Origin of the sequence: Hyphomicrobium sp. (genome assembly GCF_047600905.1) — a bacterium.
Taxonomy (GTDB): domain Bacteria; phylum Pseudomonadota; class Alphaproteobacteria; order Rhizobiales; family Hyphomicrobiaceae; genus Hyphomicrobium_B.
On sequence record NZ_JASGKD010000001.1, the window covers coordinates 3,023,355 to 3,079,360 of the forward strand.

Here is a 56,006-nt window from a genome sequence, read left to right on the forward strand (position 1 = left end):
GAAGGATATCTGTTCGATGAGCCGCAAGCGAAACAGGCTTTTCGCGCCGCTTTAACTGCAGCAAAAGAAGCAGGACGAAAAACAGCGCTTACGCTTTCAGACGGCTTTTGCGTCGATCGGCATCGCGATGAATTTTTAAAACTCATTCGCTCCGGCATCGATATTCTTTTCGCAAACGAGTCCGAAATCAAATCGCTCTACCAGACGGAATCATTCGAGTTTGCAGCGGAAAACGCGCGTGCCGATACGAAGCTTGCGGTGCTGACGCGAAGCGCCAAAGGTTCCGAAATTCTGTTTGAAGGCGAAACAATTCGAATTGGGACTTTCCCGGTCGAAGAAGTCGTCGATACGACGGGGGCGGGCGATTTATATGCGGCGGGATTCCTATTCGGATATGCCAAAGGCCTGCATCTGGAAACGGCCGGGCGCTTGGCGAGTTTGGCGGCATCTGAAATCATCAGCCATACGGGTGCGCGGCCTGCCGTTTCGCTTGCCGGATTCGCACGGCAACACGGCATTATTTCGTGAGCCAATCCGGATCTCGGAATTGGACTTTCGGACGACTTGAATATACCGACTGAGGTGAACGACGTTCAAATAGAGAATGTTTAGGGGGTATTTCGTGTCCAATTCGGACTCACAATTATTCTCCCTGGAATTACGAATTAACTTGCAGCAATCTCGAAAATATTGAATCGCTTCGTTTCGGGGTTCGCTCAAAATGCTTCATTCTCCCGTCCGACGTGGCCGCCCGAAAGGGACCGGCATCGATGACAGCGACCGTATTGCACGCCTCGATGAATTGCTCCGCGTCCACCCGGAAATGAAACCGACAACCGCCATTCGATTGATGGGATATTCGAACCCGTCGGCCATTCGGCGGCTGCGCGACAAATATAAGGTTTTTGCCTTGAAGACCCGGATCGAGCTTTCCAAGGATATTCGTGGCGCATCGCCGGTCGCGGCGGCGCTCGCTTCGGAGCCGGCCGCAGCCGTCATTCCTTCAGCCCGCTAGATCCATTTTGCCGACAACCCATTGATCCAACGCCTTCGACTGTAGAGCGATCTCCTGTGATCACTCGCCAGGGCCGCTATCCCCAAGCGGCCCATTTTTTTGCGTGTTATCACGCGATAATTCAGAGCTTACGAAGGGCGACGGATTCGACCCGGTGGGTTTCGCCCTTCTGCAGGATGAGCTGGGCGCGGCGGCGGGTCGGAAGAATGTTCTCTTCGAGATTTTTCAGGTTGATGTCGCGCCAGAGCTTCAAGGCGACCCGGCGCACCTCATCGGGTGCGAGCGTTGCATATTTGTGGAAGTAGGCGCCGGGATCGCGAAAGGCGGTCGAACGCAGACGCATGAACCGCGTCAAATACCATTTCTCGATAACGGAAGGAGCAGCGTCGATATAGATCGAGAAATCGATGAAATCGGAAACGAAGGGAATGCTCGTTCCGTCTTTCGGCATATCGGCCGGCTGCAGAATATTGAGGCCTTCGATAATCAGAATATCGGGCTGCTGGATCAGCACTTCCTGGCCCGGCAGAATGTCGTATTGAAAGTGCGAATAGACCGGCGCCGGGACGGTCGAAACGCCCGATTTGATATCGCCGAGAAAGCGCAGCAGACGCTCGGTGTCGAAGCTTTCCGGAAAGCCTTTCTTCTCCATCAGCCCGAGGCGTTCCAACTCGGCGTTGGGAAAGAGAAAGCCATCGGTCGTCAACAGATCGACGCGCGGATGATCGGGCCAGCGCGCAAGGAGGGCGCGGAGGACACGGGCGGTCGTGCTCTTGCCGACGGCGACGGAACCGGCGACGCCGATGATGAAGGGAACCTTGGTATCCTTGCGGCCGAGGAATTCGGAACTCACCGAATAAAGCTTCTGGGCGGCGGCGACGTAGAGATTGAGAAGACGCGACATCGGCAGATAGATCTGCTCGACCTCATCGACCGACAGTTCTTCGATGATGCCCGAGAGCTGCTCCAGCTCGTTAGGCTGCAGCGTCATCGGCGTATCGGCGCGCAACCGCGCCCAGTCCTCGCGCGTAAAGATGCGGTACGGCGAGTACGGGACGTTCTCCGAGCGCACGTCCTCGCGCGGTTTGGTTTTCTTTCGTGCCGGAGCCGCTCGCGATTTCACGACGCGTTCCCGCTGCGGGAGGCTTTTTCCTCGAGCCCGGAGGTGCCCATGCGTCCATCAAGGACCTTCAGAACATCGTCGAAGGCGATCTGGCGGGATTCGAGCAGCACCAGCAGATGATAGAGCACGTCGGCGGCCTCGGCTTTCACAGCCTTGTCGTCGCTTGCCATCGCAGCGATGACGAGCTCGACCGCTTCCTCGCCGAATTTCTTGGCGCAACGCTCGGTGCCAGCGGTCAGCAGTTGAGATGTATAGGACTTGCCCGATGTGTCGGAGCGGCGCGAGTGGATCAGCGCGGCAAGCCGGACCAGGGTATTTTCTTCAGCCATATCTTGTGACTCGCGCGGTTCCGTTCGACGTTTGAACCCGAACGAGCGCACACCATCAAGCCAGCGCCGGATAATCAAGCGGTACCGATCCGAAAAGGCGAGAAAGGCTTAATCGTCAGCCGCCGCCGAGCCGCTGACGGATATAATCGAGCTGGTCGAAATTGCCATAGCGGATCATCAGGGTGCCGCTTTCGCCTGAAGCCTTGCGGACCTCGACCTTGAGTCCGAGGAGATCCGTCAGCTCTTTTTCGAACGCTTTTGTATCGGCGTCCTTGTCGCGACTGCGACGGTTGCCGCCAGTGTTTCCGGGTTCGCCGAACGAGGTTTGAACCAGGGTTTCGACATCGCGGACGTTCAAGCCGTTGTCGATGATCTGCTTGGCGATGGTGCCAGCGTCGTCGCGGCCGATGAGGGCGCGGGCATGACCGGCGGTGATCTGTCCGTTCTGGACGAGCGATTGCACTTCGGTGGGCAGCTTCAACAGACGCAGCGTGTTGGCGACATGGCTACGGCTTTTGCCGATGATTTCGGAGACCTGCTCTTGGCTATAGTCGAAGCGCTCGACGAGTTCGCGATAGCCCGTCGCCTCTTCGATGGCGTTCAAGTCCTGGCGCTGGACGTTCTCGATGATGGCGAGTTCGAGGACTTCGCGATCGCTCAATTCGCGGATGATGACAGGAATCGTGTGAATTCCGGCCTTTTGCGCCGCGCGCCAGCGTCGTTCGCCGGCGACGATCTCGTAGCCGCCGGTCAAGCCGTCGGGACGGACAATAATCGGCTGGACGAAACCCTTGGTGCGCAGCGACTCCGCCAGCTCGGCCAATTCGTCGTCGCGGAAATCCTTACGCGGGTTGAGCGGGCTCGACTTCACTTCGGCGATCGAGACCATGCGCTGCTCGCCTTCCGGCGGCAGGCGATGACCAAGCGGTGCAGGTTCCCCGATCAGAGAGGCGAGGCCACGGCCCAGGCGGCTCTTCGGCACCAACGAGTTCATCTGCTTTTCTGTCCCCTGCTGTCGTTTCGTCTTTTAGATCCTGGTGTTTCCGCGCGCCGTCAGGCGGCCTTGAAGCGCCGTTCGCGCTCCATGATCTCGGTTGCGAGGCGCATGTAGGCCTGACTTCCGGCGCAGTCGTAATCGTAGAGAAGGATCGGCTTGCCGTGCGAGGGCGCCTCGGCGATGCGCGTGTTGCGCGGGATGACCGTGTCGTAGACCTTGGCGCCGAAGAAGGCGCGGACGTTGTCGGCGACCTCGCGCGAGAGGGACACGCGCTGATCGTGCATGGTCAGCACGACGCCCTGAATTTCCAAGCGCGGGTTGAGAGTTGCGCGGATTTGTTCGATCGAATCCTTAAGTTGCGAAATACCTTCGAGCGCGAAGAACTCACACTGCACCGGCACGATGACGGCGTGCGCCGCCGACATGGCGTTGAGCGTCAGCAGGTTCAGCGACGGCGGGCAATCGATCAGCACGTAGGTGAAATGCGTTTCGGGATCGCGTGTGCGCTGTTGCCCGATCATGGCGACGATGGCGTCGCGCAGCTTGAACGGCTTGTTCTGATCGTTGGACAGCATCGAATCGATGCCGACGAGGTCGTTGTTGGCAGGAACGACGAAAAGATTCGGAACGGCGGTTTTCAACACCGTTTCGAGGATCGTGGCGTTGCCGGTCAGAATGTCGAACGAGGTTTTGAAGCGTTGCTCGATATCGATGCCGAGGCCGGTCGAGGCGTTGCCTTGCGGATCGAGGTCGAGGACGAGCACGCGTTCGCCGACCGCCGCAAGCGCGGTGCCGAGGTTGATCGCCGTCGTGGTCTTGCCGACGCCGCCCTTCTGATTGGCGATGGCGACGACGCGTGGGCCCGCGTTCGCACTGCCCGCGCCTGAAACGTAGCCGGCCACGGGTTATACCTCCGTCTTGGGTTTCAGCACCCGGGGTTTCAACGCTTTAAGCAACACGACTCGGCCGTCCTCTTCCGTCAGGCTTGGAATCAGCTCATAGGCAAACTGCCAGTCTTGAGCTGCGTTCTCGATTTCGGCCGGAACCTCCCGGCCTTTCAAGAACATACCAAGTGTCGACGACGCAAAATACGGGGCCGCGACTTCGGCCAGCCGGGACAGCGGCGCGAGCGCACGCGCAGTGACGCAGTCGGCCACGCTTACCTTAGCGTGAGTCTCGGGATTTTCGATCCTCGTGCACAGAATGTCCACAGCAACGCGGGTTTGGCGGGCGACCTCGCGCAGGAATGCGGCTTTGCGGCTGTCGCTTTCGACCAGGATGTGGCGGGTTGCCGGGCCGGTTTTGGCGGTCTCTGAGGCCAGAATCGCCAGGACGAGGCCGGGAAAGCCGGCGCCGGAGCCCAAATCGAGCCAGGTCTTGGCGGCGGGGGGCCGGAGCGGCCAGAGCTGGGCGCTATCGGCGAAATGGCGGTGCCAGATGTCGTCGAGGGTGCTGGGGGCGACGAGATTGATGGTCTTCTGCCAGCGCTTCAGCAGGGCTTCGTAGGTTTCGAGCTTTTCGCGGGTTTCGCTGGAGACGCCGAACCGGGTTTGGAACTTCGCGGGTGTATCGATGCGGGAGTCGGCCATCAGGCGGATTTGCGGTCGTTCTTGGCCGCCTTGAGCCGGGCGAGCAGGGTCAGCAGCGCAGCTGGCGTCATGCCCTCGATGCGGCCTGCCTGGGCGATGGTTGCGGGGCGATGGCGGGCGAGCTTCTGGCGGATTTCGGCCGACAGGCTGGGCAGAGACGCGAAATCGAAGTCGTCCGGGATGCGGACGGCCTCGTCGCGCTTCAACTGGGCGACGTCTTCGTCCTGACGCCGAAGATAAGCGGCGTAGCGGGCATCGACTTCGAGTTGAGCGGCGATTTTAGGTTCGATGCGGCCGATCTCGGGCCAGACCGCCTTGAGCTGGTCGAGCGAGATTTCCGGAAAGGCGAGCAGGTCGAAGGCCGAACGGCGGCGGCCATCGCGGTTGACGGAAAGCCCGTGCTTGGCGGCTTCGGTCGGCGTGATGGAGAGTTGGTTCAACAAGTCGAGGCCGTCGCTGAGCGCTTTGGCTTTGGCTTCGAAATGGCGTGCCCGTTCGGGACCGACGACGCCGAGGCGGATGCCTTCGGGCGTCAGGCGCTGATCGGCGTTGTCGGCGCGCAGCTTCAGGCGGAATTCAGCCCGGGACGTGAACATGCGATAGGGCTCGGAGACGCCGCGGGTGACGAGGTCATCGACCATGACACCGAGGTAGCCGGAGGTGCGCGAAACGCCAAACGTTTCACGTGAATCCATTTCTTGACGAATCGTTTCACGTGAATCCGTTGTATATGAATCTCTTGGTAAATTTCCGGATTTGAGCGCTGCGTTGATGCCCGCCAGAAGGCCCTGGGCGCCGGCTTCCTCATAACCTGTCGTGCCGTTGATCTGGCCGGCGAGAAACAGTCCGGGCAGGCGCTTCACTTCGAGGCCGAGGGTCAGTTCGCGGGGATCGACGTAATCATATTCGATGGCGTAGCCCGGCCGCTTGATGACGACATTTTCGAGGCCCGGCATTGTTTTCAGGAACGTGTCCTGGATTTCTGCGGGCAGGGAGGTGGAGACGCCGTTCGGGTAGATCGTGTCGTCGTCGAGGCCTTCGGGCTCGAGGAAGATCTGGTGAGACGTGCGGTCGGCGAAGCGGACGACCTTGTCTTCGATCGACGGGCAATAGCGCGGGCCGACGCTCTCGATTTGGCCGGAATACATCGGCGATTTCGCGAGATTGGCACGGATGATGTCGTGGGTTTTCGCGGTCGTATAGGTGATGCCGCAGGCAATCTGGGGCGTTTCGATTGTCTCGGTCAGGAATGAGAAGGGCACGGGATCGTCGTCGGCCTTCTGCATTTCGAGGCCGGACCAATCGATCGATTTGCCGTCGAGGCGGGCGGGTGTGCCGGTTTTGAGGCGGCCGAGCTGCAGGCCAAGCGCATAGAGCCGATCCGACAGCTTCAGAGCCGGGGCTTCGCCCGCACGGCCTGCCGGGATTTTCTGCTCGCCCATATGGATGAGGCCGTTGAGAAACGTGCCGGTCGTCAGCACGACGGCGCCTGATCGGAGTGGGCGGCCATCAGCGGTGATGACGCCTTCGACCCGGCCGTTTTCGACGATCAGGTCTTCGACGCCGCCTTCGATGACGTCGAGGTTTGGAATCGCGGCGATTTCGGCCTGCATGGCCTGGCGATAGAGCTTGCGGTCGGCCTGGGTGCGGGGGCCGTGGACGGCGGGGCCCTTCGAGCGGTTCAAAAGCCGGAACTGGATGCCGGCGCGGTCGGCGACGCGGCCCATCAGGCCGTCGAGGGCGTCGATTTCGCGGACCAGATGACCTTTGCCGAGCCCACCGATGGCCGGATTGCAGGACATTTCGCCGATGGTCGCGAACTTATGGGTGACGAGCGCCGTTCGCGCGCCCATGCGCGCCGCAGCCGCTGCGGCCTCGGTTCCGGCGTGTCCGCCGCCCACGACGATGACGTCATATCGGTTCATTGGCGGGAAATAGCGCATCCTGGGGGTGTGCAAAAGGCGGTTTCTCGCCCCGAATCCCTCCTTTGAAGGGGAGGGAGAAAAATCCAGGCTTGCGAATCCGAAGAATCATTTCACGTGAAACTTTTGGGACTCACTTGCCAATGCAGAAACGGCTGAAGATCTGGTCAAGGACGTCCTCGACATCGACACGGCCGGTGATACGGCCCAGCGTTTGGGCGGCGCGGCGGACATCTTCGGCCCGGAGCTCGATGGCGGCGGGGCTTCCCGTCAAAAACGCCTGAACGTCGGCAAGAGCCGTTTCGAGTGCCTGGCGGTGGCGCGCCCGGGTAATGGCTGGGTCGGCCGGGCTGCCTATGGCCTGCCCGGCACGTTCGGCGATGGCCTCGATCAGGCGGTCGAGGCCCGCACCGGTTTTGGCGGAAACGGCGAGATCGCCGAACTCTGGATCGTTCCTCGACTCACGGGGAAGATCGGCCTTCGAACGAATTACAAGGCTTGTTTCACGTGAAAGGCCAAGGGGCGGAATCGACTCGGGCTTTTCCGCGAGCCACAGGACCAGATCGGCGTCGCGGGCGACGGCGAGGCTGCGGCGGATGCCTTCCTGCTCGACCTCGCTCGAGGCTTCGCGGATGCCGGCCGTATCGGAGACGATGACCGGCAATCCGGCGAGATCCAAGCGCACCTCGATGACGTCGCGGGTGGTTCCGGCTTCGGCGGAGACAATCGCGGCGTCACGGCGAGCGAGCGCATTCAGAAGCGATGACTTTCCCGCGTTCGGCGCGCCCAAAAGCGCGACGCGGAATCCCTCCCGCAGGATCTCGCCGCGATGGCCGTCATCCAAATGCGCGACGATCTCTTTGGCCAGTGTTTCCGCACGTTTTCGCGCTTCTGCAAACGAAGATGCCGAGACGTCGCCTTCGTCGGAGAAGTCTATTGCGGCTTCGATGAGGGCGGCGATTTCGATGAGGCGCGCGCGCCAGCCATCATAGAGCTTCGAAAGCGCGCCGCTCGCTTGAGAAAGAGCCTGACGGCGCTGGGCATCGGTTTCTGCTTCGATCAGATCGGCGAGGCCTTCGACTTCAGCGAGATCAAGTTTGCCGTTCTCGAAGGCGCGACGCGCGAATTCGCCTGGCTCGGCCAAGCGGCAGCCGGGGATGGCGGATAGTGCCGCAAGAATGGCGGAGACGACGGCGCGGCTGCCGTGGACTTGGAACTCGACGACGTCTTCGCCGGTTTCCGTCTTTGGTGCCGCGAACCAGAGCACAACGGCACGATCCAGCGCCTCCCCTGTCTGAGGATGCTGGATCGTGCGGTACACCGCCGAGCGGGGCTTTGGACGCGGCGCCACCATTTTTTCCAGGACGTCTTGCGCCGCCGGTCCCGAAATACGAATGACCGCGACGCCCGCGCGACCGGGCGCGCTCGAGAGCGCGAAAATCGTTGAAGCATCCGACATACGGTTCGCGTACTCGTAGACGCCGCCCGCCGCAACCCGATCGCGGCATTCCTGCTAACGCCAGCTGAAATCCCAATGAGCGAAAATCGCCTGAAGTACGAGACCAGCCCGTATCTGCTGCAGCATCAGGACAATCCGGTGCACTGGTGGGCGTGGGGGCCGGAGGCGCTCAGCGAGGCGAAGCGGACGGGAAAGCCGATCCTGCTGTCGGTCGGCTATGCGGCCTGCCACTGGTGCCATGTGATGGCGCACGAGAGCTTCGAAGATCCCGGCACAGCGCAAGTGATGAATGATCTTTTCATCAACATCAAAGTCGATCGCGAGGAGCGTCCGGATATCGATGCGATCTACATGGGCGCGCTGCATCGATTGGGCGAACAAGGCGGCTGGCCGCTGACGATGTTCCTCGACAGCGATGCCAAGCCGTTTTGGGGCGGCACGTATTTTCCACGTGAATCACGCTACGGCCGCCCGTCGTTCGTAACGGTGCTGCTGCGGCTGGCGGAGGCTTATCAGAACCAGCCGGAGAACGTCGCCAAGAACACCGCAGCGTTGATCGCATCGCTGAAAGACGAAGCGTCGGCCAACGAGCGCGCAGTGCCGGGTCCGGACGTGCGCGATCTTGTTCAGCGCATCACGCGGGCGGTCGATCGTGAGCATGGCGGTCTCAACGGCGCACCGAAGTTTCCGCAATGGAACATCTTCTGGCTGTTGTGGCGGGGCGCAAACCGGTTCAGCGATGAGGATGCGAAGCAGGCGGTCGTCACGACGCTGCGCAATATCTGCCAAGGCGGCATCTACGATCATCTCGGCGGCGGGTTCGCGCGCTATTCGGTCGACGAATACTGGCTCGTGCCGCACTTCGAGAAGATGCTCTACGACAATGCGCTGCTGATCGATTTGATGACGGAGGTCTGGCGCGAGACGCAGGAGCCATTGTTCAAAATCCGCATCGCCGAAACGGTTTCGTGGCTGCAGCGTGAAATGATCGGAGAAGCAGGAGGTTTTGCAGCGTCTCTCGATGCCGACAGCGAAGGCGAGGAAGGCAAGTTCTACGTCTGGAGTGCGGAAGAGATCGCAGACGTTTTAGACGCGGAAGACGCGGCTTTCTTTGCACGCATCTACGGTGTGACGCCGCAAGGAAACTTCGAAGGACACACCATTCTCAATCGTCTCGATTCACAAGTGCTGCTGTCGGAGGAGGAAGAATCGCGGCTCGCGGGGATGCGCGCGAAGCTTCTCGAACGGCGTGCGTCGCGCGTTCGTCCGGGATGGGATGACAAGATCCTGGCGGACTGGAATGGGCTGATGATCGCGGCGCTGTCGCGTGCCGCGATGGTGTTCGATCAGCCGGATTGGCTAGGGCTCGCCGAGCGTGCTTTCACGTGTGTCGCGACGAAGCTTTCAGCCGGCGGCGATCGTCTCTTTCATTCGTTCCGCGACGGCCGCGCGAAGGCACCGGCGACGGCATCCGACTACGCCAACATGGTCTGGGCCGCGCTCCGTTTGTATCAGGCGACGCAGTCGGAGACCTATCTGGTGCAGGCTCAGTGCTGGACACGGGTTCTCGATACGCATTACTGGGATAGCGACAGCGGCGGATACTTCACCGCAGCCGACGACACCAGCGATGTCGTCGTGCGATTGAAGTCGGCACATGACGATGCGGTCCCAAGCGCCAACACGATCCAACTTTCCAATCTCATTGCGCTCGCCGCGCTGACAGGAGAGACGCGCTACGATGAACGGGCGACGGACTTGGCGGATGTGTTCTCCGGCGCGGTGGCGCGGATGCCGACGGGGCATTGCGGTCTGATCGCCGCGGAACTCGATCTCGGCCGGCTGGTTCAAGTCGCCGTGATCGGGGCCGAGCCTTCGGAGCTTCAGCGTGTGCTCAGGTCCGTTTCCCTGCCGGGTGCGATCGAATTCGTTTCGGAAGCGACCACTTTCCCGGCGGCGTCGCCGCTGGCCGGAAAGGCTGGCATCGACGGCAAATCAACCGCTTATGTCTGTGTCGGCCCGGTGTGCGGGGCACCCATCCAAGACGGCGCAACAATGCGAAAAGAAGTTCTGATCGCACGCAGCTAAACTATTGATCGCTGTCAATCTTTACCGCGTTGAAACGTCTCAAGACCGATATCCTTGGCGCATGTATCTTCCGAGCGATATAGAGGGTGCATAGAAAGGCAGCCCGAATGACTTTTTTGCGTGCGGTCGTCCGCTACGGCTACATCCCGTTCATGATGCTCGGCCTGACGAGCGTGGCCTATTGGATCGTGAGCCAGCTTGTCGTCGCCGAGGGTAAGACCTGGGCGTACGCGCTGATCTTCCCGCTGCTGATTGCTGCTTATGCAACTTCGCTCCTTGCCGAGCGGATCCTGCCGTACTTCCCGGAGTGGAACGACCACGACTCCCACGGCGACATGCTGACGAATACCGGCCATATCGCGCTTTACGAATTGGGCGCGATCAATGGCGTGCTGCTGATCCCGGTGATCTGCTGGCTGTTCCCGTTCCAGGGCCTGTGGCCGACGCACTGGCCGATGTGGGGCCAGGTGCTGATCGCGTTCCTGGTCGCCGATTTCGCGTTCATGTTCATGCACTACCTCAGCCATCGCCTGCCGTCGCTGTGGCGGCTGCATGCGGTGCATCACGGTGTCGGGCGGCTCTATGGCTATAACGGCGTCATCCGCCATCCGCTGCACCAGGCGATCGACATGATCGTCGGCAACATGCCGCTGGTGATCATCGGCATGCCGCCTTCGGTCGCCGTGGTGCTGGGCTTCGTCATCTCGGTGACGCTGATCGTGCAGCATTCGAACGTCGATGCGCGCGTCGGACCGCTGGAAAAGATCTTCGCGATTGGCCGCGTGCATCACCTGCATCACGTCAACTGGGGCACGGAAGGCGATTGCAACTTCGGGCTACTGTTGAATGTGTGGGACCGTCTGTTCGGGACCTATACCGAGAAGCTGTCGCGCGAAGTGACGTCGAAGGACATGGGTGTCGACGAGCTGCCGAACTTCCCGAAGAGCCTTTGGGAGCAGCTGATCCTGCCGTGGGTTTATGTGCCCGGCAAAGGCGAGCCGGAGCGCTACAAGAAGATGGCGGCAGCGGCCAAGGCCAAGACGCCGGCGCAGGAAGCCCGCGAGCAGGTTCTGCACGCGGCGGAGTAAGCTCTTTGAGTGCAGGCGCCCCCGCACCCAGACAACGATCTACAAAATCGCAGCCGATGCCTGCATGGATCCCGGCCTCCGCCGGGATGACGGTGAGAATAGATCGCGGCTAAGGACGGTCGTTTTCACGTGAATCAGTTGTAGACGCGACAGCTTTGCTGTCATCCTCGGGTTCGTCCCGAGGATCCGTTCTTCATCCGGAAAGCAGGCCGATCAGTCCTCGGCATAAAGCCGAGGATGACATTCGGTCGGACGAGCCTCAGGTGTTCATCGACTGGAAGAACTCGCCGTTGGTCTTGGTCGAGCGCAGCTTGTCGATGAGGAACTCGATGCCATCCATCGTCCCCATCGGGTTCAAGATGCGGCGAAGCACGTAGACCTTCTTGAGCTGGTCCTTCGGAATGAGCAGGTCTTCCTTGCGGGTGCCCGAGCGGGCGACGTCGATCGCCGGGAAGACGCGCTTGTCGGAGACCTTGCGGTCGAGGATGATTTCCGAGTTACCGGTGCCCTTGAACTCTTCGAAGATGACTTCATCCATGCGCGACCCGGTATCGACCAGCGCCGTCGCGATGATGGTCAGCGAGCCGCCTTCCTCGATGTTGCGGGCCGCACCGAAGAAACGTTTCGGGCGCTGCAGGGCGTTGGAATCGACGCCGCCGGTCAGAACCTTGCCGGATGACGGCACAACCGTGTTGTAGGCGCGGCCCAGACGCGTGATCGAATCCAGAAGAATGATGACGTCCCTCTTATGCTCAACGAGACGCTTAGCCTTCTCGATGACCATTTCCGAGACTTGGACGTGGCGCGAGGGCGGCTCGTCGAACGTCGAAGAGATGACCTCGCCTTTCACCGAGCGCTGCATGTCGGTGACTTCTTCCGGGCGTTCGTCGATCAGGAGAACGATCAGGTAGCATTCGGGATGATTGACGGAGATCGAATGGGCGATGTTCTGCAAGAGAACCGTCTTACCGGTTCTGGGCGGCGCCACGATCAATCCGCGCTGGCCTTTGCCGATGGGCGAGACGATGTCGATGACGCGGGGCGACAGGTCCTTGATGGTCGGGTCTTCGATTTCGAGCTTCAGCCACTTGGTCGGATAGAGCGGCGTCAGGTTGTCGAAGTGGCTCTTGTGCTTCGTCTTCTCGGGGTCTTCGAAATTGATGTTCGAGACTTTGAGCAGGGCGAAGTAGCGTTCGCCGTCTTTCGGCGAGCGGATCTGACCTTCGACGGTGTCGCCGGTGCGAAGCGCAAAACGGCGGATCTGCGATGGTGAAACGTAGATGTCGTCGGGACCGGGAAGGTAGTTGGCTTCCGGCGATCTCAGGAAGCCGAAGCCGTCCTGCAGAACTTCGACGACACCCGTCGCGGTGATTTCGGTCTCTTGGGTCGCGAGCTGTTTCAGCGTCGCGAACATCAGTTCCTGCTTGCGCAAGGTCGAGGCATTCTCGACACCGGCCTCTTCGGCGAAGGTGACGAGCTCGGCGGGAGACTTCCGCTTCAAGTCCTCGAGCTTCATTTGTTTCATTGAAAAAGAACTCCACGGAGCGCCGCATATCAGCGGCATCGGGTGGTGAGGTGGGGTGAATTAGCCTGGCATAACGGCGACGAGGCGGGCGCCCCGTCATAGACCCAGCGAGCGTTGACGTATCGAAACGTCGAAACGTGCCGTCTGCCAAAATCCTTATGAGGACTTCATTCCTATAGCAGATCGGCGGCGGCGTGAAAAGGCGTCAAAAAGGCTTTACAATCACAAGGATGACAATGCCGATCATCAGCACGGTCGGGATCTCGTTGACGATTCGCCAATGTCGGGCAGGCTTCGTGTTCCGGTCGTCGTGGAAGGCTCGGGTCGCTGCGGACAGATAGCCATGCAACCCGGACATCGCAAGGACGAGCGCCAACTTTAAATGAAACCAGGGGGCTGCCCAGAAGCCGCCCTGCCAAGCGAGCCAAAGGCCCAGTACCCACGTCACGTTCATCGCAGGAGTGGTGATGATGTTGAGAAGGCGCGCCTCCATCACCTTGAAAGTCTCAGACTGAGGAGAACCTATTGGAACGTCGGCGTGATAGACGAAAAGGCGCGGCAGATAGAGCATGCCGGCCATCCACGAGATGACGGCGATGATGTGAAAGGCCTTGATCCAGGGATAAGCGCCGTCGCCGAGCATCAGCGTCAAGATTGCAACGGCAATGGCCGCGATTGCCGGGGCGCCAACGATCCGCACGATGGCCGGCGTGGTCTCGAACTGATCCGACATGCATTCAGCTCCGCGGCGCGCGCACGCGCGTAACAAGGCGCGCGACATTTTCAGGCGGCGTTTCCGGCACGATGCCGTGGCCGAGGTTGAACACGAACGGCAGGCCCGTCATCGCGGCGCAGATGGCGTCGGTGCGTTTATCCAACGCTTCGCCGCCGGCGACGAGCAGAAGCGGATCGAGATTGCCCTGAACGGCTTTGCCCGTTCTTGCGATCGCCTGCATCACCTGCAGCGGACAGGAGGTGTCGCAGCTGACGCCATCGACGTCGGTTCCGTCGATGTAGGTTTTGAGAAGTGCGGAGGCGCCGCGCGGAAATCCGATCACTGGAATATCGGCATGGCGCTTGCGGATTTCTTTGACGATGCGCGCCGTCGGCGCAATGACCCAGCGCGCGAATTGATCGTCTGCGAGACTGCCGGCCCAGCTGTCGAAAATCTGGATGGCTTCGGCGCCAGCTTCAATCTGGGCTGAGAGATAGGCGACAGAGGCTTCGGTCAGAATGTCGATGAGGGCGGAAAAACCGGCAGGATCGCGATAAGCCCAACTGCGCGCCGCCGCCTGATCGGACGAGCCTTTGCCCTCGGCCATGTATGTCGCGACGGTCCATGGTGCTCCACAAAATCCGATCAAAGCCGTTTCACGCGGCAACGATTTGCTCAGCCGATCGACGGTTTCGCAAACGCGCGCAAATTTGTCGTGTGTGTTCGATAGGGCGAGTCGGGAGAGGTCGGCAACGGATTTCAACGGATCAAGACGCGGGCCTTCGCCTTCGGCGAAGCGAACCGATTGGCCCAACGCATCCGGCACGACGAGAATATCGGAAAACAGGATCGCGGCATCGAAGCCGTAACGGCGGATCGGCTGCAGCGTTACTTCGGCGGCGAGCTTGGGCGAATAGCACAGATCGAGGAAGCTGCCGGCCTCGGCTCGGACTTTGCGATATTCCGGCAGGTAGCGGCCGGCCTGGCGCATTAGCCAGATGGGAGGGGGTGAGACGGCCTTGCGTGCAAACGGTTGCAGAAAGCGCTTTGTGAGCTGATCGGTTTTCAGGTCCTGCACCGTCGAACTTCCCTTCACTTCAAATCAGATAAGTTTTCTTGAAGGTTATTTTTTTGACTCTTAGGCCAGGGGGCATCGGGGATCATGCAAAAGTCCACAGACGCTCCACAGGCTATGCAGTCGCCGGATCGTGTAGCACGAGCCGTAGCGTTTGTAGCGCGGGGCACGCAATAGGGTCGCAAGTGCACCGTTAATCAAGGGCTTGCGGCCGATATGCGCCGTCAACTCGAGAGCACGTCCTGTTAAGAACGGTGAGACAAGTCGCGGAGAAGAAGGTTGTTCCTTTGGACGGCCATGTGCTGAACAACATCTTTCCCTTTTGCCAGGATGTGGGTATCGCCGTGGGCTGGGGGATGGTTGTTCTCTCAACCTTGGGCCGATCCACCGGCCCTGGGGGTAACTTCGAAGTTTTGAACATGCCGCCGCGCGTCCCGCGCAAGAGATATTCGCCATGACGCTGCCTTCGCTCTTTCACATGCACCTCGTCTCGGATTCGACGGGCGAAACGTTGGCGGCGATCGCGAAAGCGGCAACCGTGCAGTATCAGAACATTCGCGCCATCGAGCATGTTCACCCGCTCGTCAGAACGCAGCGGCAACTGAAGCGCGTGCTGGTCGATATCGAGCATGAACCGGGAATCGTTCTTTATACGATCGTCAACACCGCTCTTGCCGTCGAACTTGAAGAGCATTGCCAGCGGCTGAAAATTCCCTGCCTTGCGGTGCTGCAGCCGATCATGAAGATCTTCGAGAGCTATCTGGGCGCGCCGTCGACGCCGACGGTCGCTGGTCAGCATGTGCTCGACGCCGATTATTTTCGCCGCATCGATGCGATGAATTTCACGATGGCGCACGACGACGGCCGCCTGCCCGACAACCTCAGCGACGCCGACATCGTGCTGCTCGGAATTTCGCGCACGTCGAAGACTCCAACGTCGCTCTATCTGGCGCAGCGCGGATACAAGACGACGAACCTGCCGCTGGTGCCGCAAGTGCCGCTGCCGGAGCAGCTTCTGCACCCGCATACGGCGTTCGTCGTTTGCCTGATTGCCAATGTCGATCGCATCGCCGACGTCCGGCGCAATCGCGCGATCCTGATGGCCGATCGCGATCTCGAAACCTACGTCGATCGCGATACGATTTCGGCCGAGATCGCCTACACGCGCAAGCTCGCGGCACAGCACGGCTGGCCGATCATCGACGTGACGCGGCGCTCGATCGAGGAATCGGCGACGATGATCCTGAAGCTGTTGCAGGACAGGAAGTCCGGAACGGGCGCGGAGGCGGAGCCGAGCAATGCCTGAGACGACGCGGCTTGTGCTCGCATCGGGAAGCGCGGCACGCAAGGCACTGCTGGAAGCGGCCGGATTGGCCTTCGACGTGATCCCGGCCAACATCGACGAAGAAGCCATCCGCAACGACATCCTTGAAAAGACATCGGGTGCGGAAGCCGGCGACATCGCGAGCGTGCTGGCGGCGGAAAAAGCCCGCGTCGTGTCGGTGCTCCATCCCTCAGCGCTGGTGATCGGCGCCGACCAGGTGCTCGTTCTCGGCGGCAAGATCTTTTCGAAAGCGCAGACGCTCAAGGAAGCGCGCGAGCATCTCACCATGCTGAGGGGCCGCACGCATGATCTCGTTTCTGCCGTGGCGCTGGCGCGGAATGGAAACGTGCATTGGCAGAGGGCCGCGATGGCCGGAATGTCGGTGCGCGATTTTTCCGATGAGTTCCTCGGCACCTATCTCGAACGCATGGGCGCGAGGGCGCTCGCGAGCGTCGGGTGCTACGAACTCGAAGGGGAGGGTGTGCAACTGTTCGAACGGATCGAGGGCGATTATTTCACCATCCTCGGCATTCCGCTGCTGCCTTTGCTTCAGCGGCTGCGCGACGAAGAGATGATCACGGCATGAAGCGGGCGTGTGTCATCGGCTGGCCGATCGCGCATTCGCGCTCGCCCCTGATCCATGGCTATTGGCTGCGCAAATACGGGATCGACGGCAGCTATACGAAAGAGCCGGTGCGGCCGGAGGATCTGTCGGAATTTCTGTCGACGCTGCAGAAGCGCGGCTTTTCCGGGTGCAACGTCACGGTTCCGCATAAAGAAGCGGCATTTGCCGCGGCCAAAGCTCGTGCGCCTTCGGCAATCGCGGTGGGCGCCGCCAATACGCTTTGGTTCGAGGACGGCCAACTCGCGTGCGCCAACACCGACACCTACGGCTTTATCGCGAACCTCGATCAGAAGGCGCCTGAATGGCGAAGCATCTCCGGTCCGGCGTTGGTGCTTGGATCGGGCGGCTCGGCGCGTGCTGTCGTTCACGGGTTGCTGGACAGTGGACGGACGGACGTTCGCGTTTTCAATCGCACGCTCGAGCGGGCGGAGGATATCGCGCGGCACTTCGGCGCACACGTATCGGCTTGGGCCTGGAGCGACCGCAACGCGCATGTCGCCGGCGCGGCACTTATCGTTAATACAACGACGCTCGGAATGAACGGTGTCGGCGATCCGGGTATCGACTTTAACCACGCGAGCAAGAAAACGATCGTTACGGATCTCGTTTACGTCCCGTTGGAAACTGCGCTCCTAAGGTCGGTCCGCACGCATGGATTGGTGGGGGTCGATGGTCTCGGCATGCTGCTGCATCAGGCTGTTCCCGGATTCGAAAAGTGGTTCGGAATTCGGCCTGAGGTTTGTTCCGAGCTTTATGACCTCGTTGCTGAGAACATTCGCGGATCATGATGCTAATCGTTGGATTGACCGGGTCGATCGGTATGGGCAAATCGACCGCGGCGGCACGTTTTCGCGCGCGGGGCATCGGCGTTTTCGACGCTGACGCCGAAGTGCACCGACTTTATGCCGGTCCGTTGGCCGAGGAGATCGAGCGGGCCTTTCCCGGATCGCTGACAGAAGGCGCGGTCGATCGCGGCAAGCTCGCCGAGCATGTCATTCGATCGCCGCACCGGTTCAAGGAACTCGAAGCGATCGTGCATCCGCGCGTTCACGCTGCAGAGCGGGCGTTCCTGCAAGCCGAGCAGGCGAACGGCGCGTCGCTGGCGGTGCTTGAAATTCCGCTCTTCCTTGAAGGCGGACGCGACGAGCATGTCGATGCGATCGTGGTGGTGACGGCATCGCCGGAGATTCAAAGAGAGCGCGTTCTCAGCCGCGCCGGCATGACGGAAGAAAAGTTCAAGGCAATCGTTGCCCGCCAAATTACGGAAGCGGAAAAGAAAGTGCGCGCCGATTTCGTTGTGGACACGAGCGGATCGATTGAAAGCTGCAACAGCCAAATCGACGTCATCATCGCTAAACTTCCGGCCTTGAGCGCCACGGCTTACGAGGAATTCTGGCGCGACTAACGAGGGCGCGGGGAACAGCGATGCGCGAGATCGTATTCGACACCGAAACGACGGGGCTTGATCCGAAAACCGGGCACCGTCTGATCGAATTCGGCGGCGTCGAGATGATCAACCGGATTCCGACGGGACGGGAATTCCATCGTTTCATCAATCCGCAGCGCGACGTGCCGCGAGAGGCGCAGGAAATCCACGGCATCACGACCGAATCCCTGATCGGCAAGCCGCTTTTCAAGGACGTCGTGCAAGAGCTGCTCGAATTTCTGGGCGACGATGTTCTCGTCGCGCACAACGCCCAGTTCGATATCACGTTCATCAACTATGAGCTGCAGCTCGTCGGGCAAAAGCCGATCAGCTTCGATCGCGTCGTCGATACGCTCGCGATCGCGCGGCGGAAGCATCCGGCCGGGCCGAACACGCTCGATGCGCTGTGCAAACGTTATTTCATCGATAATTCCCAGCGCACCAAGCACGGCGCGTTGGTCGACAGCTGGCTGCTGGCGGAAGTCTATGTCGAACTGCTGGGTGAGCGGCAGGCGACATTCGGGCTGCAAACGAACGGTGCGAAGTCAGCGACCGAGCGGAGGGCTGGCGCCGGCCGCACGATCGGATTGCAGCGACCGGAGCCGCTGCCGTCGCGCATTGCCGACGCTGATGTCGAAGCGCACAAGGCATTCGTCGAGTTCGATGAAGACACCGGCGCTGTGGATCAGCTTCTGGGATAAATCGACGGCCTGATAATTCCGGGCTCGCGACTTAAGCGACGGATTTTCCGGCTTGTTGCGCCTGCTGGCGCTGACGCTGCATGTAAAGTCCGCCGAAATCGATCGGATCGAGAAGCAGCGGTGGGAAGCCGCCTTCGCGCGTGATGTCGGCAACGAGGCGGCGCAGGAACGGGAAAATCATCGCCGGTCCGGAGATCAAGAGGAACGGCTCGAGTGCGCCTTCCGGAATGCTTTCGATTTTCAACAGCCCGGCATAGATCGTCTCGAGGACGTAAATCGTGCCGAGGTTGTTCGTGGCGGTGGCTTTGAAGGCGATCGAGGTTTCGTAGAGATCGCTCTCGATGTGCTGGGCGCCGACGTTGACCTCGACCTGAATGCTCGGCTGAGTGCCGGCGCCGGAGATGAGCTTATGGACGTTCGGATTTTCGAACGAAAGATCCTTGATGTACTGATTGACGATCTTGGCCTGGATCGGGACCTGGGCGCCTGCTGCGGCACCGTTTCCGTTGCTGTCCTTGTCGGCCATGACCGTCCCTTCAAAGTCTCATGTTGTGCGAAGCTTTTTGTGGCGGGTCGCTAGCACGTCAATCCGGCAGGCGCAATGGAGCGGGTTCCCGCCCGACCGGTGATAATGTGCTTACGAACGGGAGCGGCGCGGCTGTACGGCGCGGCCGGCCCGCAGCGGCCGCTCGCTGACGCGTTCGTATTCGCCTTCGATGATGACGCCTTCGGCTTCCGCGGGCGGAACGTCAGGCGCGGCGCGAAAGGTCTCGCGGCTGACCTCAGCCTGATAATGAAACAGCGAGACGAGTTTCAGAAGGCCGGTGCGGATAACAAGGAGCCGCACCTGAGGCACCAAAAGAATGAGCCCGAAGATATCGGAAATGACGCCGGGAAAGATCAGAAGCAGGCCGGCCAGAACCTGCAGGAATCCATCGAACAGGGGAGAGAATCCCTCGCGATCCGATCCGAGCCGCGAAAGCGCCCTTTCGAAGACCGACATTCCGACGCGACGGATGACGAAGGTGCCGAGAATGACCGTGCCGATGATGATGGCGGCGAGCCACCAGATGCCGATGAGCTGCCCAAGCCGGATCAACAGCCCGATTTCCAGCAATGGAAGGGCTGCGAACGCAAGGATCAGGGCAATTTTCAAAGGTTGAGACATTTACTCTTGCCAAACTGTCGCGGCACCTTAGCGTGGTTGCATGTCGCCAGCCACTCACCTTGCAGATGTTGGATCGGGCGTTTCAACACTTTTCACATGTCCTGGTCGGATAAGCTCGCAGGCTAGTTTCGGGCGCAATCGGCCGGAAGATGGGCGGAAGACGCGGAAATCTTAAGGTGCTATAGCACTGTCTTCAAATCGTCCGTCCGCGGGACTAGATACACTGGCAGGATAACGGGTGGTCCTCTGCCATTTTCACCCAGGCTTCACCGGAGGCGCCGACCTTTAGAATGTACGGTCAATTCGATCTTATCACACTGATTGCTCTCATCGTTGCCGTTGCGGCGATCATCAAGCTCAGGAGCGTGCTTGGCCAGCGCACCGACGAAGACGAGCAGCGCGTCGAGCGGCTGAAAACGCGCGAGCGCGAAGCGGCGCAGCGGCCGGCGACCGAAACCGCGTCGGCGGATGTCATCTCGATGCCGCGTCGCGATCGCGAGCCGGTGCCGGCTGCTCCGGCGGCGGAAGTGGCGGGGCCGAGCGTCGAAGCGAAGATTCGCGCCTATCCGGTGCAGGACCCGGCGGTTACCGCCGGGCTGCTCGATATTGCCAAGTTTGATCCGGCGCTCGATCCCGACACATTCATCGCGGGCGCTGGGCGCGCCTACGAGATGATCGTTTCGGCTTTCGCCGAGGGCAATCGCCGGGCGTTGAAAGATCTTTTGAGCAAAGAGGTCTACGACGGCTTCACGTCCGCCATCGCTGATCGCGAGGCGCGGGGCGAGACGATCGAGCAGCAGTTCGTCGGCATCAAGAAGGCCGATATCATCGAAGCCGAGGTGAAGAACGGCACGGCATTCGTGACCGTCCGCTTCGTGAGCGAACTCATCTCGGCGACGCACGACAAGTCTGGCCAGGTTATCTCGGGTGACGCCCAAAGGATCAAAGACGTCACCGATATCTGGACCTTCAGCCGCGATATCTCGACGGCCAAGGCGCGCAGCAATCCGAACTGGCGGCTGGTTGCAACACAGGCGCCGAATTAAGCTGCGGTTAATCAGGAAATGTTTTCCTGGCGGCTTCGACGCCCGCTATAAATTGCTGATGTAAAGCGTAGGTCGGGCACCGGGGGGCGCCTTTTGACCAGGTGTGCGTATCACCCGAGATCCTGGCGGGCCGGCCATTGCGTGGCGCTGGCCCTCGCGTCGTTTCTGTTGCAAATTTCGATCATATGCGGGCCGGCTCCGGCCGCCGCCGACTCCAGCGCTTCTCAGGGAAAAGCTCCGCCTGTCATGGCGCCCAGTGCCGTCACGTTCGAGCCAGTGGCTTTCAGCGATCTCCCGGGCTGGAACGAGGATGATCATCTGGCGGCGTGGAAGGCTTTTCTGGCATCGTGCAAGCCGATCTTGAGAGCTGCGGCGGCCAAGCCGGACAACGCAGGCTCGCCTCAAGCGCTCGTCGATATCTGCGGGCGCGCCGTTACGATGGCGAAATCAAAATCGATCCGGACGCGCAACGAGGCGCGGCAGTTCTTCGAAGCGAATTTCCGACCGCATCACATTTCCGGCGGCGATCCGCAAGGGCTCCTGACCGGCTACTACGAGCCGCTGGTCAAAGGTTCGCGCACGCCGACTAAAACCTTCAAGGTGCCGATCTATCGCCGGCCGCCGGATCTCGTGAACGTGGTGGCGGAGAGCGAGCGCGGGGCGAAATCGGGTTCGTTCACGCATCAGCGCAAGACCGAACGGGGCCTTGAGCCCTATCTGACGCGCGAAGAGATCGAGCAGGGCGGGCTCGCGGGGCATGGGCTCGAGCTTCTCTATCTCAAGGATCCGGTCGACGTCTTTTTCATGCAGGTCCAGGGCTCGGGCCGCATTCAACTGCCGGACGGAGAAAAGATCCGTGTCACCTACGATGGTAAGAACGGTTACCCCTATACCTCGGTCGGAAAAGTGCTGATCGCGGACGGGCACCTCACTGCCGAAGAGATGTCGCTCAAGTCGCTGAAAGGCTGGCTCAAGGCCGACAAGGAGCGCGCGAAACCGGTGCTGTGGAAGAACAAGTCCTACGTGTTCTTTCGCGAGCTTTCGGGCGAGGAAGCGAATGGCCCGATGGGCGTCATGGGTATTCCGCTGCAGACGGGGCGGAGCTTGGCGGTCGATACGAGTTACTATTCGATCGGTACGCCGATCTATGTCGACGCTCCGGAAATCAAACACGCAACGAAATCGGGTGCCTTCCGCCGGTTGATGGTGGCGCAGGATGTCGGCTCGGCCATCAAGGGCACGGAGCGCGGCGACATCTATTTTGGTTCCGGCGATGAAGCAGGCCGCATTGCCGGGTGCACCAAGCATCCAGGCCATCTCTATGCGTTGTTGCCAGTCGAAGACGAAAGTGGCGGCATCGCCGTTGTTCCGGACCCGAAGACGGCGAGCATGAATCCGTGAAGAAGCCGCACGGGCAGGGCAGCGCCAAAAAAGGCGGATCGGGCCGGGACGATGATCACGAGGTCTGGGAATATGCGGCGGCGACGGTCGAGCCGCTGAAGCGCGCCAAGGGCCGCTTTCATCCGGCGAGCGATGCGGTGAAGTCCGCGCCTTCAAAGCCGAAGGTTGCAGGCGGCGCCGAGCCTCCGACGGTCAAGCATCGGGCCGCTGCGGCAGCGCCGCCGATTTCGGCCGCAAAACCGGCGCGCGCGACGGCACCGGACCTTGCCGGGTTCGATCGCAACAGCGCGCGAAAAATTCGTGGTGGGCGGCTCGAAATCGAAGCCCGCGTCGATCTTCACGGCATGCGCCAGCACGAAGCGCATGCGGCACTCAAACGTTTTCTTCTGAGCTGCCAGAGCCGCGGCCTGCGCTACGTTCTGATCATCACCGGCAAAGGCAAGGCCATCGGCTTGCAGGCGTCTCATATCGGGGAAGCGGATCGCGAGCGCGGGATTTTGAAGCGAAACGTTCCGCGCTGGCTCGAAGAGCCGGATCTGAGGGCGGTTGTCGTCAGCTTCACGACGGCGGCGATCCAGCATGGCGGCGAAGGCGCGATCTACGTGCATCTTCGTTCGAAAAATCGCAGCTAGAAGCAGGTGTCCTGCAACTTCTGAAGCGCCTGGCCGATGCCGTTCAGGGAATAGGTGTCGGTGATTGGCGGGCCGCTGTCGGGGGAAGCGGCGATCGACATCGATGCGCCCTTGCGCATGGCCTCGACGAGTTTCAGCTCGCGCGTCGAATCGGAGACGTAGACGCGATCGCCGGAACCAAAAAGCCGGAAGTTCGAAGGGCTGACGATCGCGGTGCCCGGCGTGCCCTTCTTGATGCGAAAGCCCATGCGGAAGGAAACTTCGGCGCGGATGCCGTCCTTGGGCCACGCGGAGATATAGGCGCGGGGCGATTGGCGCTGGGCGTCGTTCGGCTGGCTCGATTTCGGTTCGCTGGTGACGAAGCAGAAAAGGTGCGGCGTGTTCGCGTCGGTCATCAGCGACCAGTCGCCATAGGTGCCGGCGAGCGTGACCTGCTCGGCTGCGCGGGCCGTGCAGGGTGCTGCGAGGGCGCAGATCAGGACCGCCAAGATGTTCGACGCACTGCGCATTCAGGGCCCCCCTTCGCCGATCGGACGATCGGCGAACCGCGCCAGCGATTTGATACGGTCATACATCACGATTGCACCTGCCATCGCGACATTGACGCAAAAGGCTGTCGGGATCTTGACGACGTAGTCGCAGCGTTCAAGGAGGGGCTCTGACAATGAGCCTAGCTCCGGGCCGAGCACATAGGCCGCCCGCAGCGGATGGCGAAAGCTCGGCAAGTCGACCGCGTCGTCGAGAAGCTCGATGCCGACGAGCTTGCAGCCTCCGGGCAACGCCATGTCGTCAAGGCTCGCCCAGTTGTAATGGGGCAGATGAAGCTGGCTTTTCGACGTATCGGCATGGGCTTCGACGGCCTTGTAGGTGGCGCCGACGGTGAAGGTGAATGCCGCGCCGAATGCGTGCGCCGACCGCATCAGGTTGCCGAGGTTCAGCGACTTCGACATGCGCTCGGCGCCGATGGCGAAATAACCCTTCGGATGCGGCGGCCATGTGGTCGCTTTTCTTGACATTCGGTTCCGCTCGTGTGTGTCAGAGGTCATACAGCGAGTGGGACGTCACATATGAAGGCAGCTCTTTGCAAGCGTCTTGACGGGCCGGCGGGTCTGGTCGTCGAAACGCGGCCGGAACCCGTCGCGCGCGAGGGCGAGGCCATCATCCGGGTGGCGGCGGCCGGGCTCAATTTCGCCGATACGCTGATTACGCGCGGAAAATATCAATTCAAGCCGGAATTGCCATTTTCGCCGGGCGCGGAAATCGCGGGCGTGGTCGACGCGGTGGAACCGAACGAGTTCGGGATTCACGTGGAACAGCCGGTCATGGCCTATGTCAACTGGGGTGGGGCGGCGGAAAAGATCGCGGTCGATGTCAGCAAACTCGTGCCCATTCCTGCGGGCGTGCCGTTGACGGTGGCGGCCGGTCTTTCGGTGACCTATGGCACCGCGATTCACGGACTTGCAGATCGCGGCAAACTCAAAGCCGGCGAAACGGTCGTCGTCACCGGTGCGGCAGGCGGCGCGGGGCAGGCGGCGGTCGAGATCGCCAAGCTGATCGGCGCGCGCGTGATCGCGGTGGTGTCGTCGAACGACAAGGCGGCCGTGGCGCGAGCGGCGGGCGCGGACGAGATCATCCTGTTTCCCGGGTCGGACCTCAAAACCGAAGTGCGCAACCTGACGGGCGGCAACGGTGCCGACGTCGTCTATGATTGCGTCGGCGGGGAAGCCTCCGAGCCGCTTATCCGGGCGCTGGCGTGGCAAGGGCGGTTTCTGGTCGTCGGTTTTGCGGCGGGCGACATTCCGAAAATTCCGCTCAATCTGCTGCTGCTTCGGGGCGCGGAGATTGCGGGCGTTTTCTGGGGCGAAGCGGTGATGCGCGATCCTGCCGGGCATCGCGCCAACATGACGAAAGTCTTGGAGTGGGTGCGCGAGGGGCGGCTTCGCCCGCGCATCCATGGGACTTATCCACTCGACAAAATCGCCGAGGCCTTGAGCGTGCTCGATCGCCGCGAAGCGACAGGCAAGATCGTGATCACGATGGGCTGAGGCCGTCTGCTACCAGCTTGCTTCGCCTTCGTCGGCGAGAAATTCCATGCCGCGCATCGGGAAGCTGTCCTCGATGCCGTACGGGCCCCCGCCGACGCCAGGGCGGGACGACAGCAGCAACGTGCGCGTGACAAAGAACGGCTCCGAGCGATAGCCGCTGTAACGCGACAGATAGCGGGCAACTGCCTCGACGTTCGAATGCTTCAGCCGGGCAAGCGTGACATGCGGTTTGAACGCACGGGTATCAGGCGGCAGGCCAGCATTGCGCGCTGCTTTCTCATGGGCGCGCGCCAGCTCTTCGAGCGCGGGGGTCGATTCAACGGCGGCGAAGATCGAATGCGGATCGTCGCCGCCGAAAGTGCCGAGACTCGACAGTCGCAATTCGAAGCCGTCGGGTTCGATGCGCGCCAGATTGGCGATGAATTCGCGGGCCTCGACGTTGCCGATGTCGCCCGCAAAGCGCAGCGTGATGTGATAGTTTTCAGGCGCAATCCAACGCGCGCCGGGCAATGGCATGCGCAGGCGATGGAGCTCGTCGCGAATATCGTCGGGAAGCTCGATGGCGGTGAACAAGCGGGGCATATTTTATGTCCTTGCTCGCAGGTAGACTTACGGCGTGGCGCTTTTTTCGCTCGCCTGAGATTTTTCAACGCCGGAGATCAGCGCTTCGACGTCGGGCAGAATGCGTTTCACGATCTCGGCGACGCCCTTGCCGGTCGGGTGCAGTCCGTCAGGCTGCGTGAAGGATGGATCGAGCGCGACGCCTTCGAGAAAAAACGGATAAAGCGGAACATCGTATTTCTTGGCGAGGTCGGGGAAGATCGCGTCGAAATTTTTAGTGTAATCGGCGCCCCAGTTGTTCGGGGCTTTCATGCCTGTCAAAAGAACCGGAATGCCCTTGGCTTTGAGGTCGTCGAGCATTTTTTCAAGGTTGGTGCGCGGGATTTTCGGATCGAGGCCGCGAAGCGCGTCGTTGGCGCCGAGTTCGAGAATAACGGCGTCGGGTTTGGGATCGAGCGCCCAGTCGAGACGCTCCAAGCCGCCCGAAGTGGTATCGCCAGAAACGCCGGCGTTGGTGATGGTGACCTTGTGTCCTTTGGCCTCAAGCGCCATCTGAAGCTGGGCCGGGAAGGATTCGCTCGTTTTGACGCCGTAGCCGGCGGTGAGACTGTCGCCGAAGGCGACGATCGAAATCGGGCGCGACGAAGCGGCGGTTGCGGTGTTCACCAGAGGGGCCATGATCGCGAACGAGAGCAAAAGGCAAAACGCGCGTTTCGCGAGCCAATCGGGGACAAGAGGAGATTTCATGGTCATGTCTCGGCCCCATCAATCACACAATTCTTGAGCTGACGTAGAGGCTCAATGTGAACGGCACAAGTCCGATACGACAACCGCGGGGCATTCTAGCTTGAGCGATCCGATCATTAAACTCGACAATGTGCATTTAACGCTGACGAGCCGGGCCGGTCCCGTGCATATTTTGCGCGGCATTTCGCTCAGCATTCCGCGCGGGCAGACGGCGGCGATCGTCGGCCCTTCCGGGTCAGGCAAGACGTCGCTGTTGATGCTGATGGCCGGTCTTGAACGGGTGACGGGTGGACGGATTGCCGTTTCGGGCCGGGATCTCGGGCCGCTCAGCGAGGACGAACTCTCGGTTTTGCGAGGGGCGGAGATGGGCATCGTGTTCCAGTCTTTCCATCTGGTGCCGACGATGACGGCGCTCGAAAACGTGGCGCTGCCGATGGAATTGGCGGGCGAAGACAAGGCGTTCGAGACAGCGCGAGAGCTGCTGACGGAAGTCGGACTTGCGGCCCGTGTCGATCATTTTCCAGCCGAGCTTTCAGGCGGAGAGCAGCAGCGCGTCGCGATCGCGCGGGCCTTGTCACGCTCGCCGAACATTCTTTTCGCCGATGAGCCGACCGGCAATCTCGACGGCCGGACCGGAAAGCAGATCGTCGATCTGTTGTTCGGCCTGCGAGAGCGGCGTGGCACCACGCTCGTTATCGTTACGCATGACAATAAGCTTGCGGCGATGACGGACCGGGTGATCCGCATGGCGGACGGCAATATCGTCGCGGACGAGAGTGCGGCATCGGTCAAGCAAGCGGTGTCATCGTGACGGCGCTGATGGGTATCGAAGGGTCTTTGCGACCGCGGCGCGCGAGCGTTTCGACGATCGTTCGGCTCGGCCTGCGCGAATTGCGCAACGGCTTCGACGGTTTTCGCATTTTCATCGCCTGCCTGGCGCTCGGCGTGATGGTCATCGCGGCGGTCGGAGCGCTGGCGGATGCGTTGCGTGCCGGGCTTGTGACGCAAGGAGAGACGCTGCTCGGCGGAGACGTGACGTTCGCGCGCATGCACATCCGCGCGACGCCGGAGGATATCGATGTCTTTCGCGGGCTCGGTCGCGTGAGCGAAACGGCAACAATGCGGACGATGGCGCGGCGCGCCGATGGCGCCGATCAGGCGCTTGCCGAGCTAAAGGGCGTTGACGGCTCGTATCCGCTCGCGGGCGCCGCGACGGTAAAGGGCGGGGCTTCGTTTGCCGACGCTCTTTCAGGAAACGGCGCCATCGTCGATGCGATGCTGCTCGACCGGCTCGGCCTCAAGGTCGGCGATCCGTTGCGGATCGGCGAAACGGATCTCGTCGTCAAGGGTATTCTTGATTCCGAGCCCGATGCGATCGTCGATCGCCTGACGTATGGGCCACGCGTGTTCGTATCGCTGGCGACGCTTGAGAAGACGGCGCTCGTCAAGCCGGGGACACTCATCCGCTGGCGGTATGCAATCAAGCTTCCAAGCGGCGTTCCGGCCGACAGGACAGCGCTGGCGGATTTGCGCAGGACCGTCGGCGAAAAGCTGCCTGCTGGGGGTTACACGAGCGCCGACCGCTACGATCCGTCACCGCAGATCAGCCGCGCGCTCGAGCGGCTGCGGCAATTTCTGATTTTGATCGGGCTGGCGTCGCTGCTCGTCGGTGGCGTCGGCATCGCGAACGCGGTTTCGACGTTCATCGACCGGCGCATGAAGGTGATCGCGACGCTGAGAAGCGTAGGCGCGTCGGCGGCGCAGATCATGCAGATTTTTCTCGTGCAGCTCGTGGTGATGAGCGCGATCGGAATTGCGATCGGGCTGGCGCTGGGCGTCGTCGTGCCGTCGGTCATCGACGCGCTTTACGGCGACCTGCTGCCGGTGCGGATCAACGTCGAAGTTTCGGCGCAGAGCCTTTTGCTGGCGGCGCTTTATGGCCTGATCGTCGCGCTGCTGTTTGCGCTGTGGCCGTTAGGGCGAGCGGAAAACGTGCCTGCCACCGTGCTATTTCGCGATAGCGTCAGCACTGCTGCGGGCCGCCCGCGCAAGAGCCTGATGGCGCTGATGGGTGTTCTCGCCGCAGCGCTGGTCGCGATTGCAATATCGACGTCGGAGCCGCGCTCGATCGCGCTTTATATTCTTGGCGGGCTCGTCGTGATGCTGGCGGTGTTCGGCTGGCTCGGTGGGGCCATCGGCAAGCTTGCGCGGCGGCTGCCACGGACGTCGCGTCCGGAGCTTGGACTGGCGCTGCGCAATATTGCGTCGCCCGATGGCCTGACGCGATCCGTCGTGCTGTCGCTCGGCACCGGTTTGACGCTGCTGGTCGTGGTGGCGCTTGCCAACGCGGCGTTGGTTGCGGATTTGCAAGACCGTCTGCCGGCGGAAGCGCCCGATTATTTTCTGCTCGACATTCCGCCGGGGGATTTTCAAGGCCTCAACGCGCGGATCGTGAAGGATGCGCCGGGCGCCAGCGTGGTGGAAGCGCCGATGTTGCGCGGCCGGATCGTTGCGGTGAAAGGAACGCCGGTCGAAGAGCTGAAATTTCCGTCCGATGCTCAGTGGGTGCTCAACGGCGATCGGGGCCTGACGTACGCCGATGCTATTCCGGAAGGGTCGACGATCACGGCGGGGTCATGGTGGGGCAAGGATTACGACGGGCCGCCGCTCGTCTCGTTCGAGGGGGAGATTGCGAAGAAGCTCGGGCTTGGGCTCGGCGACGAGGTGACGATCAACGTGCTCGGTCGCAACATCACGGCCAAGGTCGCGAGCCTGCGCGACGTGAAGTGGGAAAGCATCGCGCTCAACTTCATCATGGTGTTTTCGCCGAACGCATTGCGGGCGGCGCCGCATAATCTGGTCGCGACCGTGCGGTTGCCGAAGGGCACGGCGGCGGGCGTCGAGACTGAAATGGTTCGCGATATCGGGCGGTCTTATCCGTCGGTCAGTGCCATTCGCGTGCGCGATGCGATCGATCAGTTCAGCCGGATCTTCGAGAAGGTGATGGTGGCGGTGCGTGTGGCGGGCAGTGTGACGTTGACGGCGGGTGCGCTGGTGCTTGCCGGCGCGATGGTGACGGCGCAGCGACGACGAATTCAGGAGGCGGTCATCCTGAAGACGATCGGCGCCCGGCGGCGGCAAATTCTCGGCGCGCACGCCTGGGAGTATGCGCTGCTGGCGGCGATTGCCGCGGTGGTGGCGATCCTGCTCGGGGCGGCGATCGCCTGGGTTGCCGTTACGCGTGTCATGGAACTGGACTATGTTTTTGATTTAAATGCAGTTTTTGTTACACTGGGTGTCGCGGCCGCGATGATCGCGGTGTTCGGCGGTTTCGGGACGTGGCGGATTCTGAGGGCGCCCGCGGTAACTTATCTGCGTTCAGAATAAAAGCATTCTGCTTTTGGTTTCCGGATCTTGAAAGGTTTTGGAACCGGGATCATATGCTACGCAGGACCGGCGGATTGCCGGACAACACGAGGATTCGAGGACCATGGCTGAAGTTTTTTCGCGACCGAATAGCCCGTACGGTGGCGCGCGGACATCTGGCGCGATCGACCAGGGGCTGCGCTCGTTCATGCTCGGCACCTACAACTACATGGCACTCGGTGTTGCCGGTACGGCCGCCGTCGTCATGCTTCTCATGGCCTATCCGCAGGTGATGCAGACCATTGCCGTCGGACCCATGAAGTGGGTCCTGTTTGCCGTTGTCATGGGATTGGGCTGGTTCGCGCCGCGCCTGTTCTTCGGCGGCAGCACAGTGATGGCGCATGGTGCTTATTGGCTCTACTGCGCGGCGTGGGGCGCGTTGATTGCGCCGATGATCCATTTTTACGTCGCGTCGGGCCTGGAGGGTCTGATTGGTCAGGCGTTTTTCATCGCCGCTGCGATGTTCGGCGTCACAAGTCTTATTGGTTACACGACCAAGAAGGATATGACCGGCTGGAGCGGCTTCCTGTCGATGGCGTCGATCGGCCTCATCGTCGTGATGCTCGGCAGCTACTTCTTCATCACCGATCCCGGCACCAGCAAGACGGTAAGCATGGGCATCTCGGCGGTGGTCGTGCTGCTGTTCTCGGTCGTCACGGCTTTCGAGACGCAGGCGATCAAGTCGATGTACATCGAGAACGCTCAGTATGGCGGTGAAGAGCAGCTGAAGCGCTCGTCGATCTTTGGCGCCTTCATGCTCTACGGCTCGTTCATCACGCTTTTCATCCACATCCTGAACCTTCTGGGATTGGCGAACAGGAACTAAAGTTCGAAGACTGAAATTGCGAAAGGCCCCGGTTTTCGGGGCCTTTTTTATTTGCCGGCTTTTTTGTTGGCGCCTGCGGCCGGCTCCCCGGAGGGGAGTCGCAGGCGCGAGTTTGTGTCGGCGTTCGAGACTTTTTTCGAGAGGTCCCAATCGCAGGAGAGGCCAGAGCGGCGCGGCGCTCTTAGAAACTGACAACGTCGGGGCGGTCTTCCAGCACGCTCAGAACGCGCTTCAAGTCATGGCCGCGCTTCATGATCAGGCCGCCGGCGGCTATCACGCTGTAGGCGCCCTGCTTGCGTGCCAGGCGCAAATCTTTCTCGATGCGATAGAGCGGGTATTCGCTGGCCTTGCGATAGACGGAGAAAACAGCCTTGTCGCGCAAAAGATCGATGGCGTAATCGCGCCAAGCGCCGGTCGCGACCTTGCGGCCGTAGAGATTGAGAATGGCCGTCAATTCGTGGCGATCGAAAGTGGTTTGGTGCCTTGGTTCCGAACCGAGGTCGGAAGCTCCAAGTGTGCCCGCAGTGCGCGGGCGGAAAACTATCGGTTCGGTTGTCTCGCTCAAACGGCGCCGTCCCATCGTTGATGATTAAAGATCGCGCCAACGCGCGAGGAAAGCAAGAGAGGTGGCGAAAATCTTGTGGCCGAAGCCAGATGAACGAGAATGGCCGCAAAGCACGGAAATACCCTGACCCTGACAAATTCAGGACTCCGCTCAGGCCCCAATCCGCCGCATTAAAACGCGATAGAGATAACCGTTGCCTTTGGGTCCGACTTCAAAGGACCGGCTCTGGATAAATAGCCCCCCAGCCCCCCGGGGCCATAGTTTCGAGGCCGAACTCTCAGGCAACGCTCCTGGTCGCGTATTGGCTCATCGCTAAGACGCCCCTACTCCCCCGGACATCATGTCCCCAAAGGGCCGGCTCCGCAAAGCCGGTCCTTTTGGCGTTGCCGCATTGCAAGGGTTTCATTTGAGCCGAATGCGCATTTCGTGCGTATATGGCTTTCGACGTGGGGGAATTTGGATATTGACGTCAAAATGATAGCAAAACGCAAGGCGGCGTCGAAGCCGCGCCCGAAGGCAAGTGTCAATCCACTGATGACGAAACGGAACGGCGAATTCGCAATGCCGCCGTTCGACAAAATCGAGGCGAGGCATTTCAAGCCCGCGCTCGAAGCCGCATTTCGCGAGCACAAAGCCGAGATCGAAAAAATCGCGGGCAATCCGGCAAAAGCGACGTTCGCCAATACCATCGTCGCGCTTGAGAAGAGCGGCTGGCAATTGTCGCGCGTTGCGTCGATCTTCTGGAATCTCGAAGGTTCGGACTCGACGGCGGAATTGCAGGAAATCGCCCGGGATATGGCGCCTCGCTTTGCGGCGCACGAAACACAAATTCTGCTCGACAAGCGTTTGTTCAAGCGCGTTGACGATCTCTACAAGCGGCGTGAGGCGTTGAAGCTCAACGACGAAGAGCTGCGCGTCCTGGAGCGGCATCATCTGGAGTTCGTTCGCGCGGGCGCGCGACTGTCGCCGGCGGAAAAATCCCGCGTCAAGGAAATCAATGCGCGGCTGGCGACGCTCGTCACGCAATTCATGCAGAACGTCCTGAAGGACGAGCAGTCCTGGCAGCTTGTGCTCGACGGCAAGAACGATCTGGCGGGACTGCCTGATACGCTCAAGGAAAGCGCCGAGCGCGCTGCGGCCGATGCCGGCCTCAAGGGCAAAGGGCTGGTGACGCTGGCTAGATCGAGCGTTGAAGGGTTTCTCACCTATTCGAGTTGCCGCGATCTTCGCGAGCAGGCGTTCAACGCGTGGATCAGCCGTGGGGCACGCGCGGGCGATACCGACAACCGGCAGATCGTGACCGAAGCCGTGGCTCTGCGCGGTGAATATGCGCGTCTGATGGGTTTCAAATCATTCGCGGAATTCAGCCTGCAGGACACGATGGCGAAGACGCCGGGTGCTGTCGATGAGCTTCTGCGCGCGGTGTGGGAAAGAGCCGTCGACCGGGCGCGAGATGAACGCGATCTGCTTACAGCAGAAGCGCAGAATGCCGGCGACAACTCCGAGATCATGCCGTGGGACTGGCGCTATTATTCGGAGAAAGTCCGCAAGGCCAAATACGATTTCGACGAGTTCGAAGCTGCAGCCCTATCTCGAACTCGATCACATGATCCGCGCCGCCTTCGACACGGCGACGAAGCTTTTCGGGCTGAAGTTCAAGGAGCGCAAGGATCTGCCGCGCTATCATCCGGATGTGCGCATCTGGGAAGTGCTGAACAAGAAAGGCCAGCACGTCGGGATCTTCATGGGCGATTATTTCGCGCGGCCGACGAAGCGGTCGGGGGCGTGGATGTCGTCGTTCCGGTCGCAGCACAAACTGGGAAAAGGCCAGACGCCGATCATCGTCAACGTCTTAAACTTCACCAAGGGCGGCGATGGTGCGCCGGCGCTCTTGTCTTTCGATGATGCGCGGACGCTATTCCATGAATTCGGCCATGGCCTGCATGGCTTGCTATCGGACGTGACGTATCCGTCGATTTCGGGAACGTCGGTGTCGCGCGATTTCGTCGAGCTGCCATCGCAGCTCTACGAGCATTGGCTGTCGACGGCGGACGTGCTCGAAAAGCACGCGCTGCACTACAAGACCGGCAAGCCGATGCCGAAGGCCTTGCGCCAGCAGCTGAAGGCGGCGCGCAATTTCAATCAGGGCTTCGCGACGGTGGAATATACGTCGTCGGCGCTGGTCGACATGGCGCTTTATTCGGCCGATGTTACCGAGATCGGTGATGTCGAAGGGTTCGAGCGCGCGACGCTCAACGGCATCAACATGCCGAAAGAGATCGTGATGCGTCACCGGTTGCCGCACTTCATGCACATCATGTCGGGCTATGCGGCAGGATATTACAGCTATCTGTGGTCGGAAGTGATGGACGCCGATGCGTTCGCCGCCTTCGAAGAGACCGGCAACGTGTTTCATCCGGCGACGGCGCGGAAGCTGCACGAGTTCATTTATTCCGCCGGCAACCGGCGTGATCCGCATGCGGCTTACGTGGCGTTCCGCGGCCGGCCGCCGAAGATCGACGGTTTGCTGAAAAAGCGCGGGCTGGCTGCTTAATCTATTTCCTTCTCCCCAACGGGAGAAGGAAACGCTACCACAGCCCAGCCAGGGTGGCGCCGATGATCGGGCCGCTACGGCCTTCCTGAAGAAGGACGACGACTTTCTGCACGTCGGCCTGCATCATGGCGGCGCGAGGCAGTTGAACCTGCATCGGACTGCCCTTCCACAGCCCGACCGGCGTCAGCTCGCGCACGATGTTGGTGTAGGTCAGCGTTTTACCGGCGTTCTCGCCGTCCTTGATCGGCACAGATCCGGACATTTGAACGACGCCGAGCCAGACGGTGGCTTCGCGCGGCGGGTGGCCTGGCGCGTCGCCGCCCAATGCGAAGTTCAGGGTATTGCGCTCCTGCCAGAAGCGGACCGGGATTTGCGCCGGGCCTGCCGTCTTGGAGGTTTCGGTGATGGCGTTCTCGATCGCGTCTTTCGATGCACCGTTGACGGGGGTCAGACCATTGACCACGGCCTGGGGCGTGTAGATGGCGCCGTCGCCCCGGGCTCGCGCGTAGTTTCTCTGCCGTTCGGAATTGCGCGGGGAAGCAAAGGTGTCCTTCCAGCCGAGATAGTTCCAATAGTCAACCGGCATTGAGAGGGCGATGATCGAGGGATCATCAGCGAGCGTTTTCAAAAGCGCGTCAGCGGGCGGGCAAGATGAGCAGCCTTGGCTGGTGAACAGTTCCACGACAGCCTTAACGGGTGCGCTGGGTTGCTCGACGGGCATTTCTTGCGCCGGAGCAGGAAGGGCGCCGCTGAACAGGACGACGGCCGCCAGCAAGATTTGGTGAAAACGCATTGGTATTCCTGAAGCTGTCCAACCAGCCATTCGACCTATTAGACCTATCGACCGACTTTCCACAAAGTGAAACGCGGGTAAGTAATCTCACAAACCAGTGACCCAGCAGACGAATTTCGGCCAGCGCCGGCGTCACAATGGGATGGTGCGCATATCCCTGACGTCTACGCGAAATCTTGCCGCGATGTTACCTTTTCCGGGCGGTAAAAAGCTCTGAGAATTACTGCTGCGGCGCGAGAGATGCCTACTGTTCGGCGGATGACCAAAATGAACATAAGACGCCTTGTTCTTTTGCCATTGGCCGTCTTCGCCGTGATGGCGACCGTCTATGCCGCGATCGAAATCGACCGAGGCAACTTTCATGAGGTTGTGGCGGGAGAACTCTATCGCTCGGCTCAGCCGCGCGGTGACGACATCGATAGGTACGTTCGAGCCTACGGCATCAAGTCGGTTCTCAATCTGCGCGGCGCCAATCCCGGCAAGTCATGGTATCGCGACGAGATTGCTGCTGCTTCGCGTAACAGGCTCGCTCATGCCGATCTGGCCTTGAAGGCCGACAGGGCGCTCGACGATGCATCCGTCGCGGCGCTGATGACGCTGTTCGCATCATTGCCGAAGCCGCTGCTTATTCATTGTGAAGGGGGCGCGGATCGAACAGGGCTTGCGGCGGCCCTTTATTTGGCTTCGGTCAAGCATGCGTCCGAATGGGCGGCGGAGCTACAGCTTTCGATCCTTTATGGGCATATCGGGCTGCCGCTGACGCACGGCTGGGCGATGTCGACGACGTTCGAGCGGCTCGAACCGCGGCTCGGATATCCCAACTCCTGATCGTGTGGTGTTCCTGCAGTCCCACGTGGCGCGGGACCGCAGGAGGATGGTGGCGTCAGGCCGCCAGGTTGCGCAGCACGTAATGCAGGATGCCGCCGTTCTTGAAGTATTCGATCTCGTCCAAGGTATCGATCCGGCAAAGGACCGGGACGTCGATCTTGGAGCCGTCGGCGCGGGTGATCGAGATGGTGACGATCTCGCGCGGCTTCACCGTCGCAAGGCCGGGGATCGTCACGCGCTCGTCGCCCTTCAATCCGAGTGACGCCCAGGACGCGCCTTCGGTGAAGACGAACGGCGCGACGCCCATGCCGACCAGGTTCGAGCGATGGATGCGCTCGAACGACTGGGCGATGACGGCGCGGACGCCGAGCAGGTTCGTGCCTTTGGCCGCCCAGTCGCGCGATGAGCCGTTGCCGTACTCGATGCCGGCGAAGACAACGAGCGGAACGCCTTCGGCTTCGTACTGCATGGCGGCGTCGTAGATCGGCATTTCCTTGCCTGACGGATAGTGGATCGTCAGACCGCCTTCCTTCACGTTGCCGCTGGCGTCTTTCACCATGTGGTTCTTGATGCGGATGTTGGCGAAGGTGCCGCGCATCATCACTTCATGGTTGCCGCGGCGCGTGCCGTACTGGTTGAAATCGACCGGCTGCACGCCGTGGTCGAGCAGATACTTGCCGGCCGGGCTCGCGGTCTTGATCGAACCGGCGGGCGAGATGTGATCGGTCGTGATCTTGTCGCCGAACAGGCCCAGGATTCGTGCGTTGACGATATCGCCGATGGGTTTGGCCTCACGCGCGATGGTCTGGAAGTAGGGCGGGTTCTGGACGTAGGTGGACGCGCCGTTCCAGCCGTAGGTCAGGCCGCCGCTGGTGGCGATACCCTGCCAGTTGGTATCGCCCTTGAAGACATCGGCGTAGCGCGACATGAACATGCTGCGGGTGATGTTGTCGGCGATGAACTTCTGGATTTCCTGCGTCGTCGGCCAGATGTCCTTCAGGAAGACGGGCTTGCCGTCCTTGCCCTCTCCCAGCGGTTCCTTGGTCAGATCCTTCTGCACCGAACCCGCGAGCGCGTAAGCGACGACGAGCGGGGGCGACGCCAGATAGTTCGCCTGGACGTCGGGGCTGACGCGACCTTCGAAGTTGCGATTGCCGGACAGCACCGCGGCGGCGACGATGCCGTTGCCATTGATCGCCTTCGAAATCTCAGGCGCCAGCGGGCCGGAGTTTCCGATGCAGGTGGTGCAACCGAAGCCGACAAGGTTGAAGCCGATCTGGTCGAGGAAGGGCTGCAGGCCAGCGTCAGCGAGATAGGCGGCGACGACCTGCGATCCCGGCGCGAGCGAGGTTTTCACCCACGGCTTGCTCGTCAATCCGGCTTTCACCGCATTGCGTGCAAGAAGGCCGGCGGCAATCAAGACGCTCGGGTTCGACGTGTTCGTGCAGCTCGTGATCGCGGCGATGACGACGTCGCCGTGGCCGATATCAAAAGACGTACCTTCGACCGGCACGCGCTTGTCGAGTTCGCCCGGTTTTTTGTACTCGCCGGCAAGCGCGGTTTCGAATCCGCTCTTGATGTCGGGGAGTGCGATGCGGCCCTCGGGACGCTTTGGACCGGCCATCGAGGGGACGACGTCGCCAAGATCGAGTTCGAGCGTATCGGTGAAGACCGGATCGGCAGAGCCTGTTTCGCGATAGAGGCCCTGGGCTTTGGCGTAGGCCTCGACCAGCGCGATGCGATGGGCGTCGCGGCCCGACATGGTCAGATAGTTGATCGTTTCCTTATCGACCGGGAAGAAGCCGCAGGTGGCGCCGTATTCGGGTGCCATGTTGGCAATCGTCGCGCGATCGGCGAGCGTCATACTATCGAGGCCGGGGCCGAAGAATTCGACGAACTTGCCGACGACGCCCTTCTTGCGCAGCATCTGCGTGACGGTGAGCACAAGGTCGGTGGCGGTGACGCCTTCCTTCAGCTTGCCGGTCAGGCGGAAGCCGATGACTTCCGGGATCAGCATCGACTGCGGCTGGCCGAGCATGGCGGCCTCGGCTTCAATGCCGCCGACGCCCCAGCCCAAGACGGCGAGGCCGTTGACCATCGTCGTGTGGCTGTCGGTGCCGACGAGCGTATCGGGGTAGGCGACGGTTGCGCCGTCGGCCATCTCGTTGGTCCAGACGGTCTGGGCGAGATATTCGAGATTGACCTGATGGCAGATGCCGGTGCCGGGCGGCACGACGCGGAAGTTCTGGAACGCGCCCTGGCCCCACTTCAGGAAGTTATAGCGCTCGCCGTTGCGCGAATATTCAAGCGCGACGTTGTCGGCCAAGGCTTTCGGGCTGCCAAATTCGTCGACGATGACCGAGTGGTCGATGACAAGATCGACGGGCACGAGCGGATTGATCTTGGTCGGGTCGCCGCCGAGCTTCGTCATTCCGTCACGCATGGCGGCGAGATCGACGACGGCCGGGACGCCGGTGAAATCCTGCATCAGCACGCGGGCCGGGCGGAAACCGATTTCCTTTTCGGTCTTGCCCTTGTTATCGAGCCATTCGGCCATGGCGACGATGTCGGTCTTGGTGACCGAGCGGTTGTCTTCATGGCGGAGAAGGTTTTCGAGCAGCACCTTCATCGAATAAGGAAGGCGCGAGATGCCTTTCAGGCCGTTCTTCTCGGCATCGGGCAGCGAATAGTAAACGTAGGTTTTTCCCTCGACAGTGAGGGTTTTCTTGCATTTGAAGCTGTCGTCGGAAATGGGTGTTACGGCGCTCAAGGTCAGGCCTCCGAAAGATTAAGACGAAGGGCTGCGCCGCCGGAGTGCCGACGGATCGAGGACGCCCCGTGGCACATCAGACTGGTAACAGACTGGGCCGCGCGACCCCCTCGCTTTTGCGCTAGCGAAGGATACAACGTGCCTTTTATATAAGCATCTCGAAAAGAAAAGACCAATCATTGCCGCGGTAAGATTCCGCGCGATTGGGCCGCGTTTGCTCATTCAGAAGTCACGGAATCCGATCCCTGTGCAGCTCATTGCCGAAGACTTGGTCATAGATCGCGGGTCGCGCCGGGTCATCGATGGGTTGTCGTTCTCCGTAAAGCGCGGCGAGGTGCTGGTTCTGACCGGAGCCAACGGCATCGGCAAGACGACGTTGCTCAGAACGCTCGCCGGATTCATTCGGCCATTCCGCGGGTTTGTCCGGCTCGATGGCGGCGACCCGGAGCTTTCGGTTGCCGAGCAGGCGCATGCCGTCGGACATTCGAATGCGGTGAAGTCGAGTTTGAGCGTGATCGAGAACGCGGCGTTCTGGAATGCCTACCTCGAGAGCGGCGATCATTCGGGCGAGCGGATCGAGGCCGCGCTTCGCCATTTCGGATTGGAAGACCTTGCGGAATTTCCCGCCGCCTATCTGTCGGCGGGACAGAAGCGACGATTGGGCTTGGCCCGGCTGCTCGTTGCACATCGGCCGTTGTGGCTGCTTGACGAGCCGACGGCGTCGCTCGATGTCGCGTCATCCGAGCGGCTGGTCGCCGCCGTCAATGCGCACACGGATGAAGGCGGCCTCGCCGTCATCGCGACGCATCTGCCGCTGGGGCTCGAACGTGCGCGGACTCTCGATCTGGCGGCGCAGAGGATAGCGGCGTGAAAAGCTTCCTGGCGCTCCTGACGCGCGATTTGCGGCTTGCGGTTCGCGAAGGCGGTGCGATCGGGACGGCGCTCGGCTTCTTTTTAGTTGTCGTATCGCTGATGCCGCTGGGGCTCGGGCCCGATCTCAATCTTCTGGCGCGGATTGCGGCGGGCGTCCTATGGATCGCGCTGCTGCTGGCGGCGCTGTTATCTCTCAACCGCATCTTCGAAGCGGATTATGAAGACGGAACGCTCGATGTGCTGGCGGCGGGGCCGCTGCCACTCGAACTCGTCAGCGCGGCGAAAGCGCTCGCGCATTGGATTACGACCGGCATTCCGCTCGCCGTTCTGGCGCCAGTGCTTGGCATTCTGCTCAATCTCGATCTTGCGTCGTATCCCATCCTGATGGCGACGACGCTGATCGGGACGCCGGCGGTGAGTTTTCTCGGCGCGATCGGGGCGGCGTTGACCATGAAAACGCGCCGGGGTGGACTTCTTCTGGCCCTGATCGTGCTGCCCCTATACGTTCCGACCCTGATTTTCGGGATTTCCGCCGTCAGCGCGGGAGCGGGGCCCGAAGGGCTCGGAGCATCGTTTCTCATCCTGGCGGCGATATCGCTCGTCACGATGGTGCTGGGTCCGGTGGCGGCCGCGGCGGCGCTGCGGGTCCAGATGCAGTAATTCAATAAATGGTAACTTCGAGCTTCATTGCGCCCATTCGTTTTAAGGCTTAAATCCCGCCCATGCAGACGCTGACGCAACGCCTCGCCAATCCGACCCGCTTCATGGAGCTTTCCGCCCGGCTGATACCGTGGTTGGCGGCGGCGACCGCCGTGCTGTTGGTATACGGGCTTTATCTGGCGTTCTTCGATTCGCCCGCCGACTATCAGCAGGGTGAGACGGTCAGGATCATGTACATCCACGTGCCGTGCGCGTGGCTGTCGATGATGATCTATGGCCTGATCGCCGCTTCGAGCTTCGGGCTCTTGGTTTTTCGTCATCCGCTCGCGGATGTGTCGGCCAAGGCTGCAGCGCCGCTCGGCGCGGCGTTTACGTTTCTGGCGCTCGTCACCGGCTCGCTGTGGGGCAAGCCGATGTGGGGCACCTACTGGGTGTGGGACGCGCGGCTGACGTCGGTGCTGCTGCTGTTCTTTCTGTATCTCGGGCTGATCGCGCTGAGGTCGGCGCTGGAAGACGAAGGCGCGGCGGCGAAATTGACGGCGGTGCTGGCGCTCGTCGGCGTGACGCTGTTGCCGATCATCAAGTTTTCGGTCGACTGGTGGAATACGCTGCATCAGCCGTCGACGGATTTCACTTCGACCGTCGATCCGAGCATGCGATTGCCGCTGCTCGTCATGGCGCTGGCGTTCACGCTGATGTTCTTCGCCATGCATTTGAAGGCGATGCGCAATGAAATTCTGCGGCGCCGGGTCAAGTCGCTTCGCACCCAGATCGTCATGGGCCGCGACCGTCTCGCGCCGCAGGCGGCGGAGTGAACATCATGGATCTCGGGCCGCACGCCGCATTCATCTGGATTTCGTATGCCGTCGTCGCGGTAACCGTCACGGGCCTCGTCATGTGGCTCGCCGCCGATGGCTGGAAACAGCGTGCCGAACTCGACACGCTCGAACGCCAGGGCGTGAAGCGGCGTTCGTCCACCTAACGGAAAGAGATACCGTGGCCCAGGGTCGATCGAATTTTCTGCGCCTTCTGCCGGTTGCCGTGTTCGTGGTCATCGCCGGATTTTTCGCAGCGGCGCTCAGATCCGGCGATCCGTCGCTGCTGCCGTCGACGCTTGTCGGCAAGCCCGTGCCGGCAACGACGTTTCCGGCGCTCGATGGCCTGGAGACGGCGCAGGGAACGCCGGAGCCCGGCTTCACTTCGGCCGATCTGGCAAAGGGCAAGATCTCGGTCGTCAACTACTGGGCGTCATGGTGCGCGCCGTGCGTCGATGAGCATCCGATGCTGGAAAGGCTCAAGGAGGCCGCAGGCGTCGATATCTACGGCATCAATTACAAGGATCAGGCGCCCGCCGCGCGGCGGTTTCTCGGCCGTTATGGCAATCCGTTTACGGCGGTCGGAACCGACAGTGACGGTCGGGCTGCGATCGACTGGGGCGTTTATGGAACGCCCGAGACGTTCGTCGTCAACGGCCGAGGCGACGTGATCTATAAGCACGTCGGCCCGATTACCGAAGACTCGCTCAACAGCAAGCTTCTGCCTGTCATCGCGAAGGCCAAAGCCGAGGCGACTCCTGCTGGTCCTTCTTCCTAAAGCGCGAAGAACTGGCCACGCGAGTGGTTCAGCACGGTCAGCGTTCCCGACTTGATATCGAAATGGGCGCCGTGGAGCGACAGCCGGCCCTTTTCTTCCTGCTCTTTCACGAACGGAAACGTGCGCAGGTTGGCGATCGATTGCTTGACGGCTTCCTTCTCGAGCGCTTCCTGACGAACGCTGGCGCTGCTGTTTTGATGGGCGGCAAGAACGTTCAGGCGGGCATCGTCGAGCATCGACATCCAGCGTGAGATGAAGTGCGCTTCGGTCTGGATCGCGGCGCTCTGATCAAGGGCCGCTTTGACGCCGCCACAGCCGGAATGGCCCATGACGATCATGTTCTTGACGCGAAGGTTCAGGACCGCGAACTCCATCGCGGCGCTGACGCCGTGATACTTGCCGCTGACCTCGTAGGGCGGAACGAGATTTGCGACGTTGCGGACGACGAACAGTTCGCCCGGCATGGCGCTGAAGATCGTCTCGGGATCGACGCGGCTGTCGGAGCACGAGACGATCATCGTCTCAGGGCTCTGCCCATAGGTCGCGAGTTCTTCATATTGGTCGGCGTTCGGAACGAAATGGCGATGGCGAAAGCGGCGATAGCGGTCGGTCAACGTCTCGGGGAAACTGCTCATTGTAATTTTTCGCTCCCAACGGGCGGGGCGCCCTTGCTTGTGACCAGTACGAGGTAGCCTACGACTGCGGAAAGAAGTGATCCGGCCATGACGCCAAGGCGGACCTCGGCCGTCAATTTGGGATCCTGAAATGCCAGCAGACCAATGAACAAGCTCATCGTAAAGCCGATCCCGCCGAGGATGGCCGTGCCGAAGAGTTGCCTTTGCGAGGCGCCGTGAGGCATCTCGCCCAAGCCGCTGGAGATAATAGTCCGCACCGCGCCGTATATGCCGAGGGTCTTGCCGAGGAAAAGGCCAAAGGCGATGCCAAGCGGGATTTGCGACAGCATGTCGTTGGTGGACAGCTCACCGAGATAGAGACCGGCGTTGGCGAACGCGAAAATGGGCATGATCAGGAAGCTGACCCAGGGGCTTAGCGCGTGCTCCAGATGCTTCAAGGGGCCGTCGACGCCTTTGGTCGGGCTGGAGAGCGGAATCATCAGCGCGGTAATAACGCCGGCGATGGTTGCATGAACTCCCGATTTTAGCACGCACAGCCAGACGAACGCACCGACCACGAGGTAGGGGGCCGTGCGCATCACATTGAAATAATTGAGGAGCGCCAGCACTGCGATGCCCAGAGCGGCGAGCGAAAGGGCGAGAAACGACAGCTCGGAGGTGTAAAAGAAGGCGATAATCAGAATGGCTCCCAAGTCGTCGATGATGGCGAGGGCGAGCAGGAACACCTTCAAGGTCGGCGGCACGCGATTGCCGAGCAACGCCATCACGCCGACGGCGAAGGCGATGTCGGTGGCAGCCGGAATGGCCCAGCCGCGGAGGGCTTCGGCGTTGTTCCAATTGATCGCGGTATAGATCAGCGCCGGGGCCGCCATGCCTCCGAGAGCGCCGACGATGGGGAGTATCGCGGCGGCGGGTTTCGACAGCGCGCCGCGAAGTGCTTCGCGTTTGATCTCAAGGCCAACGACCAGGAAGAAGATCACCATCAGGGCGTCGTTGATCCAGTGAAGAATCTCTTTCGACAGCGCAAACGGCGGCAGGCCGAGCTGAACATGGGTCGCAAAAAAGCGCTCGTAGGATTCGCGAAGAGGAGAGTTTGCGAAGATCAGGGCCAGGACGGCGGCGGCAAGTAAGACAAGACTGGATGCAACTTCTCGGCTGATACCTGCGGCACTCGATTCCGGCTTCATCTTCGGGTGTTGTCCTCAGTCGGCGTGATCTCCGGAAAAGCTATGCCTTGGCATGAGGACGGCAGCAAGCCGAAGTGGAAAAACGCGCGGATTTGGCTCATGAAATCGGCGCGATCTGGGCGGGCGTCACTCCAGTGGTCCAATCGACGAGATAGGGCTTGAGATAGTCGGCGCCGCGGCTTGCCTGAAGCACACAGCGAACGCCGGCGATGGCATAGGCGAGTGCTTGCTCCGGCCGGTCTCCCAGCATCAGCCGCGCGGTGAGACAACCGGCGAAGACGTCGCCGGTTCCGTGCGGGACGTCGCGCCATTTTTCAACGCTTCCGAGCCATTTGCGGCCGTCAGCGATGAAAGCCGTTGCGAGAACGCCGTCGCCGTCGGGGATTGACGTTCCCGCGATGATCGGGCGGCCGAGTTGTGCAATCGCATCGAAGGCATCGGCGGGGGTGGCGACGTCGCGGCCAGAGAGCCACGACAACTCGAAGCGATTGGGCGTCAAGACGTCGGCCAGCGGGACGAGCAGATCGCGAATGGCACGGGCGGCCTTCTCGTCGATGTAAAGGCCGCCGGGGTCGTCGCCGAAAATCGGATCGCAGACGAAGAGGATTTCCGGCCTTATGGTTTTGAGGCGCGTCACCGCCGACGCCACCATCTCGACGTGCTGTACCGACGGCAGATAGCCGGAAAAGACCGCGTCGAATGATGCCAGCCAGCCGTTGTCGGCGAGCGCGCGGACCATATCGCCGAGAAGCCTCGGATCGAGCGTGATACCGGCGATGTGGGCGCGGATCGGATGGTTCGAAAGTACGACGGTCGGCAAGCCGACCACCTCTATCCCGGCGCGCTGCAACGGCGGCGCAGTCGCGGTGAGACCCACAGGATCGCGCGCCACGTAAGAGGAAATCATCAAAATTCGGCGCATGGGGACCGCACGTCCGTTGCAGGGGTGGTTGCTTGAAGATTTCTGGCCGGCGAGGAAACGCGATGGTGATTTATTCAAAAGTCTAGCCGAGGTCGATGTTGCAAACGCGCATGTTGCGATGCAAAATCCCATTCGAGCCGTACGGGAGCCGAGGCGATGGCCATGAGACCGAGACGCAGCGTCCTTTATTTGCCAGGGGACAACGAGCGCGCTCTGGAAAAAGCAAAATCGCTGCCCGCCGATGCGATCATCATCGATCTTGAGGACTCGGTCGCGCCCCAGAACAAAGAGAAAGCGCGTTCACAGGCGACGGCCGCGATTCACGAACGCGGGTTCGGGTCGCGCGAAGTCGTCCTGCGCGTCAATCCGATCGAGACGCCCTGGGGAATGGCGGATCTGCACGCGGCGATGGCTGCCGTGCCCGACGCGATCCTTATCCCTAAGGTTTCGAATTCAGGCGACATCACCGGCACGGCGAAAGTCGTCAAGGCGGCGGATGCCGATCCGCGCATCCGGCTCTGGGCGATGATCGAGACGCCGATGGGCATCATCAACGCCAAGGAAATCGCGGCGTGCGCGCCCGATCAGGACAACCGCCTGGTGTGCTTCGTTCTGGGCACGAACGATCTGCTCAAGGAGAGCCGGGCGCTCGCGAGCCGCAACCGGTTCGCGGTCGTGCCGTGGCTTGCCATGACGCTGGTCGCGGCGCGCGCCTACGGGCTCGACGTGATCGACGGCGTCTACAACGATTTCAAGGATGAATCGGGTTTTCGCGCCGAGTGCGAGCATGGCCGGACGCTTGGCATGGACGGCAAGACGCTGATCCATCCGTCGCAGGTCGTGCCGTGCAACGAGGTGTTTTCGCCGACGATCGATGAAATCGCCTGGGCGCGCAAGGTGATCAAGGCCTTCGACGAGCCGGAGAATGCGCGCAAGGGGGTTATCACGGTCGAAGGACGCATGGTGGAGCGACTGCATCTCGTCATGGCGAAGCGGGTTGCCGCGATCGCGGAAGCGATCAACGCCCGATCGAAAGTCGAGGAGCCGTGGTTTTAGTAAACGCGCCTGCCGATCTCTCGTGCGGCCCTTGATCGCGTCCTTAAGATTTCAAAAAGGGTTGCGGTTCGCGGCCGACATCTCGAAAACAACGAAAAAGCCGAAGCCTGCGCAGCCGGGCTTCCCTAGACACAGGGCGGGATGATGGTCGGGACCAAGACGAACGCTGGGAATTTCTTCGAAGATTTCGCCTACGGCCAGATCATCCATCATCCGACGCCACGGACCGTCACCGTCGGCGACGTGGCGCTTTATACGTCGCTCTATGGCTCGCGCTTCGCGGTGCAATCGGCCGATACGTTCGCGAAAGCGATCGGCTATCCGAAATCGCCGCTCGATGATCTTCTGACGTTTCATGTCGTGTTCGGAAAAACGACGCCGGAAATTTCGCTCAATGCGATTGCCAACCTCGGCTATGCCGATTGCAAGTTTTTAAAGCCGGTCTATCCGGAAGATACGCTGACGGCGACGTCGGAAGTGATCGGTCTCAAGGAAAACTCGAACGGCGAAACGGGCACGGTCTACGTCCGCTCGACGGGGCGCAATCAGAACGGCGAAGTCGTGCTCGAGTATTGCCGCTGGGTTATGGTGCGCAAGCGATCGAAGGGTTCTCCGGCGCCGGAAGCAGTGGTGCCGAAACTTCCCGAGCGTGTCGATCCAGCCGATCTTGCGACGGCCGTGCCGGCGATCGACGTCGGCAAATGGGATTTCGATCTTTCCGGCTCGAAGCACCGGTGGGACGATTATGAGCCCGGCGAGAAGATCGATCACGTCGACGGCATGACGCTGGAAGAAGCCGAGCATCAGATTGCGACGCGGCTTTATCAGAACACGGCCAAAGTCCATTTCAACCAGCATACGGAATTGAAGGGCCGGTTCGGCAAGCGGATCGTCTACGGCGGCGTCGTCATATCGCTGGTGCGCGGCCTCTCGTACAACGGCCTTGGGAATGCCTTTCATCTCGCCGCCATCAATGGCGGCAGGCACGTGGCGCCGACGTTTGCGGGCGATACGATCTACGCATGGTCGGAGGTGCTGGAGAAAGCTGAAATTCCCGGGCGGAAGGATGTAGGTGCGCTGCGCGTTCGGATGGTCGGCGTCAAAAATCAGGATTGTTCTTCCCTTCCCCTCAAGACGCCGACGGGCGAATATGCCGAAGGGGTTGTCCTCGATCTCGATACGTGGCTTGTGCTGCCCCGCTAAGGCCGGATTGGTCTGGGATGACCTCGGCGGATAGCTGGGGAGGCAGGGAGCGGGTCGCATGATGTTCGGGACGCTGAGACGTGCTGCGTTGGGGTTGCTCGTTCTGATTTTGCCTGTTCGGGCGAACGCGGCCGGTGAAGCGGCGGTGGCAGAGATCAAACTTGCCGACGGATCGAGCGCGGGAACCATCACTTTGACGGAGGTCGCTGCCGGCGTGCTTTTGAAGGTCGATCTCAAAGGATTGCCGCCCGGGGCGCACGGTTTTCATGTGCATGAAGCCGGCAAATGCGAGGGCGATTTTTCCTCCGCCAGCGCCATCTACAACCCGCTCGGCGCCAAGCACGGATTTCTCAACGATGAAGGGCCGATGGCGGGCGATCTTCCGAATATCGTGGCTGGTCCCGACGGCACGGCGCGCGCCGAGCTGATGAGCACCTATCTCCATCTCAACATGAATGATGACGAGACGCTGTTTGATGCCGACGGATCGTCGATCGTGATCTACGAAAAGGCCGACGACTACCAGAGCGATCCCGAGGGTGGCGGCGACAAGCGGATCGGCTGCGGCGTGATCACGAAAAAGTAGCAGGGGCGCGATCGACTTTGCGCGCGTTCGGGTTGCTGCGAATCAGGCAGCCGGTTCAATAATTTTTCAGCGGCGGTAGGCTAGATTGTGCGTATACGGCATAATCGCCGCGTCATGGCTATTTGAAGCGAGGCACGGTGGGGAAGAAAGTTGCCATCATCGGGGCGGGGCTGGCGGGCCTGACGTGCGCCCGCACGTTGCGGCAGGCCGGCATCGCGATCGAGGTTTTCGAGGCAGAGGGGCATGCCGGCGGACGCATCGCGACGATGTGCGCCGGCAACGATCGTTTTGATCATGGGGCGCAGTATCTGTGTGCCCAATCCGATGAATTTCGGTCTTATCTCGCCGAGATTTCGGGTCTTGGCTATGCGGACCAATGGTTGCCGCGCGTTGCCGAAGCCGAAGGGCACCGTGTCCTCGGAGGCGAACCCTGGATCGTCGGCGTGCCGGGGATGTCATCGATCGTGCGGCCGCTTACGGACGGTGTCAGGGTCGCGTTCGGGCGCCGGGTGCAGTCACTCGAACAGCGCGAAAAGGGATGGCATCTCTGGTTCGAGGACGAGAAATCGTCCGGGCCGTTCGACTTTGTCGCCATCGCGGTCCCAGCGGCGGAGGCGATGCGGCTGCTTGATCCAATCAAGGGTTTTGCGCCGACTTTGCGGCGGGTGCGCATGCTGCCTTGCTGGGCGCTGATGGTGCGCATCGACGACAAGACGTTTCCGGACCTGGACGTGTTCAGGAACGTTTCGCAAGTTCTGCATTGGATCGCCCGCGACAACTCGAAGCCGGGGCGCGAGCCAAATGGCGAGACACTGGTTGCGCACGCCTCGCCGGCATGGAGCTTTGCGGCCGAACAGGGCGACGCGATGGACGTTGCAGAGGAACTCTGGAGCGAGGTCGGTGCTGTTCTCGGTCTGTCGCCGGTCAGGCCATCGCGGATGCTGGCGTATCTCTGGCGGCAGAGCATCGTCGGGCAGGCGCTGGGCGAAACGCATCTTTATTCGGCGGAATCACGGGTTGGCGTTGCCGGAGACTGGTGCCTTGGCGCATTTGCGGAACATGCTTTCACGAGCGGCAACCATCTCGGGCGGGCGATCGCGGCCGCGATCGGGTGACGGCGCCTTGGAATTGATGTGGCATTTGGCGAATTGCCGCGCCCGGTCCGAGAGGCTAAACATTCGCGTCAAACAATAAGAAGGACGTCCGATGGCAGTTACATCCGGCCGTGGCACGCGCCCCGAGCGGCCCCTTTCGCCACACCTTCAAATCTACGCTCCGCTGATCAACATGGTGATGTCGATCGTGCATCGCATCACGGGGGCAGCGCTTTATTTTGGTTCGCTGCTGCTGGCCTGGTGGCTCGTGTCGGCCGCGATCGGTCCCGACGCCTACGATTACTTTCTGAGTTTGTGCAACACCTGGATCGGCAAGCTCGTGCTCATCGGATACACCTGGGTTCTGATGCATCACATGATGGGCGGCATCCGGCATTTCATCTGGGACACCGGATACGGCTACGATCTGGAAACGGTCGACCTGCTGTCGTGGGGATCGCTTGCCGCATCGCTGGCGTTGACGGCCATCGTCTGGATCTCCGTCGCAATGGGAGCGATCTGATGACTTCGATGCGCACGCCGCTGAAGACGGTTCGCTATCTCGGCTCGGCAAAAGAAGGTGCCGACCATTTCTGGAAACAGCGCGTGACTGCGGTCGCGAACGTGTTTCTCGGCCTCTTTCTGGTGTGGCTGATTGCGTCGCTGCTCGGCGCCGACTATGCCACCGTGAAGCAGAAGCTCAGCCATCCGCTCATCGCCGTGCCGCTGCTGGGGCTTATAATCTCGGGCACGGTCCATATGCGGATCGGCATGCAGGTGATCATCGAGGATTATGTGCATGAAGAAGGGCTTAAGGTCGTCGCTTTGATGCTCAATACGTTTTTTGCCATTGCCGTTGCTCTTGCGAGCATATTCTCGATTTTGAAACTGAGTTTTGGAGCCTGAGCCGATGTCCGCAGTGAATGGCAAGGCCAACGGCGCGAGCGCCGCGCCATCGCAGATCGGAAAAGCCTATCCGCTGCACGATCATGTCTATGACGTGGTCGTCGTCGGAGCGGGCGGCGCGGGGCTTCGCGCGACGCTTGGATGTGCCGAAGCGGGCCTCAAGACGGCTTGCGTGACGAAGGTTTTCCCGACCCGCTCGCATACGGTTGCGGCGCAGGGCGGCGTTGCGGCGGCGCTGGGCAACATGGGCCGGGACGACTGGCGCTGGCACATGTACGACACCGTCAAAGGTTCCGACTGGCTCGGAGATCAGGACGCCATCGAATATCTGTGCCGCAATGCACCTGCGGCCGTTTACGAGTTGGAACACTACGGCGTGCCGTTCTCGCGTACGGAAGACGGCAAGATCTATCAGCGGCCGTTCGGCGGCATGACGACCGATTACGGCGAAGGGCCGCCGGCGCAGCGGACGTGCGCCGCCGCCGACCGCACCGGCCACGCGATGCTGCATACGCTTTACGGACAGTCGCTGAGGCACGCGGCGGAATTCTTCATCGAATATTTCGCCCTCGATCTCATCATGGATCAGGACGGCGCCTGCCGGGGCATCATCGCGCTGAACCTCGATGACGGCACGCTGCATCGCTTCCGCTCGAAGAAGACGATCCTAGCGACGGGCGGCTACGGACGGACGTATTTCTCGTGCACATCGGCGCACACCTGTACCGGCGACGGCAACGCCATGGTGCTGCGCGCGGGCCTGCCGCTGCAGGACATGGAATTCGTGCAGTTTCACCCGACCGGCATTTACGGCGCGGGCGTGCTGATTACCGAAGGCGCGCGCGGCGAAGGCGGCTACCTGACGAATGGCAAAGGTGAGCGCTTCATGGAGCGCTATGCACCGCATGCGAAAGATTTGGCCTCGCGCGATGTCGTCTCGCGCTCGATGACAATTGAGATTCGCGAAGGCCGCGGCGTTGGGCCGGATGCGGATCACATCTTCCTGCATCTCGACCATCTCGATCCGAAGATTCTCGCGGAGCGCCTGCCGGGCATTACCGAAAGCGCCAAAGTCTTTGCAGGCGTCGATCTTCGACGCCAGCCAATCCCGGTGTTGCCGACGGTGCATTACAACATGGGCGGTATCCCGACCAACTATCACGGCGAAGTGCTGACCAAGAAGAACGGCGATCCGGATCATATCGTGCCGGGCCTTATGGCGATCGGCGAAGCGGCGTGCGTGTCCGTGCACGGCGCCAACCGTCTGGGTTCGAATTCGCTCATCGACCTCGTGGTGTTCGGACGTGCGGCGGGCTTGCGCTGTGCCGAGACGATCGAGAATGGTCTGGCGCAACCGGACCTTCCGAAAGATGCGCATGAGCCGGCACTGGCGCGGCTCGATCATTTCCGCTACGCCAAGGGCTCGACGCCGACGGCTGCGCTTCGCCTGCGCATGCAGAAGATCATGCAATCGAACTGCGCCGTCTTCCGCGACGGCCCCGTGCTGAAGGAAGGCGTCGAAAAGATCGGCCAAGTCTGGCGCGATGCGGCGGACATTTCGGTCACCGACCGGTCGCTGATCTGGAACTCGGATCTGGTCGAGACGCTTGAATTCGACAATCTGATCGCGCAGGCGGCGGTGACCGTCGTCGGCGCTGAAAACAGGCAGGAAAGCCGCGGGGCGCATGCGCGCGAAGACTTTCCGAAGCGCGATGATGTCAACTGGATGAAGCACACGCTGGCGTGGGCCGACTACGGCACTAAAACCGTCAAGCTCGACGACCGGCCGGTGCACACCAAGACCATGACCAACGAGGTCAAATATATCGAGCCCAAGGCCCGCGTTTATTGAGCCCTTCTGGACATACCGAGTACAAATAGCGCCGTCACAGGAAGTCGCTTATGGTGCGGCCGCTATCGAGAAGGGCGCACCTCAACGTGAGCAAGATCAGTACCGACGCAGGCGACGACGCCGACACGCGCATGTCGCCGGATCCGTTCGCCGCGGTGCTCCCGGCGTTGGCGGCGCTTGGCGCCATCGCATCGATCGCCGCGATCAACTGGTCGGGGCAGGAGAAGGTCGCGACGCGCACCCGGACCAAACGCAAGACCGGTGCGGCACTGCGCGATCTGGAGACCTGCTGTCTCGGGCTTTCCGAGATTTTCAAAAGGTTCCGCAAGCACCCGAGGGTTTTTGCCGGTGAAGGCGGGCAGGCGGCGGCGCCGCTCAAGTTTGGAGTCCACGGTCAGCGCATCCGTGCCGACGCCCAGCGGCTTTATCTGCAACTGATGAACGATATCGCCTCGATGCTGGTGCTCGCCGCGCAGAATGCCTTCGACGTGATGACGGCGATCGAGGACGGGGATATCGAGGCCCCAGAGGAAATTTTCTTCGGCTTTGGCGAGCAGCAGGAGCGGCTCAACGAGGTCATACAGTCGCGGGTGCCGCTCAGGGCCGCGGTCGATACCGGCGGCGAGATCGCCGACCGGCTGGTCGAGCTCGTTCGCGAGCTCAAGAAGCACCAGAAAGCCGGCTGACGCCAAAGAACCGCATACGTCGCGCCGGCATGCCGTTGACAGGGGAGCAGGTTCAAGCTTCTGTCAACGCCACAAAGCTTTCGATGGTGGGGACAGCGGCAGTCTCATGGTTCAACTCACTCTTCCGAAGAATTCAAAGATCTCCGAAGGCAAGACCTGGAACCGGCCGGACCGCGACGGCGATTGGAAAGAATTTCGGATCTATCGCTGGAATCCCGACGATGCGCGCAACCCGCGGGTCGACACCTATCACATCGACCGCAAGCAGTGCGGGCCGATGGTTCTCGATGCTCTGATCAAGATCAAGAATGAGATCGACCCGACGCTGACGTTTCGGCGGTCGTGCCGCGAGGGAATTTGCGGCTCGTGCGCGATGAACATCGACGGCACCAACACGCTCGCCTGCCTCAAGGGCATCGAGGACGTGAAGGGGGCGGTGAAGATCTATCCGCTGCCACACACCGAGGTCATCAAGGATCTGGTGCCCGATCTCACCAATTTCTACGCGCAGCATCGCTCGATCGAGCCGTGGCTCAAGACCGATACGCCGACGCCGCCGAAAGAATGGAAGCAGTCGCGCGAGGATCGCGAGAAGCTCGACGGGCTTTATGAGTGCATTCTATGTGCGTGCTGCTCGACATCGTGCCCGAGCTACTGGTGGAATTCGGATCGCTATCTCGGTCCGGCCATTCTTCTGCAGGCCTACCGTTGGATCAACGACAGCCGCGACGAAGCGACGGGCGAGCGGCTCGACAATCTGGAAGATCCGTTCCGACTTTACCGCTGTCACACGATCATGAACTGCGCCAAGGCCTGCCCAAAGGGATTGTCGCCCGCGAAAGCCATTGCCGAACTCAAGAAACTGATGGTCGAGCGCCGCGTGTAAACCTCCGGCTCGATCGCGTCATCTGATAGGAGCGACCGTGCTGGATATTCTCGATCATATCGGCTTTCCCGTCACCGATTATGCGCGGTCGCTGGAATTCTACACCAAGGCGCTGGCGCCGCTCGGCATCGGCCTGCTCAAGGAAATGAAGTTTTCCGAAGACGAGAACGACGGCTACGCGGGCTTCGGACGCGAGCGGCCGCAATTCTGGATCGGCACCGGTTCATCGCTGAAAGGCCGGCTGCACGTGGCGTTTGCAGCCCAGAATCGCGCGGAAGTTCAGGCGTTTTATGATGCGGCGCTGGCGGCGGGCGGCAAGGACAACGGGCCGCCGGGTCTCAGGCCGCACTATCACGCCAACTACTACGGCGGTTTCGTCTTCGATCCGGACGGTCACAACATCGAAGCCGTGACGCATCTGCCGGAATAGGCGGCGAAATCGAACCTCACAGATTGAGCTGATAGGTGTGCGCCAGCCAGCGATAGCTGCCGGGGCCATTTCTCTCGACATACCCGATCGAGGGAAACGGCATGTGATAGCCGATGACCGGTAAGCGCTCTGTCGCTGCCATATCGTAGATGCGACGGCGTGTTTTGGCGCCGAGCGGCTTATCGGAATTGAAGATGCAATACCATTCAGGATGCGCCAGTGACGCAACTTGGTGGTGCGCGCAGTCTCCCCAGTACAAGATCGACTTGCCTTGGCTCTCGATCAAAAATGCGAGGTGACCGGGCGTATGACCGTAGGCTTCGACAGCGCGGATGCCGGTGATGACATCGTCGCCGGGCTTGATGAAGGTAAACCTATCGGCGACCGGCTTCGTGTTCGATCGGAAGACACTGGCCCATTTTTCGAGGTCGCCGGTAAATTTTCCTTCGGGCGCCCAGAAGTCATGCTCAATTCCTCCGATGACGTAGCGGGCATTGCGAAAGAGCGGTTGCGCGTTTTCGATCGTGCCACCCACGTGATCGGGATGGCCGTGGCTGAACACAACGATATCGATGTCGTCGGGTTTGAAGCCCGCGGGGTGCAGTTGGGCCGCAAGCCAGCCGCCGTTCGGGCGCGCGATAAAGCCGTTCGCGCCGTTGCCTGTGTCGAACAGAATGATCTCTTTGCCGGTATTGACGATGGTCGGTGAAAAGCCCGGCTGATATCTTTTCTCGGGCAGAAGATTATCGCGCATCAAAGTTTCGACATCGGCTTCACTTGCGTTCTCTCCGATGATGGGAAACGGGCCATCGATAAAGGCTTCGGAATCCGAGATCGTCGTGATTTCGAAATCTCCGAACTTGAACCGGTAGAATTTCGGCTGCCAATTGCCGAGCATTGCCGCGGACGCGTTTGCGGATAGTGCCGTTGCAACGCCCATAACCGGCATCGCCGCGAGGCCGGCGCCGGCGGCCATGAGCGCCCGGCGATTCATGGCCGGACTAAGGGCTTCACGGATGGTTGTCTTCGTCATTTCGATGTCCTAGGCAAATGTTCAGACCCAACACGAGGCTAGACCGTGGGAAAATCCGCGCGCTTGTATGAATCTGCTGCGCCGAATGACAACGACCTCAGACCGCTCTGGCACGTCGGTCTGGGACGCATGCTGTTTGCAGGCCCTCTGAGTCGAAATGCAGCACACAGCCATAGCGTGCCGGTTCTGCTTGCCGGTCTCTATGAGGACTTCGCCCTGCGAATTGGGAGCGGCACGTGGAGGCGATGCCGTGCGGCGGTCGTCAGAGCGGGCACCACGTACGAGTTCGACGCGGAGGGCCAGCCATTGGCTGTGCTCTATGCCGATGCCAGCCAAACGTCGGCGGAATGTCTTGCGGTGCTCATCGCGCAGACGCGCGAAGAGCCCGGCGCGGTTATCGGTAAGAGCGCCGATCTTGGTTCGCTCAGGACGCTTTACGAAGATCCGCAAAGCATCCGATGGGCCGGAGAGTTTATCGCCGATGTCATTGCATTTTCGGCGCCCAAGGCCCGGCGTCCGATAGACGAACGGATCAGGCGTGCGGTCGAACACATCGAGACAGAAGCCAACGGAACCGTGTCCGGGATTGATTACCGGAATTCGGTGGTGTCCGCAGCGCAAGCGGCCAACCTTTCGACGTCTCGCTTCCAACATCTATTCAAAGAGGAAATTGGTGTGCCGTGCCGGCGATACGCGGCATGGGCGCGAATGCGTGTGGCGGTTTCCGAGGTTGTTAGCGGGAGTAACCTCACGACGGCCGCACACGCGGCGGGCTTTTACGATCAGCCCCACTTCGCCCGCGAATTTCGCAGGATTTTCGGTGCGCCTGCGTCGCGCAGCCTCGCCGGCGTCAGGCGATGACATTGGTGAAAGCCTTCACTCTTGCCGGATAGCATGCGATAGCGGCTCCTATTGCAAGATCGACGTCAAGACATTCCCATGGCCAATTCTCTCTCTTCCCTCACATCCGGTGCGATCTCGTCGCCCTTTTCGCAGCTTCGCAAGCTGCTCGCAGGGATTGCGCCTGGGCACGAGAAGCCGATCGAGCTGACGATCGGGGAGCCGCGCGAGGCGATGCCGGATTTCATCCAGGCGAAACTCGATGAAGCGACGGCGCTTTATGGCAAGTATCCGCCGATCCGCGGCGCCGAAGAGGCGCGCAAGGCCATCTCGGAGTGGCTGTCGAAGCGATACGGATTGCCCGGCGACAGCGTCGATCCGGAGCGCGAGGTGCTGATGCTTTCGGGCTCACGGGAGGGGCTGTTTTTTGCTTGCCTTCCCGCCGTCGGGCGCAAGGCGTTCGATGGTCAGCCCGCGATCTTGATGTGCAATCCCTATTATTCGGCTTACGTCGCGGGCGCGATCGCGGTTGGAGCCAAGCCTATCTATCTCAACGCGACGAAGGCGACGGGCTTTCTTCCGGATCTCGACGCGATCGCAAGCGATAGAAATTTGCTTCAGCGGACGGCGGCGCTGTTCATCAATTCGCCGTCCAACCCGCAGGGCACGGTCGCGGATCGCGGCTATATCCTGAAGGCGCTCGAACTGGCGCGCGCCTACGACTTCATGCTGTTTCTCGACGAGTGCTATTCGGAGATCTACACGGAAGCGGCGCCGACCGGTGGGCTCGAGGTCGCGATCGGGACGCCCGAGCGCTATCGCAATCTCGTGGTCTTCAATTCGCTGTCGAAGCGATCGAATTTGCCCGGTCTCAGATCGGGCTTCTGTGCGGGCGACGCGGCGTTCATCGAAGCCTATGGCGAAGTGCGTAACATGTGTGCGCCGACGGTGCCCTTGCCGGTGCAACATGCGTCGGCCGCGATTTGGCGCGACGAAGCCCATGTCGAACGCTCGCGAGAGGCGTATCGCGAGAAATTCCGCATTGTTGACAATGTGTTAGCCGGTCGGTACGGATACCGGCGGCCCGCCGGCGGCTTCTGCCTCTGGCTCGATATGAGTCAATTCGGCGGTGGCTCTCAAGCGGCGGTAACCTTATGGCAACGCGCAGGCGTCAAGGTTATTCCCGGTAGCTTTTTGGCTC

At 61.1% G+C, this 56,006-nt stretch carries 57 protein-coding genes and 1 pseudogene (2 of these 58 cut by a window edge); 35 read left to right on the top strand and 23 right to left on the bottom strand.

The window, feature by feature from the left end; translation table 11 throughout:
• Positions 1 to 528, top strand: the 3' portion of a protein-coding gene (locus tag QM780_RS14485) for an adenosine kinase (RefSeq protein ID WP_415071153.1). It extends 471 nt beyond the left edge of the window; 528 of the gene's 999 nt are visible here — the last part of the coding sequence; its start codon lies beyond the left edge, outside the window; it ends in the stop codon at positions 526 to 528.
• Between the two features lie 193 nt (positions 529 to 721).
• Positions 722 to 1,015 carry a hypothetical protein gene (locus QM780_RS14490; RefSeq protein ID WP_415071154.1) on the top strand — a complete coding sequence of 98 codons (294 nt, stop codon included), beginning with the start codon at positions 722 to 724 and terminating at the stop codon, positions 1,013 to 1,015.
• A 121-nt stretch (positions 1,016 to 1,136) separates the two neighbouring features.
• On the opposite strand, the gene coaA is transcribed toward QM780_RS14490, so the two are convergent.
• The 7 genes from coaA to mnmE all read right to left on the bottom strand — a co-directional run bounded on the left by coaA (position 1,137) and on the right by mnmE (position 8,434).
• Positions 1,137 to 2,087: a type I pantothenate kinase gene (coaA, locus tag QM780_RS14495; protein WP_415072052.1), complete on the bottom strand. Its 951-nt coding sequence runs from the start codon at positions 2,085 to 2,087 to the stop codon at positions 1,137 to 1,139.
• Positions 2,088 to 2,134: 47 nt separating this feature from the next.
• Positions 2,135 to 2,467, bottom strand: coding sequence for a phosphoribosyl-ATP diphosphatase (locus QM780_RS14500; protein WP_415072053.1), 333 nt, complete (start codon positions 2,465 to 2,467; stop codon positions 2,135 to 2,137).
• Positions 2,468 to 2,582: 115 nt separating this feature from the next.
• The gene (locus QM780_RS14505; protein WP_415071155.1) at positions 2,583 to 3,461 is read right to left on the bottom strand and encodes a ParB/RepB/Spo0J family partition protein; all 879 of its coding nucleotides are present in this window, start codon (positions 3,459 to 3,461) and stop codon (positions 2,583 to 2,585) included.
• 59 nt (positions 3,462 to 3,520) lie between these two features.
• Complete coding sequence (locus QM780_RS14510; RefSeq protein ID WP_415071156.1) at positions 3,521 to 4,366, bottom strand: ParA family protein; 846 nt, start codon at positions 4,364 to 4,366, stop codon at positions 3,521 to 3,523.
• A gap of 3 nt (positions 4,367 to 4,369) precedes the next feature.
• Positions 4,370 to 5,053 (bottom strand): 16S rRNA (guanine(527)-N(7))-methyltransferase RsmG, encoded by a 684-nt coding sequence (rsmG, locus tag QM780_RS14515; RefSeq protein ID WP_415071157.1) that lies wholly within the window; start codon positions 5,051 to 5,053, stop codon positions 4,370 to 4,372.
• Positions 5,053 to 6,978 (bottom strand): tRNA uridine-5-carboxymethylaminomethyl(34) synthesis enzyme MnmG, encoded by a 1,926-nt coding sequence (gene mnmG, locus QM780_RS14520; RefSeq protein ID WP_415071158.1) that lies wholly within the window; start codon positions 6,976 to 6,978, stop codon positions 5,053 to 5,055. Before mnmG ends, rsmG begins: the two co-directional genes overlap by 1 nt.
• Before the next feature lie 130 nt (positions 6,979 to 7,108).
• Entirely contained in the window at positions 7,109 to 8,434 is a 1,326-nt protein-coding gene (mnmE, locus tag QM780_RS14525) for a tRNA uridine-5-carboxymethylaminomethyl(34) synthesis GTPase MnmE (protein ID WP_415071159.1), read from the bottom strand.
• A 75-nt stretch (positions 8,435 to 8,509) separates the two neighbouring features.
• Between mnmE and QM780_RS14530 the strand changes: the two genes are divergently transcribed.
• On the top strand, positions 8,510 to 10,522 hold the full coding sequence (locus tag QM780_RS14530) for a thioredoxin domain-containing protein (protein ID WP_415071160.1): 2,013 nt from the start codon (positions 8,510 to 8,512) through the stop codon (positions 10,520 to 10,522).
• 107 nt (positions 10,523 to 10,629) lie between these two features.
• Positions 10,630 to 11,610 (top strand): sterol desaturase family protein, encoded by a 981-nt coding sequence (locus QM780_RS14535; RefSeq protein WP_415071161.1) that lies wholly within the window; start codon positions 10,630 to 10,632, stop codon positions 11,608 to 11,610.
• A gap of 259 nt (positions 11,611 to 11,869) precedes the next feature.
• Here the strand turns inward: QM780_RS14535 and rho are convergent, their stop codons facing one another.
• From rho to hemE, 3 genes are all read right to left on the bottom strand, one after another.
• Positions 11,870 to 13,135, bottom strand: coding sequence for a transcription termination factor Rho (gene rho, locus QM780_RS14540; RefSeq protein WP_415071162.1), 1,266 nt, complete (start codon positions 13,133 to 13,135; stop codon positions 11,870 to 11,872).
• A gap of 205 nt (positions 13,136 to 13,340) precedes the next feature.
• Entirely contained in the window at positions 13,341 to 13,868 is a 528-nt protein-coding gene (gene hemJ, locus QM780_RS14545) for a protoporphyrinogen oxidase HemJ (RefSeq protein WP_415071163.1), read from the bottom strand.
• Positions 13,869 to 13,872: 4 nt separating this feature from the next.
• Positions 13,873 to 14,928, bottom strand: coding sequence for a uroporphyrinogen decarboxylase (hemE, locus tag QM780_RS14550; protein ID WP_415071164.1), 1,056 nt, complete (start codon positions 14,926 to 14,928; stop codon positions 13,873 to 13,875).
• Between the two features lie 451 nt (positions 14,929 to 15,379).
• Between hemE and QM780_RS14555 the strand changes: the two genes are divergently transcribed.
• Genes QM780_RS14555 through dnaQ form a run of 5 tightly spaced genes read left to right on the top strand, consistent with a single transcriptional unit; the run spans position 15,380 to position 19,001 of the window.
• Positions 15,380 to 16,231 (top strand): pyruvate, water dikinase regulatory protein, encoded by an 852-nt coding sequence (locus tag QM780_RS14555; protein WP_415071165.1) that lies wholly within the window; start codon positions 15,380 to 15,382, stop codon positions 16,229 to 16,231.
• A complete protein-coding gene (locus tag QM780_RS14560; protein ID WP_415071166.1) occupies positions 16,224 to 16,835 on the top strand; it encodes a Maf family nucleotide pyrophosphatase in 612 nt (203 codons plus the stop codon). The genes QM780_RS14555 and QM780_RS14560 overlap by 8 nt, the downstream gene beginning before the upstream one ends.
• Positions 16,832 to 17,662, top strand: coding sequence for a shikimate dehydrogenase (locus tag QM780_RS14565; RefSeq protein WP_415071167.1), 831 nt, complete (start codon positions 16,832 to 16,834; stop codon positions 17,660 to 17,662). Before QM780_RS14560 ends, QM780_RS14565 begins: the two co-directional genes overlap by 4 nt.
• Positions 17,662 to 18,279, top strand: coding sequence for a dephospho-CoA kinase (coaE, locus tag QM780_RS14570; protein ID WP_415072054.1), 618 nt, complete (start codon positions 17,662 to 17,664; stop codon positions 18,277 to 18,279). The genes QM780_RS14565 and coaE overlap by 1 nt, the downstream gene beginning before the upstream one ends.
• Positions 18,280 to 18,299: 20 nt before the next feature.
• On the top strand, positions 18,300 to 19,001 hold the full coding sequence (gene dnaQ / locus QM780_RS14575) for a DNA polymerase III subunit epsilon (protein ID WP_415071168.1): 702 nt from the start codon (positions 18,300 to 18,302) through the stop codon (positions 18,999 to 19,001).
• Positions 19,002 to 19,032: 31 nt separating this feature from the next.
• Here the strand turns inward: dnaQ and secB are convergent, their stop codons facing one another.
• Both secB and QM780_RS14585 read right to left on the bottom strand, forming a co-directional pair.
• Complete coding sequence (secB, locus tag QM780_RS14580) at positions 19,033 to 19,527, bottom strand: protein-export chaperone SecB (RefSeq protein ID WP_415071169.1); 495 nt, start codon at positions 19,525 to 19,527, stop codon at positions 19,033 to 19,035.
• Positions 19,528 to 19,638: 111 nt separating this feature from the next.
• Positions 19,639 to 20,169, bottom strand: a complete 531-nt coding sequence (locus QM780_RS14585; protein WP_415071170.1) for an FxsA family protein — start codon at positions 20,167 to 20,169, stop codon at positions 19,639 to 19,641.
• A gap of 290 nt (positions 20,170 to 20,459) precedes the next feature.
• Here QM780_RS14585 and QM780_RS14590 point away from each other — a divergent pair, with 290 nt between their 5' ends.
• The 3 genes from QM780_RS14590 (at position 20,460) to QM780_RS14600 (ending at position 23,248) form a co-directional block, all read left to right on the top strand.
• Positions 20,460 to 21,215: a Tim44/TimA family putative adaptor protein gene (locus tag QM780_RS14590; RefSeq protein WP_415071171.1), complete on the top strand. Its 756-nt coding sequence runs from the start codon at positions 20,460 to 20,462 to the stop codon at positions 21,213 to 21,215.
• Between the two features lie 246 nt (positions 21,216 to 21,461).
• Positions 21,462 to 22,616 (top strand): murein transglycosylase A, encoded by a 1,155-nt coding sequence (locus QM780_RS14595; RefSeq protein WP_415071172.1) that lies wholly within the window; start codon positions 21,462 to 21,464, stop codon positions 22,614 to 22,616.
• Positions 22,613 to 23,248: a Smr/MutS family protein gene (locus tag QM780_RS14600; protein ID WP_415071173.1), complete on the top strand. Its 636-nt coding sequence runs from the start codon at positions 22,613 to 22,615 to the stop codon at positions 23,246 to 23,248. Before QM780_RS14595 ends, QM780_RS14600 begins: the two co-directional genes overlap by 4 nt.
• Here the strand turns inward: QM780_RS14600 and QM780_RS14605 are convergent.
• Entirely contained in the window at positions 23,245 to 23,757 is a 513-nt protein-coding gene (locus tag QM780_RS14605) for a hypothetical protein (protein ID WP_415071174.1), read from the bottom strand. The genes QM780_RS14600 and QM780_RS14605 overlap by 4 nt on opposite strands.
• Positions 23,758 to 24,264 carry an RNA methyltransferase gene (locus QM780_RS14610; protein WP_415071175.1) on the bottom strand — a complete coding sequence of 169 codons (507 nt, stop codon included), beginning with the start codon at positions 24,262 to 24,264 and terminating at the stop codon, positions 23,758 to 23,760.
• 51 nt (positions 24,265 to 24,315) lie between these two features.
• On the opposite strand from QM780_RS14610, the gene QM780_RS14615 reads away from it, so the two are divergent.
• The gene (locus tag QM780_RS14615) at positions 24,316 to 25,293 is read left to right on the top strand and encodes an NADPH:quinone oxidoreductase family protein (RefSeq protein WP_415071176.1); all 978 of its coding nucleotides are present in this window, start codon (positions 24,316 to 24,318) and stop codon (positions 25,291 to 25,293) included.
• 9 nt (positions 25,294 to 25,302) lie between these two features.
• Here QM780_RS14615 and thpR read toward each other — a convergent pair whose 3' ends face one another.
• On the bottom strand, positions 25,303 to 25,875 hold the full coding sequence (gene thpR, locus QM780_RS14620; protein ID WP_415071177.1) for an RNA 2',3'-cyclic phosphodiesterase: 573 nt from the start codon (positions 25,873 to 25,875) through the stop codon (positions 25,303 to 25,305).
• Positions 25,876 to 25,902: 27 nt separating this feature from the next.
• A complete protein-coding gene (locus QM780_RS14625; protein WP_415071178.1) occupies positions 25,903 to 26,601 on the bottom strand; it encodes an arylesterase in 699 nt (232 codons plus the stop codon).
• A 100-nt stretch (positions 26,602 to 26,701) separates the two neighbouring features.
• Between QM780_RS14625 and QM780_RS14630 the strand changes: the two genes are divergently transcribed.
• The 3 genes from QM780_RS14630 to QM780_RS14640 all read left to right on the top strand — a co-directional run bounded on the left by QM780_RS14630 (position 26,702) and on the right by QM780_RS14640 (position 30,853).
• Positions 26,702 to 27,412 carry an ABC transporter ATP-binding protein gene (locus tag QM780_RS14630; RefSeq protein WP_415071179.1) on the top strand — a complete coding sequence of 237 codons (711 nt, stop codon included), beginning with the start codon at positions 26,702 to 26,704 and terminating at the stop codon, positions 27,410 to 27,412.
• Complete coding sequence (locus tag QM780_RS14635; RefSeq protein ID WP_415071180.1) at positions 27,409 to 29,988, top strand: ABC transporter permease; 2,580 nt, start codon at positions 27,409 to 27,411, stop codon at positions 29,986 to 29,988. Before QM780_RS14630 ends, QM780_RS14635 begins: the two co-directional genes overlap by 4 nt.
• Positions 29,989 to 30,091: 103 nt before the next feature.
• Positions 30,092 to 30,853 carry a Bax inhibitor-1 family protein gene (locus QM780_RS14640; RefSeq protein WP_415071181.1) on the top strand — a complete coding sequence of 254 codons (762 nt, stop codon included), beginning with the start codon at positions 30,092 to 30,094 and terminating at the stop codon, positions 30,851 to 30,853.
• 181 nt (positions 30,854 to 31,034) lie between these two features.
• On the opposite strand, the gene QM780_RS14645 is transcribed toward QM780_RS14640, so the two are convergent.
• A complete protein-coding gene (locus tag QM780_RS14645; RefSeq protein WP_415071182.1) occupies positions 31,035 to 31,418 on the bottom strand; it encodes a DUF2794 domain-containing protein in 384 nt (127 codons plus the stop codon).
• A gap of 474 nt (positions 31,419 to 31,892) precedes the next feature.
• Here QM780_RS14645 and QM780_RS14650 point away from each other — a divergent pair.
• Positions 31,893 to 33,972, top strand: a pseudogene (locus tag QM780_RS14650) (M3 family metallopeptidase).
• Positions 33,973 to 34,006: 34 nt separating this feature from the next.
• On the opposite strand, the gene QM780_RS14655 reads toward QM780_RS14650, so the two are convergent.
• The gene (locus tag QM780_RS14655) at positions 34,007 to 34,765 is read right to left on the bottom strand and encodes a DUF1223 domain-containing protein (RefSeq protein ID WP_415071183.1); all 759 of its coding nucleotides are present in this window, start codon (positions 34,763 to 34,765) and stop codon (positions 34,007 to 34,009) included.
• Between the two features lie 267 nt (positions 34,766 to 35,032).
• Between QM780_RS14655 and QM780_RS14660 the strand changes: the two genes are divergently transcribed.
• On the top strand, positions 35,033 to 35,593 hold the full coding sequence (locus QM780_RS14660) for a tyrosine-protein phosphatase (protein ID WP_415071184.1): 561 nt from the start codon (positions 35,033 to 35,035) through the stop codon (positions 35,591 to 35,593).
• A 55-nt stretch (positions 35,594 to 35,648) separates the two neighbouring features.
• On the opposite strand, the gene acnA is transcribed toward QM780_RS14660, so the two are convergent.
• Entirely contained in the window at positions 35,649 to 38,363 is a 2,715-nt protein-coding gene (gene acnA, locus QM780_RS14665; protein WP_415071185.1) for an aconitate hydratase AcnA, read from the bottom strand.
• A 247-nt stretch (positions 38,364 to 38,610) separates the two neighbouring features.
• Between acnA and ccmA the strand changes: the two genes are divergently transcribed.
• The 5 genes from ccmA to QM780_RS14690 all read left to right on the top strand — a co-directional run bounded on the left by ccmA (position 38,611) and on the right by QM780_RS14690 (position 41,489).
• Positions 38,611 to 39,234, top strand: a complete 624-nt coding sequence (ccmA, locus tag QM780_RS14670; RefSeq protein ID WP_415071186.1) for a heme ABC exporter ATP-binding protein CcmA — start codon at positions 38,611 to 38,613, stop codon at positions 39,232 to 39,234.
• Positions 39,231 to 39,896, top strand: coding sequence for a heme exporter protein CcmB (gene ccmB / locus QM780_RS14675; RefSeq protein ID WP_415071187.1), 666 nt, complete (start codon positions 39,231 to 39,233; stop codon positions 39,894 to 39,896). Before ccmA ends, ccmB begins: the two co-directional genes overlap by 4 nt.
• A 62-nt stretch (positions 39,897 to 39,958) precedes the next feature.
• Positions 39,959 to 40,711, top strand: coding sequence for a heme ABC transporter permease (locus tag QM780_RS14680; RefSeq protein ID WP_415071188.1), 753 nt, complete (start codon positions 39,959 to 39,961; stop codon positions 40,709 to 40,711).
• A gap of 5 nt (positions 40,712 to 40,716) precedes the next feature.
• A complete protein-coding gene (ccmD, locus tag QM780_RS14685; RefSeq protein ID WP_415071189.1) occupies positions 40,717 to 40,878 on the top strand; it encodes a heme exporter protein CcmD in 162 nt (53 codons plus the stop codon).
• Positions 40,879 to 40,892: 14 nt separating this feature from the next.
• Positions 40,893 to 41,489 (top strand): DsbE family thiol:disulfide interchange protein, encoded by a 597-nt coding sequence (locus QM780_RS14690; protein WP_415071190.1) that lies wholly within the window; start codon positions 40,893 to 40,895, stop codon positions 41,487 to 41,489.
• Here the strand turns inward: QM780_RS14690 and QM780_RS14695 are convergent.
• The 3 genes from QM780_RS14695 to QM780_RS14705 form a co-directional block, all read right to left on the bottom strand.
• Positions 41,486 to 42,124: a carbonic anhydrase gene (locus tag QM780_RS14695; protein WP_415071191.1), complete on the bottom strand. Its 639-nt coding sequence runs from the start codon at positions 42,122 to 42,124 to the stop codon at positions 41,486 to 41,488. The genes QM780_RS14690 and QM780_RS14695 overlap by 4 nt on opposite strands.
• Positions 42,121 to 43,311: a Na+/H+ antiporter NhaA gene (gene nhaA / locus QM780_RS14700; RefSeq protein ID WP_415071192.1), complete on the bottom strand. Its 1,191-nt coding sequence runs from the start codon at positions 43,309 to 43,311 to the stop codon at positions 42,121 to 42,123. Before nhaA ends, QM780_RS14695 begins: the two co-directional genes overlap by 4 nt.
• A gap of 97 nt (positions 43,312 to 43,408) precedes the next feature.
• Positions 43,409 to 44,233 carry a PfkB family carbohydrate kinase gene (locus tag QM780_RS14705; protein WP_415071193.1) on the bottom strand — a complete coding sequence of 275 codons (825 nt, stop codon included), beginning with the start codon at positions 44,231 to 44,233 and terminating at the stop codon, positions 43,409 to 43,411.
• Between the two features lie 156 nt (positions 44,234 to 44,389).
• Here QM780_RS14705 and QM780_RS14710 point away from each other — a divergent pair, with 156 nt between their 5' ends.
• From QM780_RS14710 to QM780_RS14755, 10 genes are all read left to right on the top strand, one after another.
• Positions 44,390 to 45,289, top strand: coding sequence for an HpcH/HpaI aldolase/citrate lyase family protein (locus QM780_RS14710; protein WP_415071194.1), 900 nt, complete (start codon positions 44,390 to 44,392; stop codon positions 45,287 to 45,289).
• Between the two features lie 144 nt (positions 45,290 to 45,433).
• Positions 45,434 to 46,492 carry a MaoC family dehydratase gene (locus QM780_RS14715; RefSeq protein WP_415072055.1) on the top strand — a complete coding sequence of 353 codons (1,059 nt, stop codon included), beginning with the start codon at positions 45,434 to 45,436 and terminating at the stop codon, positions 46,490 to 46,492.
• Between the two features lie 58 nt (positions 46,493 to 46,550).
• A complete protein-coding gene (locus QM780_RS14720; RefSeq protein WP_415071195.1) occupies positions 46,551 to 47,078 on the top strand; it encodes a superoxide dismutase family protein in 528 nt (175 codons plus the stop codon).
• Positions 47,079 to 47,215: 137 nt separating this feature from the next.
• Positions 47,216 to 48,193, top strand: a complete 978-nt coding sequence (locus tag QM780_RS14725; protein ID WP_415071196.1) for an NAD(P)/FAD-dependent oxidoreductase — start codon at positions 47,216 to 47,218, stop codon at positions 48,191 to 48,193.
• A 91-nt stretch (positions 48,194 to 48,284) separates the two neighbouring features.
• Positions 48,285 to 48,695: a succinate dehydrogenase, cytochrome b556 subunit gene (gene sdhC, locus QM780_RS14730; RefSeq protein WP_415071197.1), complete on the top strand. Its 411-nt coding sequence runs from the start codon at positions 48,285 to 48,287 to the stop codon at positions 48,693 to 48,695.
• Positions 48,695 to 49,078 (top strand): succinate dehydrogenase, hydrophobic membrane anchor protein, encoded by a 384-nt coding sequence (gene sdhD / locus QM780_RS14735; RefSeq protein ID WP_415071198.1) that lies wholly within the window; start codon positions 48,695 to 48,697, stop codon positions 49,076 to 49,078. The genes sdhC and sdhD overlap by 1 nt, the downstream gene beginning before the upstream one ends.
• Before the next feature lie 4 nt (positions 49,079 to 49,082).
• Positions 49,083 to 50,930: a succinate dehydrogenase flavoprotein subunit gene (gene sdhA / locus QM780_RS14740; protein WP_415071199.1), complete on the top strand. Its 1,848-nt coding sequence runs from the start codon at positions 49,083 to 49,085 to the stop codon at positions 50,928 to 50,930.
• Between the two features lie 50 nt (positions 50,931 to 50,980).
• Positions 50,981 to 51,616, top strand: a complete 636-nt coding sequence (locus QM780_RS14745; protein ID WP_415071200.1) for a hypothetical protein — start codon at positions 50,981 to 50,983, stop codon at positions 51,614 to 51,616.
• Positions 51,617 to 51,722: 106 nt separating this feature from the next.
• The gene (locus QM780_RS14750) at positions 51,723 to 52,502 is read left to right on the top strand and encodes a succinate dehydrogenase iron-sulfur subunit (RefSeq protein ID WP_415071201.1); all 780 of its coding nucleotides are present in this window, start codon (positions 51,723 to 51,725) and stop codon (positions 52,500 to 52,502) included.
• Between the two features lie 46 nt (positions 52,503 to 52,548).
• Complete coding sequence (locus tag QM780_RS14755) at positions 52,549 to 52,932, top strand: VOC family protein (RefSeq protein WP_415072056.1); 384 nt, start codon at positions 52,549 to 52,551, stop codon at positions 52,930 to 52,932.
• Positions 52,933 to 52,948: 16 nt separating this feature from the next.
• Here QM780_RS14755 and QM780_RS14760 read toward each other — a convergent pair whose 3' ends face one another.
• Positions 52,949 to 53,965, bottom strand: a complete 1,017-nt coding sequence (locus QM780_RS14760; protein WP_415071202.1) for an MBL fold metallo-hydrolase — start codon at positions 53,963 to 53,965, stop codon at positions 52,949 to 52,951.
• A 312-nt stretch (positions 53,966 to 54,277) separates the two neighbouring features.
• Here QM780_RS14760 and QM780_RS14765 point away from each other — a divergent pair, with 312 nt between their 5' ends.
• Both QM780_RS14765 and QM780_RS14770 read left to right on the top strand, forming a co-directional pair.
• Positions 54,278 to 54,826, top strand: coding sequence for a helix-turn-helix domain-containing protein (locus QM780_RS14765; RefSeq protein ID WP_415072057.1), 549 nt, complete (start codon positions 54,278 to 54,280; stop codon positions 54,824 to 54,826).
• 78 nt (positions 54,827 to 54,904) lie between these two features.
• Positions 54,905 to 56,006: the 5' portion of an aminotransferase class I/II-fold pyridoxal phosphate-dependent enzyme gene (locus QM780_RS14770; RefSeq protein ID WP_415071203.1), read on the top strand. It continues 113 nt past the right edge of the window; only the first 1,102 of its 1,215 coding nucleotides appear in the window; it begins with the start codon at positions 54,905 to 54,907; its stop codon lies beyond the right edge, outside the window.

Coding starts and splice junctions, on each gene's coding strand:
- QM780_RS14720 (WP_415071195.1), top strand. CDS start 46,551: ATGATGTTCGGGACGCTGAGACGTGCTGCGTTGGGGTTGCTCGTTCTG.
- rho (WP_415071162.1), bottom strand. CDS start 13,135: ATGAAACAAATGAAGCTCGAGGACTTGAAGCGGAAGTCTCCCGCCGAG.
- QM780_RS14715 (WP_415072055.1), top strand. CDS start 45,434: ATGGTCGGGACCAAGACGAACGCTGGGAATTTCTTCGAAGATTTCGCC.
- hemJ (WP_415071163.1), bottom strand. CDS start 13,868: ATGTCGGATCAGTTCGAGACCACGCCGGCCATCGTGCGGATCGTTGGC.
- QM780_RS14610 (WP_415071175.1), bottom strand. CDS start 24,264: ATGTCAAGAAAAGCGACCACATGGCCGCCGCATCCGAAGGGTTATTTC.
- QM780_RS14605 (WP_415071174.1), bottom strand. CDS start 23,757: ATGCGCAGTGCGTCGAACATCTTGGCGGTCCTGATCTGCGCCCTCGCA.
- QM780_RS14750 (WP_415071201.1), top strand. CDS start 51,723: ATGGTTCAACTCACTCTTCCGAAGAATTCAAAGATCTCCGAAGGCAAG.
- QM780_RS14705 (WP_415071193.1), bottom strand. CDS start 44,233: ATGCGCCGAATTTTGATGATTTCCTCTTACGTGGCGCGCGATCCTGTG.
- coaE (WP_415072054.1), top strand. CDS start 17,662: ATGCTAATCGTTGGATTGACCGGGTCGATCGGTATGGGCAAATCGACC.
- nhaA (WP_415071192.1), bottom strand. CDS start 43,311: ATGAAGCCGGAATCGAGTGCCGCAGGTATCAGCCGAGAAGTTGCATCC.
- QM780_RS14595 (WP_415071172.1), top strand. CDS start 21,462: ATGGCGCCCAGTGCCGTCACGTTCGAGCCAGTGGCTTTCAGCGATCTC.
- dnaQ (WP_415071168.1), top strand. CDS start 18,300: ATGCGCGAGATCGTATTCGACACCGAAACGACGGGGCTTGATCCGAAA.
- QM780_RS14710 (WP_415071194.1), top strand. CDS start 44,390: ATGGCCATGAGACCGAGACGCAGCGTCCTTTATTTGCCAGGGGACAAC.
- ccmD (WP_415071189.1), top strand. CDS start 40,717: ATGGATCTCGGGCCGCACGCCGCATTCATCTGGATTTCGTATGCCGTC.
- QM780_RS14760 (WP_415071202.1), bottom strand. CDS start 53,965: ATGACGAAGACAACCATCCGTGAAGCCCTTAGTCCGGCCATGAATCGC.
- QM780_RS14490 (WP_415071154.1), top strand. CDS start 722: ATGCTTCATTCTCCCGTCCGACGTGGCCGCCCGAAAGGGACCGGCATC.
- QM780_RS14585 (WP_415071170.1), bottom strand. CDS start 20,169: ATGTCTCAACCTTTGAAAATTGCCCTGATCCTTGCGTTCGCAGCCCTT.
- QM780_RS14555 (WP_415071165.1), top strand. CDS start 15,380: ATGACGCTGCCTTCGCTCTTTCACATGCACCTCGTCTCGGATTCGACG.
- sdhC (WP_415071197.1), top strand. CDS start 48,285: ATGGCAGTTACATCCGGCCGTGGCACGCGCCCCGAGCGGCCCCTTTCG.
- QM780_RS14655 (WP_415071183.1), bottom strand. CDS start 34,765: ATGCGTTTTCACCAAATCTTGCTGGCGGCCGTCGTCCTGTTCAGCGGC.
- QM780_RS14625 (WP_415071178.1), bottom strand. CDS start 26,601: ATGAAATCTCCTCTTGTCCCCGATTGGCTCGCGAAACGCGCGTTTTGC.
- QM780_RS14590 (WP_415071171.1), top strand. CDS start 20,460: ATGTACGGTCAATTCGATCTTATCACACTGATTGCTCTCATCGTTGCC.
- QM780_RS14560 (WP_415071166.1), top strand. CDS start 16,224: ATGCCTGAGACGACGCGGCTTGTGCTCGCATCGGGAAGCGCGGCACGC.
- QM780_RS14660 (WP_415071184.1), top strand. CDS start 35,033: ATGAACATAAGACGCCTTGTTCTTTTGCCATTGGCCGTCTTCGCCGTG.
- QM780_RS14530 (WP_415071160.1), top strand. CDS start 8,510: ATGAGCGAAAATCGCCTGAAGTACGAGACCAGCCCGTATCTGCTGCAG.
- QM780_RS14680 (WP_415071188.1), top strand. CDS start 39,959: ATGCAGACGCTGACGCAACGCCTCGCCAATCCGACCCGCTTCATGGAG.
- sdhD (WP_415071198.1), top strand. CDS start 48,695: ATGACTTCGATGCGCACGCCGCTGAAGACGGTTCGCTATCTCGGCTCG.
- mnmE (WP_415071159.1), bottom strand. CDS start 8,434: ATGTCGGATGCTTCAACGATTTTCGCGCTCTCGAGCGCGCCCGGTCGC.
- QM780_RS14505 (WP_415071155.1), bottom strand. CDS start 3,461: ATGAACTCGTTGGTGCCGAAGAGCCGCCTGGGCCGTGGCCTCGCCTCT.
- QM780_RS14565 (WP_415071167.1), top strand. CDS start 16,832: ATGAAGCGGGCGTGTGTCATCGGCTGGCCGATCGCGCATTCGCGCTCG.
- QM780_RS14500 (WP_415072053.1), bottom strand. CDS start 2,467: ATGGCTGAAGAAAATACCCTGGTCCGGCTTGCCGCGCTGATCCACTCG.
- QM780_RS14640 (WP_415071181.1), top strand. CDS start 30,092: ATGGCTGAAGTTTTTTCGCGACCGAATAGCCCGTACGGTGGCGCGCGG.
- QM780_RS14535 (WP_415071161.1), top strand. CDS start 10,630: ATGACTTTTTTGCGTGCGGTCGTCCGCTACGGCTACATCCCGTTCATG.
- thpR (WP_415071177.1), bottom strand. CDS start 25,875: ATGCCCCGCTTGTTCACCGCCATCGAGCTTCCCGACGATATTCGCGAC.
- secB (WP_415071169.1), bottom strand. CDS start 19,527: ATGGCCGACAAGGACAGCAACGGAAACGGTGCCGCAGCAGGCGCCCAG.
- mnmG (WP_415071158.1), bottom strand. CDS start 6,978: ATGAACCGATATGACGTCATCGTCGTGGGCGGCGGACACGCCGGAACC.
- QM780_RS14745 (WP_415071200.1), top strand. CDS start 50,981: ATGGTGCGGCCGCTATCGAGAAGGGCGCACCTCAACGTGAGCAAGATC.
- QM780_RS14615 (WP_415071176.1), top strand. CDS start 24,316: ATGAAGGCAGCTCTTTGCAAGCGTCTTGACGGGCCGGCGGGTCTGGTC.
- sdhA (WP_415071199.1), top strand. CDS start 49,083: ATGTCCGCAGTGAATGGCAAGGCCAACGGCGCGAGCGCCGCGCCATCG.
- QM780_RS14695 (WP_415071191.1), bottom strand. CDS start 42,124: ATGAGCAGTTTCCCCGAGACGTTGACCGACCGCTATCGCCGCTTTCGC.
- rsmG (WP_415071157.1), bottom strand. CDS start 5,053: ATGGCCGACTCCCGCATCGATACACCCGCGAAGTTCCAAACCCGGTTC.